Consider the following 57,425-nt stretch of genomic DNA (forward strand, 5'->3'; position numbering starts at 1 on the left):
GATATCTCAGATCGCCGCAGGCAGCACATTCTCCGGCGCGCGCCACGGCCGCTCGGCCGAGGCGAGCCCGATCAGGCGGCCCTGGATGTAGTCGCAGCCCCACTCACGCAGCATGCCTGCGGCTTCCTCGTCCTGCACCCATTCGGCGACCGTCTTGATGTCGAGGCGGCGGGCGAGGTCGATCAGGGTCTGCACGAAGGCGCGGTCATCGGCGGAGCGGGTGATGTTCTGCACGAAGGCGCCGTCGATCTTCACGATATCCACGCCGAGCTTGCGCAGGTTTCGGAACGAGGTGTAGCCGGCACCGAAATCGTCGATGGCGATGCGGCTGCCGAAATTCTTCAGCCGCGTGACGAAGCCGCGGACGTCGTCGATGTCCTGAATCGCGACCGTCTCCGTGATCTCGACGATCAGCCGTTCGGCAACGCCGGGATGCGCCAGCATCAGCGACTCGATCCCCGCCCACCAGTCCGGATCCATGGTCGTATCCGGCGAGATGTTGAGGCTGAGGCTGATGCCAGGCGCAGCAGCGAGTTCGGCGACCACGAGCTCGAGCACGCGGTGATCGACCAGGCGGATCAGGCCGAGCCGCTCGGCGACCGGCACGATGTCCGGCGCGAGCAGCACCTGGCCATCGCCCTGGTCCATCCGCACCAGGCACTCGTGGAAGGCGCGTTCGCGCGAGCTGGCCGAGACCACCGGCTCATAGGCGAGCTTGATGCGGCGCTCGTTCAGCGCGGTGACGATCTCGTCGGTGACGCGGATGTTGACCCGGCGCTGCGCGTCGCGCGCGGCATCCGGGCGCCACGCGGCGAACGAGCCGGCGCGGCGGCGCTTAGCGGCATCCAGCGTTTCATGGGCGCGGTTGACCGCTTCATCGGTGTTTCGGGCATAGCGCGGCAGGCTGACCGCGCCGATCGAGGCGGTGACCGAGACCGGGCCGGATTTCGTCGGCACCACCTCGTCGCGGATGCCGGTGAGGAAACGCTCGGCGGCGACGTTCATGTCGTCGACGGTACAGTTCTTCAGGATCAGGCCGAACTTGTTGCCGGAGAAGCGCCCGAGCACGTCGCCGCCCCGCAGGCGCGTACGAATGCGCTTGGCGACATCCAGGATCACGGCGTCGGCGACGTCGAAGCCGAAGGCGTCGTTGACGCGGGCGAGATGATCGATGCCGACCAGCATGAAGGCCGCGGTCGAGCGGAAGCGGGTCGTCTCCTCGATCGCCTCGGCCAGTGCCGCCAGCAGATGGGAACGGTTGAGCTCGCCGGTCAGGGGATCGAGCCTGGCCAGCTTGGCCAGCTCCTCGTCGCGGGCGTGGCGCTCATTGTTGATGCGGACGGAGCCGATCGCACGTGTGGGGCGACCATCGGGGCCCGCGAACCAGCGGCCGGTCTCCTCGACCCAGATCACGGGATCGGAGGCGCTCATGCGCACGCCGTACTCGACCCGGTAAGGCGTACCGCCGGCGCCGTGCACGGCGGAGGTCTGCGCCAGGGCCGCGGTCCGCAGCGTTTGCGCAGGCTCGATCAGCTTGGCGAATTCGGCGCCGGTCGCGAGCCGCTCGGCCGGGATGCCGGGAAAGATGCTGGCGACCTGCTCGCCCCAGACGATGGCATCGCTGGCGATGTCCCAGACGAACACGGCCTGGCCGAGCGCGGCGAGGATGTCGGAGGCTTGCGGCAATGCGGGAGTCAAAATCGCCTCGTTCTGGGACAGTGGAGAAGTCCTGAGCCGGCACAGGATAGAGCCAGATTCGCCCCCGACCCTAGGCAAAGTTGATAAACAATTTGGAAACCACGTTTCCCGGACGTGGGGAACCAAACCGGCCCGCGCGGCATAGGCCTTGCGAGTACAGGACTCGCACCGGCGCCTGCGTCCCGAAACGCGACAATCTCGCCGGATCAACGGTGATTGCGATGTTGAGTACCGATCGATCGGACGCGGCTGAGAACGGCGCAGGCACAGCCCTGGTGCCGCTGATGCCGACGTTGCAGTGGGTTCACAAGGCGCCGCTGCCCCGCCCCGATCCGAGCTTCGTCACCCAGCTCATCGCCAACGCCGAACATCTGTCCCAGACCAGCCGGCTCCGCCGAGCCTCGTCCGAAGACGCGAGGACGGCCTATGGCAGCAAGCGGCCATTGGGAAGCGTCAGCGCGCGGACGCGGCAGGTGGCGTAAACCGCCTTATGGGGCAATTTTCGCCTCACGTTCGCTGCGCCTCTCCCCGCCTGCGGAAGAGGTCGACGCGCTCGGTCAGCGTGGCGGCGCGTCAGGGGACGACGGCGAGCCGTTGCCCGGCTGAAGATGGGGCGAGGAAATTTCCGGCGAGGATGAGCCCTGCACCGGCTTTGGCGCAGGATGATCCATCAGCACGGATTCGGCGACGGATTGCGCCGAGGGTGCGGGCGGCGCCACCGGCGCCGGCTGAGGCGCAATCACCGGCTCGAACCTGGAGGCGGCCTCCGCATCATCCGCCGGCGCTTCACCCCTGCGCTTGGCCTTGCGTGGCGCCGGCACCGTCGTCTCGGCGACATAGGTGACGCGGCGACGCGTGCGCTGGGCAATGCCGGCGAAGAAGTCCGCCATCGCGAGCAGCACCAGCAGGAAAAAGGTGGAGTTGCCGAATTTGGGCCACATCACGAATTCGGCTGCGGCCGCCCCGAAGACGATCAGCGACAGCAAATGATCCATCAGGAATTTCGAGCCCGGCCGCGCACCCTTGACCACCTCGAGCAGCAGCAGCACCACGCCGAGCGCGAGCAGCAGATCGGCGAGGGTGACCGGCCAGCTCTCGCCCGTGATCATCGGTACATTGAACAGCACGTCCGAGAAGGACACGCTGGGCATCAGGAAGGCGATGATGTTGTAGACCGCGAGCGGAATCAGAAGCAGCGGGAAACCGACCATCGGCGAGATGCCTTCTCGATCAAGATATCCGGACAGAGCAATGCAGCGGCGAAGCCTTTGCTCCGCCGCCGTCACCGTCTAGCTCATGGGTTGGCCGAAATCACGCGGGTTCAATCATCCCGCCTGAGGAAAGGTCCTGCCTTCAGGACTCTTTCTTCTTCAGGACCTGACGGCCCTTGTACATGCCGGTCTTGAGGTCGAGATGGTGCGGACGACGGAGCTCGCCGGAGTCCTTGTCTTCCACATAGGTCGGCTTCTTGATGGCGTCAGCCGAGCGGCGCATGCCGCGGCGCGACGGCGAGGTTTTTCTTCTCGGAACGGCCATTTCAATATCCTCTAGGGATTGGTGTCATCAGGGCATCGTCCACGGAGGGACGGCTCAGCACCCGCAATACGAGGCGAGCTGAATGCCGATCAAGGCCGCGCTTATAGAGGAAGGCTGGCCGTAAAGCTAGGCTCTTGGGCCGGAAAATGCGCCCGGAATGGGCCAGAATCAGCGATTTTCGCGCCAGCAGGTCGCAAGCGAGCTCGCCTGCCCCCGCGCCATATAGGTTGCCGCCAGCCGCCGGACGCCCGGCCCGGGGGTCCTGGCGCTGCGTTTGACCGGATTCGGCAGGATCGAGGCCAGAAGGGCTGCCTCCCGCGGGGAAAGGCTGGCGGCCGATTTGCCAAAGGCATAGGCGCTGCCTGCCTCGACGCCAAACTGGCCCTGCGGACCGAACTCGGCGATGTTGAGGTAAATCTCCAGGATCCGCGGCTTGGGCAGGACGAGATCGATCCAGAGCGCCAGCGGGAATTCCAGCGCCTTGCGAACGAAATCCCGCCCCTGCCAGAGGAACAGGTTTTTCGCCACCTGCTGGGTGATCGTGGAGGCGCCCCGGAACGGGGTGCCATCCTCCTGCGCGTCGTCGATCGCCTCGCGCAACGCGCCCCAGTCGATGCCGTGATGCTTGCAGAAATGGGCATCCTCGGCCGCCACCACGGCGCGCGGCAGATAGGGCGACATGTCAGCCAGATCGATCCACGTCCGCTGCATCGGCGCGCCCCGGAGCGAACGCCAGGCCATCAGCGTCGAAACCGGATGGCCGGTGCGGTAGAACGGCGCGATCACATAGGGCGCGAGAGCCGCGACCACGAGCGCCAGGAGAAGGATTTTGACGATGCGCAAGTCGACCTTTCCGACGCAAAATGAAACGAGGCCCACGGCTGAGCCATTAAGTCTGTGATAATCCGGGCCTTTTCCAGCTCTTTTTAGCCCTTCCAAACGATTGACTGGCGCGGGCGCATAAAGGATTGTCCGGCCGAATTTTAGTTCTGGAGCCCTACTTGATGACCGGCACGTCCCCGTCCGATTTCGCCAAACGTCTGGACAAGACCGCTGATGACACCGAGGCCCTGCTCGGGCGGCTATTGTCGGACGATATCCTGCACGACGAGATCGCCCGGCCCAAGCGACTGATGGACGCAATGCGCTATTCGAGCCTGAATGGCGGCAAGCGTCTGCGGCCGTTCCTGGTGGTCGAAAGCGCCGCCGTGTTCGGCGTCCCGCGCGAGGCGGCCCTGCTCGCCGGCGCGGCGCTCGAATGCATCCACTGCTATTCGCTCATCCATGACGACCTGCCGGCGATGGACAATTCGGACCTGCGCCGCGGCCGCCCCACCCTGCACAAGAAGACCGATGACGCCACCGCGATCCTCGCCGGCGACGGCCTGCTGACGCTCGCCTTCGACATCATCACCCGCGACGAGATCCATCGCGACGCCAATGTGCGGCTGCTCTTGACGCGTGCGCTGGCGCGCTGCGCCGGCATCGGCGGCATGGTCGGCGGCCAGATCCTCGACCTCGCCGGCGAAGGCCGTTTCGGCGGCAACGAGCCGATCGACGTCGCCCGCATCCAGCAGATGAAGACCGGCGCGCTGCTGCGCTACGGCTGCATCGCCGGCGCGATCCTCGGCCAGGCCTCGCAAAAGGAATATCAGGCGCTCGACGATTACGGCCGCGCGCTCGGCGAGGCCTTCCAGATCGCCGACGATCTGCTCGACGTCGAAGGCGATGCGGCCGCGCTCGGCAAGCCCTCCGGCCAGGACGCAGCCCTCGGCAAGACCACCTTCGTCACTCAGCTCGGTATCGAAGGCGCCAAGCAGCGCGTGCGCGATTTGCTCGCGCGCGCGGACAACGCAGTGTCGATCTTCGGCGACCGCGCAGCCGTGCTGCAGGCCGCCGCGCGATTCGTCGCCGAGCGGAAAAACTAGCGCGCGCCGATGGCGGCCGGCGGCAAAGAGGATCCCGTTCTTGTCCGCTTCCGCCAGATGTCGCGGCCGATGCGGCTGCTCTATGCACGGCCGCGGACGTTCATTGCGCTCGCTGTCGGCGTCCTCGTCTGCCTGCTTCTGCCGGGCACGCATCGGCTGGTGACGCGGCTCCTGTTCGGATGGGACGCGCTGATCGCGGTCTATCTCGGGCTGGTCTATGCGATGATGCTCTGCAACGACCACCGGCACATCCGTCGCGCCGCCGCGATGCAGGACGACGGCCGATTCGTGATCCTGCTCGTCACGGCGACCGGTGCCTTCGCCAGCATCGCGGCAATCGTCTCCGAGCTGGGCACGCCGCAGCGCGGCGGCCTGGAGCTCACGATCGCGATCATCACCATCGTACTGTCATGGGCTGCGGTGCACACGACCTTCGCGCTGCACTACGCGCATGATTATTATCGCGACGGTACGGCAGGTGGCCTGCAGTTTCCGAGCGGCGACAAGGAAGACCATGCCGACTATTGGGATTTCGTCTATTTCTCCTTCGTGATCGGCATGACTGCGCAGGTCTCCGACGTCGGCATCACCGACAAGACCATTCGCCGCACCGCGACGGCGCACGGCATCGTGTCCTTTATCTACAACACGGCGTTGCTGGCGCTGACGGTGAACATCGCGGCGAGCGCGATCTCGAAATAATCCGTCGTCCCGGCCCTCGCCGGACGATCCAGAAACCAGCGGTCAGTAACACACCTCGACGTTGGGGTCGTTGCCGGGGCCGCCGCCGCCGCGATATTCGAGACGGCAACCGCGATGGACCGGACGACAACCGGTGTTATTGCAGTAGACCTGCCCGCGACTCGTCGCGCGGCCGGCGGCAGCGGCAGCAATGCCGGCAGCGGCACCATAGCCGCCCGCCGCCCCGCCAGACTGACGACGCTGCCGTGCGGGGCGCTCGTCGTCGCGTTTCGCGGTCGCAGGCTTGGCCGGCTTGGCCGCACGCTGCTTCTCGCATTCATTGTCATCGTTGACCGCATAGCCCTCGCGGCAGACGATCCTGGTGCATTTGTCGCCATCAGCCTTGAAGCCGTGCTCGCATACCAGAGGACAAACGCGAGACTGCCTGGCCTTGACCGTATCGAGCGCGTCGGTGCTTGCCACCGTCACGTCGAGCCTGGTGCCGGCATAGCGGTTGAACTGCGACAGCGATCGCCGCGAGGACGTATTCCAGTTGCCGTCGACCTGCCCGGAGAAACACCCGACGCGGCCCAGCTCGGTCTGCACCGAGCGGTTGAGATCGGCCAGCGCGGTCGCCGGGGTCAACGAGGCGACGTTGGTGCCGGCGGGGCTTGCGTTGCTGGCCGGCGCAGCGCTCGGGGCCGCAGCCGCGAGATTGACGCGCTGCTGCTCGGCGGCGGCGGCCTGCTGCTGCGCCTGCTCCTTGGCTTTCCGGGCGGCAAGCTGTGCCTGCTCGGCGGCCTTCGCATCGGCCGCAGCCTTGGCCTGCGCCTCCTTCTGCGCGCCGAGCGCAGCAAGACGATCGCGCTCGGCCTCGGCCTGCTTCGCCTTCTCGATAGCCGCCGCATGAGCCTGCTCGGCGCCAATCTTCTCGAGCTGGAGCTTGGCGAGGCTCGCGTAGAAGCCGTCGGGATGCCGAGCGAGGAACGCTTCCCACGCCAGCCCGTTGCCGACCTGGAGCGCGAGCTCATAGTCACGGCGGATATCAGCCTGGGGATTCGCCGCAGGCGCGACGGCGGCCACCTTGACCGGCACCAGCGGCACGTCCTCGCCACCGAGCGAACCGTAGACGAACGGCTCCTGCTTGTTGCCCGTCGATTTGAGCACGTCGTCACGCACGAAGCCGAAGGCGCGGCGGACGTCGAGGCCCGGCGTCGTCAGATGCTTCGACAGCGCGACCGTGAACGGGCTGTTGGCACCGTCGCCGTCCTGCGCCGTGAACCCGGCCTTGGCCGAATAGGCAATCAACGTGTTGGGGCTGCTCGGCTCGACCTGGGCCAGACCACGACCGATGCCGCGCGCGGCAATCGTACGCTTCATCCTCTTGCCGAAGGGATTGTCGCGGCAGGCATCGAGGATCACCAGGCGGAGCCGCTTTGCAGGCTCGACCGCGACCAGGACACGGTCGAGCGTGAGCGCCTCGTCGTACACATCGGTGTCGCGCTCGAGCCTGGCGTCGACGGGAATCAGGTAGTTCGCGCCCTCGACCTCGATGCCGTGGCCGGCATAGTAGACCACGGCGATATCGGCATCCCGGGCCGCGTCGGCGAAGTCGCGCAGCACGCGCCGCATATCCGGCGCCGGCAGGTCGTGCCGGGACTCGACGAGATCGAAGCCCGCCTCCCTCAGCGTCTTCGTCATGACCACCCCGTCATTGACGGGATTGGCAAGCGAGGGCGCGTGCTGATAGGCCGAATTGGCGAGCACCAGCGCGACGCGCTTCCCGGCCAAAGCGGGCCCGGCACCGAACAGCAGGCCGAGGACGACCAAAAGCGGACAAAGTCTGAGCAAACTGCGCATGACACGACTTCCGATGGTTCCGGGCCGCTCGGGCCCTTTGGGACCAATTAGCAACATACCGCTGGCTTGTGATGGAGGTCACGAAGGGGATGCCGACGACAGGCCGAAGGCCCCTTTGTTTGTCGCGCCACCGTGGTCGCGGTTCGCCGACGAATGGCCGCGCGGTCCGGGCTCCCTCAGACAACCCCGATGTGCCCCCGATATTGCGGCAGATTGTCCGTGATCTCGTGCCAGGACGCCTTCGAGCCGACGAAAATATGGGCGCTGGGCCGGATCGAGGGGGCGTCGACCAGGGTGCCCATGGCGACATGGACCCATTGTCCTTCACGCACCCGGGAATAGAGCAGCGAGCCGCAGCGGGCACAATGCGCATCATGGGTGGTATCGTCGCCGAAAATCATCCGCTGGTCCTCTCCGCGGACGATGCGGAGCTTGTCTTGCGCGATGCCGGCGAACGGCTTGAAAGCGGCTCCGGTGGTGCGACGGCAGTTCGAGCAGTGGCAGTTCATCGCATAGGAGAACGCATCCGCCACTTCAAAGCGCACGGCGCGGCAATAGCATTCGCCGGCGAGGATACGAGCGTTCGAACTGTCTGATCCGGTCATGACGATTGCCTTCCCGCAAGCGGCCCACAGACCCATAGCGCATTTTGACGTATACGACTAAGTTCGCCCCGCGCCATCATGCAAAGGAATGACTCATGAACCAGGACCGGTCGAGCGTCGAAGCCGTCGTGCAATCCTATTTTGACGGGCTCTATGAGGGCGACGCCGAAAAGCTCGGCGCCATCTTCCATCCCTCCGCCGATCTGCGCTGGGTCGAGAAGGGCGAGCTCCAGGTTCTGACCGTGCCCGACTGGCTCGATCGCGTTCGCAAGCGCGCCTCGGCCAAAGCCGAGGGCAAGCCGCGCGAGGACTTCATCGTCACCATCGACCGGTCCGACGACAAGACCGCCTTCATCAAGGTGCGCTGCCAGCTGCCGCCGCGCTACTTCACGGACTATCTGGTGGCGATGAAGCTCGCCGACGGCTGGCAGATCGTGTCGAAATCGTACAGGTACGACCTGCGGGAGTGAGTCCTCCCGATCTTCCGCTGCCCGAAATCTGTCGCACTCGTTCTCCATTCGTCATTGCGAGCGAAGTGAAGCAATCCAGAATTTCGCCGCAGAGGCCGACTGGATTGCTTCGCTGCGCTCGCAATGACGGTGCGGATAAGGCGTCCGCTACATCCCTACACCGTCTGACCCACGCCAAAGGTCTCCCATGCTTGTCGATCGCCGCTCCCTGCTCGCCTCCCTGTGCTGGATCGCCGCTTCTCCCGCGCTCGCCGCGGAGGCGCCGGCCGAACTCGAAGCCTATGAGCGCGACAGCGGCGGGCGCATCGGGCTCTATGCGGAAGACCTTGCGACCGGCAGGAAACTCGCCTGGCGCGCCGACGAGCGGTTCGTCATGTGCTCGACATTCAAGGCCTCGCTTGCGGCCTGCGTGCTGGCGCGGGTCGATCGCGGCGAGGAGCAGCTTGCGGCCATGATCCCTTACGGCAAGGCCGATCTCCTGGAATACGCACCGGTCGCCAGGCAAAATCTCGCGGCCGGCAAGATGTCTGTCGGCGAGATGTGCAAGGCGATCGTCGAGCTCAGCGACAACACCTGCGCCAATCTGCTGCTGGCGCGGATCGGCGGGCCCGCCGCGCTGACTGCATTCTGGCGATCGCTCGGAGATACCACCTCGCGGCTCGACCACAACGAGCCGGAGCTCAACCGCTCACGGCCCGGCGATCCCCGGGACACCACGACACCCGCGGCGATGGCGGGCAATCTGCGGCGGCTGGTGCTGGGCGAAGCCTTGTCGGCGCAATCGCGCCTCCAACTGACCGACTGGATGGTGAATTGCAAGACCGGCGCGAACCGGCTGCGTGGTGGCCTGCCGGCGAGCTGGAAGATCGGCGACAAGACAGGCAATAACGGCAAGGATGCGTCGGGCGATATCGCGGTCGTCTGGCCGAAACCGGATGCACCGATCCTGATCGCGGCCTATACCCAGGGCGGCACGCCGAATGCGGCGCAGATCGCGACTTTGTTCGCGCAGATTGGACGGATGGTCGCCGGCCAGCTGGCATGAGCAGCGCCGCATTGACCTTGCGCGCGCTTCCGGGTCAAGACAGGCCATCATGGAAGCGAAATTTCAGACCTTTCTCATCCTGCTTGCCGTGCTGGCGGGCGTCGCGCTGGCCGCGCGCCGCTTCAACGTCGCCCCGGCCATTCTGCTGATGCTGGCCGGCGTCGGCCTCGCCTTCGTGCCGGGCATGCCGCCGGTCGAGCTGCCGCCGGAACTGGTTCTCTTGATGGTGCTGCCGCCGCTGATCTACTCGGCGAGCGTCGCCATGAGCTGGCGCGAGTTCAGGAACAATTTACGCCCGATCGTGCTGCTCGCGGTCGGCGCGGTGATCTTCACCGCGGCGATGGTGGCGGCCGCCACGCACTACATGATCGGCCTGCCCTGGACCGTCGCCTTCCTGCTGGGAGCCATCGTTGCACCGCCCGACGTGGTGGCGCCGCTCGCGATCGCGCGCCGTCTCAACATGCCGCGCCGGCTCCTGGTCATCCTCGAGGGTGAAGGGCTGGCCAACGACGCCACTGCGCTGATCCTCTACCGCTTTGCGCTCGCCGCGATCATGGTCGGACATTTCTCGCTGCCGCTCGCGGCCGGCGAGTTCCTCCTGATCGTCGCCAGCGAGATCGCCTTCGGCATCGGCGTCGGCTGGCTCTCCCTGCGCTTCCGCAAATGGTCGGGGGATCCGCAGGTCGAGCTGACGTTGTCGCTGATCACACCCTACGTCTCCTACTGGCTGCCCGAGCATGTCGGCGGCTCCGGCGTGATCGCGACCGTCGCCTGCGGCCTCTACGTGAGCTGGAACGGGCCGCTGCTGATCTCGTCGGCAACGCGCCTGCAAGGCATCTTCTTCTGGGATCTGGTGATCTATCTGATCGAGGGCATGCTGTTCCTGCTCACCGGCTTCCAGATGCGCGCGCTCTACGAGAAGTCGAAGTCCTTCCCGCTCGACGACATTCTCATCGCGACGGCAGTGGTCCTGGTCATCGTCGTGATCGCGCGCTTCGCCTGGCTCTACCCCGCGACCTACCTGCCGCGGATGCTCAGCAAGTCGCTGCGCAAGCGCGACCCGTCGCCGCCATGGCAATGGCCGTTCGTGCTCGCCTTCACCGGCGTGCGTGGCGCCGTGTCGCTGGCAGCCGCGCTGGCGCTGCCGTTCACGCTGCCTGATGGCGAGGCCTTTCCATATCGCGACCTGATCCTGTTCGTCGCCTTCGGTGTCATCTTCGTGACGCTGATCGGCGTCGGCCTGACGCTGCCGCCGGTCGTACGCTGGCTCGGCGTCGCCGAGGCCGGCCGCCACGAACATGCCGCCGAGCACGAGGCCGAGATCGCCGCCCGCCGCCAGGCGCTCGATGCCGCACTGGAATCGCTCGACGCGCTGACCGCGCAGAAGGAAGTATCCGAAGAAGTGATGCGGCTGCTGCGCGCACGGCACGACATCCGCGTCAACCAGCTCCCCGACTCGCTCGATCCCAACCACCACGACGTCTCCGCCGCCGGTACCGCGCTGACCCGCGAGCTGATTGCCGCCGAACGCAAATTCATCCACGGCCTCCTGCGCGAGGGCCAAATCACCGACGAAACGCGGCGGCGAATCGAACGTGACTTGGATCTGGAGGAGGCGAGTCTGGCAAACCGGGAGTATCGGAGAATGCCGCTGTAGCTTCTCGTCATTGCGAGCGCAGGTAAGCAATCAGGAGTCCTTCCGCGGAGAATCTGGATTGCTTCGCTGCGCTCGCAATGCCAACGCGAAATAGCCAAACTCGCTACCGCGTCTCGCAAAACTCCCTCATTGCAGCTGCCACGGCGCCCGCGACCGCTTCGTGCCGCTCCGCCGAGTTCAGCTCCATTTCCTCGTCGCGATTGATGATCGAGCCGGCCTCGAGCAGCACCGCGGCGCTCCTCGTCCGCGACAGCACGATGAGCCCGTCATAGCGATAGACGCCGACGTCCTTGTCGAGCAGCTGGCGCCGGTAGCGGCCCATCACCGGCAGGGTGTACTGGCTGGCATAGCGCAGGCCCTGCTCCTTCAACTGCCTGCCGATCATCCGGGCCAGCATCAGGCTGGTGGCGAAGTGCGGATTCTGCCGCGACACGAACAGCGAGTGCCCCGAAAAACGGTCGCTGAAATAGCTCTTTGCGCCGTCGAACTCCCAGGTCTCGAGCAGCTTGTCCGGCACCGAATCGTGATGCACCGACAGGAACAGATCGGTCCGGCCTTGATTCGCGGCACTGATGCGCTTGAACAGGCTCGGCCGAGCCTTGCCGTCCGTGACAAGCAGGCGGGCTTCGGCAAAGCCTTCCGACTTGAGCTTCGCCGTGATCAGTCTGGCGAGGCGGAAGTTGAAGCCGAACTCAGGATCATTGCGCGCGCTCAGCGCGCCGTAGGAGTCCGGGGTGTGCCCGACGTCCACGACGATCCTGAATCTCGGCATCTCGCATTTGGCCGGTGGCGACGGCTTCGGCCTGGGTCTTGCAATCTTTCGTGCGGCAGCCGCCTCGCCGGCATCGACAAGGGCGAGCGACGACAGCAGGATCGACGCGACCAGCCCGGCGATGATGCTGCGCGATTGCCCCAAGCGATACTCCGCTGCCGCGACCCGCGGGCGGCGACGAAGCCCGCGAGTTGTTTTCGGGAAGATTGGCGCGGGAATTGGAGTGCGTCAACGCAAGATAACGCTCGTGTCCCGGGCACGAGAGAGATCAGACCGGCCTTTCTCCCTTCACCGTCACGCGCGTGCCCGAGCGCGTGTGCGGCCAGTAGTCCCACATCGCGCGGTGCTGGGTGCAGCGGTTGTCCCAGAAGGCGATGGCGTTCTCGGTCCAGCGGAAGCGGCACTGGAACAGCGGGTTCTCGGCGTGCTGGTAGAGATAAGCCAGCATCGCATCGCTCTCGTCGCGCGGGATGCCGTTGATGTGGCGGGTGAAGCCGCGATTGACGTAGAGCGCCTTCCTGCCCGTGACCGGATGCGTGCGCACGACGGGATGCTCGGCATGCGGATAGGACGGACGATCGGCGACGCCGTAATTGGCGTAGAGCCCGCGATAGATCGGTTCGCCATCGTGCAGCGCGGTGAGCCCGTCGAGATAGGCCTTCATGCGGTCCGACAGCGCCTCATAGGCCGCGTACATGTTGGCGAACAGCGTGTCGCCGCCGCGTGGCGGGCATTGCCTGATGTAAAGGATCGAGCCCATCGGCGGCTCGAGATCGCAGGACACGTCGGAATGCCAGCCCTCGCCATTGGCGCGCGGCGAATTCTTGTCGGCGTAGATCTTCATCAAGGCCGGGTCTTCGTCCTCGTGGGGAGCTGCGGGATGGACATGCAGCTCGCCAAACTTGCGGCCGAAGGCGAGGTGCTGCTGCGGCGTGATGTGCTGGTTGCGAAAGAAGATGACGAGATTCTCGGCGAGCGCACGGTGGATCTCGTCCATCTGCCGGTTGGAGCGGGCATCGTCGGAGACGAGCCTGCCGATCTCGACGCCCGAGATTTCCGCGCCGATGATGGGTGTGAGCTTTTCGACGGCGATGGTCTCGTATGGCGCGCCGTCCTCCGTCGTGTGGCGATAGCGCGGGCCCTGCTTGCCGGCGAGTGAGCTCATGGCGTGTCTCCCGATCGTTTTGATTGGGAGTCATCGTAGCCGGGATGGAGCGAAGCGCAATCCGGGAACGACCGCGCAAAAAATAAGGCGGGTTGCGCTTCGCGAACCCGCCTTGCAATTCCAATATTTGAGCGAGCCCTATTCCGCCGCTGATACCGGCACCTTGGCGCCCTGGCCGTAGCGCTGGTCGATGTAGTCGATCACCAGCGCCTTGAAGTCGGCGGAGATGGTCGGGCCGCGCAGCGTGCGGAACTTCTTGCCATCGACGAACACGGGCGCGGCCGGGGCTTCGCCGGTGCCCGGCAGCGAGATGCCGATATTGGCATGCTTGGATTCGCCGGGGCCGTTGACGATGCAGCCCATCACCGCGACGTTGAGCTCTTCGACGCCAGGATATTTCGTCTTCCAGGTCGGCATCTCGTCGCGGATGAAATCCTGGATCGAGCGCGCCAGTTCCTGGAACGTGGTCGAAGTGGTGCGGCCGCAGCCGGGGCAGGCCGCAACCAGCGGCACGAAGGTGCGGAAGCCCATGGTCTGCAAGAGCTCCTGGCCGACCTGCACCTCGCGGGTACGGTCGCCGCCGGGCTCCGGCGTCAGCGAGATGCGGATGGTGTCGCCGATGCCCTGCTGCAGCAGGATGCCGAGCGCGGCGGAGGACGCCACGATGCCCTTCGAGCCCATGCCGGCCTCGGTGAGGCCGAGATGGATGGCGTAGTCGGAGCGCGACGCGAGATCCTGGTAGACCGCGATGAGATCCTGCACCGCCGAGACCTTTGCGGAGAGGATGATGCGGTCCTTGGGCATGCCGAGCTCTTCGGCGCGCGCGGCCGAGAGCAGCGCGGACTGCACCATGGCCTCGCGCGTCACCGCGCGCACGTCGCGCGGATTGGGCGACGCGGCATTCTCGTCCATCAGCTTGGTCAGGAGCTCCTGGTCGAGCGAGCCCCAATTGGCGCCGATGCGGACCGGCTTGTTGTTCTTGTTCGCGATCTCGATGATGTCGGCGAACTGGGTGTCGCGCTTGTCCTTGAAGCCGACATTGCCGGGATTGATGCGGTATTTCGCCAGCGCCTCGGCGCAGGCCGGATAGGCCGCAAGCAGCTTGTGGCCGATATAATGGAAGTCGCCGATCAGGGGCGTCGTGATGCCGCGCTTGGCGAGGCCGTCACGGATGTGCGGAACGGCGGCAGCGGCCTCCTCACGGTCCACGGTGATGCGGACCATTTCGGAGCCGGCGCGCGCGAGCGCTGCGACCTGGGCGATGGTGCCGTCGATGTCGGCGGTGTCGGTGTTGGTCATCGACTGCACGACGATCGGCGCACCGCCGCCAACGGCGACGTTGCCGACCTTGACCTGAGTGGTCCGGTGCCGGGGCGCGGGGCCCGCGACGTCGGAATCGAGGGGATTTTCGAGCTTGTTCATGGGGTCCAAATATCAGGTTTTGGTGACGTTCAGCAATGCATCACGCGGCGCCGCAGCCACTTGGCTCGGACGGTTAACCAGAAAAAGCCCAGCAATTACAAGTACCGCAGCGGCCCCGAATGCCAGGCTCAGGGTGTCGTGCATGATGAAATAGCTACCGACCACGCCAAACAAAGGGGTGATGAAGGTAAAAGCCGACAATTTGCTGGCCGAATAGGCCTTCACCAGCGCGAACCAAAGCGTGAACGTGGTTCCCACCACCCAGATCGCCTGGAACGCCATCAGGCCGATCGATAGCGGGGCCGGCATGTGCGTGATGGATTCGCCGAACAGCCAGGCCGCCAGCCCCAGGATCGGGATCGAGGTCGCGACCTGATAGCCCAGCGCCTTCTCGGGTGCGGCGAAGCGTAGCCGCGTGCCCTTGGCGACCAGCGTCGTCGCGGCCCACAGCGCAGCGCCGCCGACGATCATGAGGTCGCCGAGCAGAACATGCGAATCGACATTGGGCTGCGGCACGCCGATCGCGAGGGCGACGCCGGCAAAGCTGATGGCCAGGCCCAGCCATTGCGAGCCGCCAAGACGCTCGCCAAGCACCTGGTAGGAGCCGAGCGCGACGAAGAACGGCGCCGTGTAGAGGAACACCACCGCACGCGAAGCAGACGTGAAGCGCAACCCCTGGAAGATCAGTACGAACTCGATGCCGAACATCAGCCCGGCGATCAGGCCGGGCTTCCAGGTGCCGTCGCGTTCGAAGAAATTGACGCCACGCAGGGTGCCGATGACGAACAGCACCGGCAGCGCGCCCATCGAGCGGATGGTGGCCTGGAGCATCGGCGGAATGTCCGGCAGCACCAGCTTCACCGCGATCTGGTTGAACCCCCAGGTCAGGCACAGCATGAGCATCAGGGCAATGGCGCCGGCACTGAGGGGGCGTGCGGCGGAGGGCACGATTTGAGCTGAGGACATTTCTTCCCGAATACCGGCTTGGCGCCGTTGTTGGTCTATGCAGTCTTCTGACAATGGGTGCAGACGCCCGTGATCTCCACCACGGACAATTTGGGAGCGAAGCCCGAGGCGCGCGCGGCCGCGTTGAGATCCCCTGCAAAGGACGCCGACGGGATCTCGCCAACGAGGCCACAGCGCTCGCAGATCAGGAACGCCACAGCCGAGGTCGCATCGTGATCATGGGCGGCACAGGCGAGATAGGCATTGCGGCTCTCGATGCGATGCACGAGGCCGTTGGCCATCAGGAAATCGAGGGCGCGATAGACCGTGATCGGGGCCGGCCGCGCCATCGACTTGGCGAGCTCGTCGATCACCTCGTAGGCGCCGAGCGGGCGATGGCTGGAGAGCAGCGCGCTCAGCACCTGACGGCGAATTGGCGTGAATTTCTGCGCACGCTGCTCGCACACCGCCTCGGCATGCGCGAGCGCATCCGCGGTGCAGCGGCGGTGATCGTGATCGGGCGCGGGAAATACCGGGTTTGCGAGGGTCATGCGGCCGACCTTTTAGCATTTCGGCCCGGGAACCCAAAGCACGACACTGCAAACGGCTGCCAGCCATGCCCGCGCTGCGGGACAGCCACCCGCTAATCCGCCATGAAATAATCATAAGCTTGCTTATGATATCTCCTGCTTATTGGAGACCAAGCTCATGACCCGCGGGTCTGTCGACCAGAACTTCCTGTTCACGCTCGCAGAGCTCTACCGCCTGCTGCGCGTCTATGCCGACAAGGAGGCCTCGCGGTTCGGCATCACCCGCGCGCAATGGGCCGTGCTGGCCAAGGTCGAGCGCAGCGAGGGCATGAAGCAGTCGGAGCTCGCCGAACTGCTCGAGGTGCAGCCGATCACGCTGACGCGTCTGATCGACAAGCTCTGCGACAACGACTGGCTCGAACGGCGCAGCGACGCCTCGGACCGCCGCGTCAAGCGCCTCTATTTGAAGAAGGCCGGCCGGCAGCTGCTCGGCCGGATGACCGGGCTCAGGTCCGAGATCACCGCCAACGCGCTCGGCGGCATCAATCCGGCGGATGCCCACCGTCTCCTCACCCAGCTCGAAACCATCAAGGAAAACGTGCGGACCGTGATCCAGGCCAGCGGTGCGGAACAAGCGCGTAAGGAGCAGCGCTATGGCTGATCAGATTCTCAAGTTCCAGCCCGAGCAGAAGAGCGAGGGCGGCAAGCCGGCGAAGAAAGCCGGCGCCGATCCGCGCCGCCGCCTGGTGGCGGGCCTGCGCCGCTATCGCCGTTTCCTGTTGCTGGTCGTGCTGCCGGTCGTCGTCGCCATCGGCGGCCTCACCTTCTATCTCAATGGCGGACGCTATGTCGGCACCGACGACGCCTATGTCGGCGCGCAGAAGGTGCTGGTGACGCCCGACATCTCCGGCAAGATCCAGAAGGTGGTCGTGAAGGAGGGCCAGCTCGTCAAGCAGGGCGACGTGCTGTTCGAGATCGACCCCGTGCCGTTCCGCCTCGCGGTGGACGAGGCCAGAGCACAGCTGACGCAGGCGCAGACGACCTATGACAATCTCGGCGCCAACATCAAGATCTACGGCGACATGCTCAACCTCGCCCAGCAGGGCGTCGACCTGAAGCAGCGCGACGTCGAGCGCAAGCAGGCGCTGGTAAAGAACAGTTTCGGCTCGCAGCTCGATCTCGACAACGCAGCGAATGCGCTGGTCACGTCCGGGTCCATCGCGCAATATGTCAGGCAGCAGCTCTCCACGGCGAAGACCCAGCTACTCGGCGATCCCGACCTGCCGCTGGAAAAATTCCCGGCCTATGCGGAGGCCAAGGCCAAGCTCGACAATGCCGAACGCAATCTCGACCACGCCGTGGTGCGCGCCTCGATGGGCGGCGTGGCGACGCAGGTCGAGCAGATCCAGCTCGGCCGCTACGTCGCTGCCGGCACGCCGGTATTCACCATCATCGACGTCGCCCATCCCTGGGTCGACGCCAACCCGAAGGAGAGCGACCTCACCTACGTCACCGAAGGACAGCCCGTGACGCTCGAGGTCGACGCGTTCCCGAACCACGTCTTCAAGGGCAAGATCGGCTCGCTCTCTCCGGGCACCGGTGCGCAGTTCGCGATCCTGCCGCCGCAGAACGCCACCGGCAACTTCGTCAAGGTGGTGCAGCGCGTGCCGATCCGGATCTATTTCGACGAAACCGACAAATATGTGCGGAAGCTGAAAGCCGGCATGAGCGTCTATGCCACCATCGACACCGGCCACAAGCGCTCGCTGGCCGGCCTGTTCGGCTTGTCGGCGACCGCGGGCCAGGACAAAGACCACGACAAAGATCAAGACTAAGAAAGACCGAGCTCGAGACTGCGACAAGGACTGATCCGATGTCCGACGCCAATGCCAGCCTGATGGTCCCCGGCCTGCGCCGGAACATGGTGACGATCTGCGCCATGACCGCGACCGTCATGCAGGCGCTGGACACCACGATCGCCAACGTCGCCCTGCCATACATGCAGGGCACGCTGTCGGCCTCGCAGGACCAGATCAACTGGGTGCTGACCTCCTACATCGTCGCCGCCGCAATCATGACGGCGCCGGTGGGCTGGATCGCCAACCGCTTCGGCCGCAAGCGCATCTTCATCATCTGCTCGGCCGGCTTCACCATGGCCTCGGTGCTGTGCGGCCTCGCGCAGGACATCAACCAGATGGTGCTGTTCCGCCTGCTGCAAGGCGTGTTCGGCGCGGCCCTGGTGCCGTTGTCGCAGTCGGTCATGCTCGACTATTACACGCTCCAGGAGCGCGCCAAGGCGATGTCGATCTGGGGCATGGGCGTGATGATGGGCCCGATCATGGGGCCGTCCCTGGGCGCCTGGCTCACCGAGACCTATTCCTGGCACTGGGTGTTCTTCGTCAATCTGCCGTTCGGCGCCATCACCGTGCTCGGGCTGATCCTCTTCATGGACGAGACCAGGAAGGACCTCAGCCTCAAATTCGACTGGTTCGGTTTCGCCGCGCTGGCGATCGCGATCGGCTCGCTGCAGCTCGCGCTCGACCGGGGCGAGCAACTGGGCTGGCTCGAATCCAACGAGATCCTGGCGGAGTTCATCGTCTCGGCCGTCGCCTTCTATTTCTTCCTCGCGCATTCGTTCACGACCTCGACCCCGTTCATCCGCTTCGCGCTGTTTCGAGACCGCAACTTCGTCACCGGCTGCGTGTTCATGATCGTAATGGGGCTCGTGCTGTTCTCGACCATGGCGCTGGCCTCGCCCTACATGCAGAACGTGATCGGCTATCCCATCATCACCGCCGGCCTGCTGCTGGCGAGCCGCGGCATCGGCACCTTCTTCGCGATGATGCTGGTCGGCCGCATGATGCGTTATTTCGAGGCGCGCACGCTGATCATCTCCGGCCTGACGCTGACCGCAGGCTCGCTGTTCCAGATGACCGGCTGGACCGACCTGACCCAGGTGCCGGAGATCGTCACCGTCAGCGTCATCCAGGGCTTCGGCTTCGGCCTCGTCTTCGTGCCGCTCTCGACCGTGGCGTTCCTGACGCTGTCGAACGAGCTGCGCACCGACGGCACCGCGATGCTGACCCTGATGCGCAACGTTGCGAGCTCGGTCGGCATTTCCGTCGTCATCGCCGAGCTGACGCAGGGCACGCGGCGGACCTATGCGATCCTCTCCGAGCACGTCAATCCGTTCAACCACGCGCTGCAGATGCCCAGCGTCAGCGGCATGATCAATCTGTCCACCGACCTCGGCCGCGCCATGGCCGACCGGATGGTCAGCGTGCAGGCGCAGATCATTGCCTTCGCGCACGACTACCAGCTGGTAATGGTCTTCATCCTCTGCACCATCCCGCTCGCGTTCCTGATCGGCTCGACCAAGGCCACGCTGCGCAAGCAGGCGGCGGGGCCGGAGCATGCAGTGATGGAGTAACGGATCGGCCTCGTGCCCCGGACGCAGCGCAACGCTTCTTCAGCGGTGCGCTGCAGAGCCGGGGCCCATGCCCACGGCACCGTGGATCCCGGTCTGCGGCGCAGCGTTACACGCCGCACCGCGCCCAGGATACGAGAGTCTTACAATAACTCCTCGCAGCCGAGATCCTCGACCGCCATCATCACCCGCTCCAGATTGTTCCACCAGATGCCCGGCGGGAGGTTGATGCTCCATTGCCAGACCGGCTTGGTGATCTGCCACAGAACCGACCAGCGATAATCCTGGTCGAGCGCGCCGCGCGTGTAGCCGGTTACCCCGTGTGCAAGCAACGTCTCGTGGTAGCGATTAAGCAGCACCCGCTCGAGCGCCTGCCGGCGCTCCGGATACCATTGCAGTGCTATCATGTAGCCAAGATCGCTAGTGGGCACATTGATGCCCCACAGATCGAAATCGAAGATGCGCACGGTGTCCGCCACACCGGCACGCGGCAGCAGGAAATTCCAAGTGTGGGCGTCGCCATGGACAATCGTGACATGGCGGCGCGATTGGTAGCGCTGCGATAACCGGGCCGACTGTTCGATGAGACGACGGTAGAGGATGCGCCGCTCTTCACTGAGGCGATCGCCAAGCTGATCCGCAAAGCGGTCGTAATGGCCGGCGAAGGTCTCCATGCGCGTTGCGATGTCCTCGGTGCTCGCCCAGGTACCGACGGTTTCGCCGAGGCCAGCATGATCCCACCACACCGCATGCATGCACGCCAGTGTTGTGACAATGGCTACAGCCTGATCGCGCGACGGCGGCAGCGTCGGCACGGTCGCAACTTCATGGCTGTCGGTAAGGTCTTCGAGCAGGAGATGCCAGGCCCCGCTCCCCTCGTCGAAATACCCATCGAAGCAGCGCGGCACGAGTCCCGGCATGTTCGGCGCGAGCTGTGTGTAGAAGGTCACCTCGTGACGGCCGCGATCAGCAAGCGTCCCGGCGAAGGCAGCATGCGCCATCTTGAGGATCAGCGACTGCGGAGCGCCGGCGGATTCGCCGACATAACGCAGGCCGAGACGGATGATATGCGACACGACGGTATCGCGCTGATGCAGCACCTTCACTTCGCGCACCGCGCCGGCGTCCAGCACGCCGCCCCGGCGCAGCGCGGCCGTCAGTCGGGCGGGCTCAACGACCGCCGGCAATTGTGGAGGTGTCATGAACCACGATGCCCCTGTCCCGTGCCATACTGCACAATCACACTTCCGGGCGCCAGCGGCGGAGCTGATGCCAGCCTCAAGCCGCCGCCGTCGAGTCGCGCACGGTTCGCACCACGACCGACCGCAGCTGTTCGAGATTGGCCGCCATCCCGGCGATCGCCTGCCTGACGTCCGCGGCGCGCTGGTTGACGGAGGCGGCATCGCGGCTGACATCGCCGATCTTGGCCGAGACCTCCTTCGCCGCGGAAGCCGATTCGGAAATCGACCGCGCGATCTCCCGCGTCGCGGCATCCTGCTCTTCCATCGCGGCGGCGACCGAGGTCGCCACGCCGTCGATTTCGACGATGTGGCCCCCCATGGCCTCGACGGAATCGACCGCGGCCTGCGTCGAGGCCTGGATCTCCGCAATCAGCCGCCCGATCTCCTCGGTGGATTTGGCGGTTTGGTCGGACAGGGATTTCACTTCGGCTGCAACCACCGCGAAGCCGCGGCCGGCTTCACCGGCGCGCGCCGCCTCGATCGTCGCGTTGAGCGCGAGGAGGTTGGTCTGGCCCGCGATGCCGCCGATCAGGTCGGAGACCTCGGCGATCTTCTTCACCGACCCGGCCAGCGCCTGGATGGTCGAACGCGCCTGCTCGCGGCCGGCGACCGCCGATTTGGTGACGGTGCTGGTGCGCGCAACCTGGCCTGCGATCTCGCGGATCGAGGCGCTCAATTCTTCGGCTGCAGCCGAGACGGCCTGCGAGCTGCCGAGCGCCTGGGTCGAGGCCGCCGCGACCGCCTGCGACTGCGCGGAGAGCGACTTTGCGATCTCCGACAGGCCGGAGGCGGCCCGCTCGACGCCTTGCGTCGCCACGGTCGCGGTATCGACAGAGCGGCCGGTCTCGCGCTCGACGGTTTCGGCCATCTGGTGCAGGGCGGAGCGCTTGGCAAGCGCCGCCTCCTGCTCCTGCCGCAACTGCTCCTCGCGCAGACGGGAATTCTCGACCGCCGCCTGCTTGAACACCAAAAGCGCACCCGCCATCGAGCCGACCTCGTCCTGGCGGTGCGCGAACGGGATGTCGGCGGCGAGATCGCCGGTCGCGAGCTTCTGCATCGTGTCGGTCATGCGCACGATCGGACGGACCACCCCGAGGGCAACTCCGAGCAAGCCCGCAGCGATGAAGGTGAGAACGGCGGCGGACACACCGAGGAGGATATAGAGGATGGAGCTGTCGCGGTCCGCGGCCAGCTTCTCCATGGCCGCATTCTGCTTGTTGGCGTTCTCGACGATGCTGTCGATGACGGCGCGATGCGCGGTATAGGCGTCCTTGAGCTGCGCATAGGCGCGCTCGGAAACAGCTGCGTCCTTGGCCTTGAGGGCCGGCAGGAGCTGGTCGGACGCCTTCCAGAATTTCTGCACCTCCGCGTCGGATTTCGACACCAGCGCGGTCTTGAGGTCGGCCGAGAGGCTGGAGGAGACCCAGAACGCCTTGCGCTCGTCGTAATCCTTGCGGAGCTGGACCAGGCGCTCGCCATGGGCGGCCAGCTGGTCCGGCTCGCGCATGGCCAGCGTCGCCTCGAGATAGGCTTCGATGACGTATTCCGGCGGCGGCAGGATGTCGGCGATGAGGTCGTTGCCGAGCTTGATGTCGGAATAGAGCGGGCCGCCGACCTTGAGTTCCTTCAAGGCGTACAGGCTGGTCGAAACCACGGCGGCAAAACCAATAGCGAGCACGATGCCGAACGCGATGATCGCCGAGGACAAGGACAGGCGAAATTTCATGAAACAATCCGGGTCGACGTCGAAACTGTCGCCACCCTAGACGAATACGGTAAATATGGGATTGCTTCGCACTGGAATTGTATCGCCCGAACCCCGCACAACTACGGGAATTGGACGTCGAGCCATCGGTATTGAGTCAGCGAGGCTGACGCACAAACCTGGAAAAGTATGTTTGAGTCGGATGGGTAACGCTGCGCCAGCTCCGGTACGCCGAATGAGATATGCGTGCCGAGGAGCAGGCCTACCCGGCACGCCTTGCCTTCACACGTCGAAGAACACCGTCTCGTCGTCGCCCTGGAGCCGCAGGTCGAGCCGGTAAATCGCCTTGCCGGCCTCGCGCACCGCGGTCAGCGTGGCGCGGCGGTCAGCCGGGACCAGCGCCAGCACGGGATCGGCCGCGTTGCCGGCCTCGTCGCTGAAATAGATGCGGGTGTAGAGATGCCGCAGCATGCCGCGGCCGAACACCGCAAGCAGGATGTGCGGCGCCTGCGGCTTGCCGTCGGGATCCGGCACCACGCCCGGCTTGATGGTGTCGAAGGCGTAGTTGCCGTCCTTGTCGGTGCCGCAGCGGGCAAAGCCGCGGAAACTCGCATTTGGCAGCGCACGCTTGTCCTGCGGGTCGGCGAAGCGTCCCTGCGCATCCGGCTGCCAGATCTCCAGCATGCAATCCGGCACGGCGACGCCGTCGCCATCGAACACGCGGCCCTCGATGCGGATGCGGTCGCCTGACACGTCGGGGGTCAGGGTCGAGTTGGTGAACGCGTCGTTCCAGGCGTACTCGCCGGTCGGCGTCAGGCCGTATTTGAAGAACGGACCGACGGTCTGCGAGGGGGTGATACCGTCAGGCTTCACAGACTCTTGCACCTTAGTGGTTCTCCATAGGCGTAGCGTTCTTGCCGCGCAGCACGATGTCAAAGCGGTAGCACAGCGCCCATTCGGGCTGGGTGTTCTCGAGATCGAACGAGGAAACCATCCGCGCCCGCGCCTTCTCGTCCGGCACCGAGTTGAAGATCGGGTCGAACGGAAACAGCGGATCGTTCGGGAAGTACATCTGCGTCACCAGGCGCGTCACGAAGGAATGGCCGAACACCGACAGATGGATGTGCGCCGGCCGCCACGCATTGTGATGATTGCCCCAGGGATAGGCGCCCGGCTTGATGGTGACGAAGCGGTAGTAACCGGACGCATCGCTCACGGTGCGGCCGGCGCCCGTAAAGTTCGGATCGAGCGGCGCCGGATGCTGGTCGCGGACATGCACGTAGCGGCCGCAGGAATTGGCCTGCCAGATCTCGACGAGCGAGTTCGGCACGCCGCGGCCGTCCTCATCGCGCACATGGCCATGCACGATGATGCGCTCGCCGATCGGCTCGCCACTGTGCTGGGTGGTGAGATCGCTGTCGCCCTCGCGCACGGTCTCATGGCCGTAGACCGGGCCGGTCAGTTCCGACAGGGTGTGGCGCATCGGGATCAGCGGCTTGTTCGGCGCGCGCTTGATCGAGCTCTTGTACTCGGGCGACAGCGGCAGCGGATGCGCCTTGTTGCTGTCGACGGGATAGATGAATGTCATGGGCGAACTCCTCCCCGGCCATTTCGGTCTGGCCGGTCAACGCTCCGCCGATCATTATAGAATATAACTAATCTAGGGAAGCCGGTTTGGCAGGCGTCCTGCGCCCGGCAGGATCGCGCTATTTGATCGGCGGACGCGGCAGCACGGCCTCCCCCGCCTCCAGACGATAGGTGTGGTCGAGCGAGTACCAGGGCGCCGCAACATCACGTGCGGTCGGATGCGGCGTGTCGTGGCGCTGGAACTTGCCGATCAGCGCCTGCGTCACCCCGAACTGCACGTCGCTGTCGATATGCGGGTCGGCGGGATCGTAGACCTGCGAGATCAGCACCTTGAACCCGGGCTTGAAGATCAGGGCGTGCAGGTGCGCGGGCCGGTAGGGATGCCGGCTCTGCGCCTCGAGTAGGCGGCCGACCACGCCATTGGTCGGAATGGGATAACCGACCATCATCACCGAACGAAAGGAGAAGCGCCCATCCGCGTCGGTCGTGAACTTGCCGCGCAGGTTCATGTCGGCCTGCTCGGGGTCCTGGTTCTCGTAGAGGCCGACCGGCGAGGCATGCCAGACATCGACCTCGGCGCCGGCGACGGGCCGGCCGTCCCTGTCGACGACGCGGCCGCTGACAAACAGCGGCGCACCCGGCGTCTCGGAACGGACGATGGAGCCACCGTTCTCCACGCGCGGCGAGTTCAGCCGCCAGAACGGCCCGAGCAGCGACTGATCGGTTTCGGTATTGCCCTGATCGCCATTGTTGAGCAGGCACACCAGCGGCGAGACGCCGAGCGAGCCCGCCATCAGCACCACCTCGTTATGCGTGTCGGTGGTGAGCTTGCCGAGCTCGGCGATGACCGCGGTGGCATCGCGAAACTCCTTCTCGGTCAGGCGGACGTCGCGCACGAAGCCGTGCAGGTGCTTGACCAGGGAGACCATGATCTGGCGCAGCCGCGGATCGGTTGTCCGTTCCATCACGGCCAATGCCGCGGCCGTGACGTCCTGCTCGCGCTCGATGATCATCAGATGGCCCTCTCACCTTTCGTCATGGCCGGGCGTAGCCGTCCGAAGGACGGCGTCGCTTGCGCTCGCCTATGCCCGGCCATCCACGATCTTCTCACAGCACCAAAAACGTGGATGCCCGGGACAAGCCCGGGCATGACGAGTGCTGGGCACCGCCCCGGGATGACAGGACGCTGCGCGTCCCGTCAGTTCACCTTCTCGATCGCGACGGCCACACCCTGGCCGACGCCGACGCACATGGTGGCGAGCGCGAGCTTGCCGCCGCGCTTCTCCATGCCGTGCACGGCAGTGAGCGCGAGCCGCGCGCCGCTCATGCCGAGGGGATGGCCGAGCGCGATGGCGCCGCCATGCGGATTGACGAAATCGGCATCGTCCTTGACGCCGAGCTGGCGCATGCAGGCGATGCCCTGCGAGGCGAAGGCTTCGTTGAGCTCGATCAGGTCGAAATCGCTGATCTTCTTGCCGAGCCGCTCCATCAGCTTGCGGGTCGCGGGCACCGGGCCGATACCCATGATGCGCGGCGGCACGCCGGCCGAGGCGAGGCCGAGGATGCGGGCGCGGGGCGTCAGGCCATGCTTCTTCACGGCCGCTTCGGACGCCAGGATCATGGCGGCAGCGCCGTCATTGACGCCGGAGGCGTTGCCGGCCGTGACCGTGCCGGGATTGCGCACGATCGGCTTCAGTTTTGCCAAGCCTTCCAGCGTGGTCTCAGGGCGCGGATGCTCGTCCTTGTCGACCGTAACAGGACCGGCCTTGCCGCCAGGAATGGTGATCGGGATGATTTCCTCGGCGAAATAGCCTGCCGCGATCGCGGCGCCTGCGCGCTGCTGCGAGCGGATGGCGAAGGCGTCCTGGTCGGCACGCGAAACCTGGAATTCCTCGGCGACGTTCTCGCCGGTCTCGGGCATGGCATCGACGCCGTACTGCGCCTTCAGCAGCGGATTGATGAAGCGCCAGCCGATGGTGGTGTCGAAGATTTCGGCCGAACGCGAGAAGGCTTCCTGCGCCTTGCCCATCACGAAGGGTGCGCGCGTCATCGATTCGACGCCACCGGCGATGGCGAGCTCGATCTCGCCGGCGCGGATGGCGCGGCCCGCGGCGCCGACTGCATCAAGACCCGAGGCGCAGAGCCGGTTCAGGGTCTGGCCGGGAACCGAATCCGGCAGGCCCGCCAGCAGCAGCGCCATGCGCGCGACGTTGCGGTTGTCCTCGCCGGCCTGGTTGGCGCAGCCGAAGAATACTTCGTCCACCTGCGCCCAATCGAGATTGGGGTGTTTTGCCATCAGCGCCTTGATGGGGGCGGCGGCCAGATCGTCGGCGCGCACCTTGGCGAGCGACCCGCCGAAACGGCCGATCGGGGTCCGCACGGCATCGCAGATAAAGACGTCACGCATCGTTGTTCTCCCTGAATGCCGCGGTCCGGCCAAATTCTTCAATGTCGGCGGAGTTTTAGGAGGGCGCCCGCGGCAGGTCAATTGACGGTTTCGCGGGGCAGACGTCATTCCGGGGCGCGCCATTTGGCGCGAACCCGGAATCCACTTATCGGCGTGACGTGCGGCCCGATGGATTCCGGGTCTGCGCCTGCCGGCGCACCCCGGAATGACGACCGAGAATGTGGCAGCACTGCGCGCCCCACACGGACAACGTGGAAAACCTCCGCATCCCGGCCAAAGCGATAGGAGCAGGTACCGAAATTTTGTAGGTTGCGCCGCCCATGACGATGCAACAGCCGATACCCGTTCCGCCCCCCGAGGACACGCCCGCGCCGCAGGCCGAAGCCGCCGCGCGCGTCACGCCGATGATGGAACAGTACCTCGAGATCAAGGCGGCGCATCAGGGCCTCCTGCTGTTCTACCGGATGGGCGACTTCTACGAACTGTTCTTCGAGGACGCCGAGATCGCTTCCAGGACGCTCGGCATCGTCCTGACCAAGCGCGGCAAGCATCAGGGCGCGGATATCCCGATGTGCGGCGTGCCGGTCGAGCGCTCCGAGGACTATCTGCATCGTCTGATCTCGGCCGGCCACCGCGTCGCGGTCTGCGAGCAGACCGAGGATCCCGCTGCGGCCAAGGCACGCGGCAACAAGAGCGTGGTGCGTCGCGGCGTGGTGCGGCTGGTGACGCCGGGCACGCTGACCGAGGACACGCTGCTCGACGCGCGCGCCAACAATTACCTGCTCGCGATCGCGCGCGCCCGCTCCTCCGCCGGCGGCGACCGCTTCGGCCTCGCCTGGATCGACATCTCGACCGCCGAGTTCATGGTGACGGAAGCTTCCGGCGGCGAGCTCTCCGCGACGCTGGCGCGGATCAACCCGAACGAGGCGATCGTCACCGACGCGCTCTACAACGACAACGAGCTCGGCCAGATCCTGCGCGAGCTGCCGGCGGTGACGCCGCTGACCCGCGACGTCTTCGACGGCGCCACCGCCGAGAAGCGGCTGTGCGACTACTTCGCCGTCGCGACCATGGACGGGCTCGCCCAGCTCACGCGCCTGGAGGCCACCGCCGCGGCCGCCGCCGTCACCTATGTCGACCGCACCCAGGTCGGCAAGCATCCGCCGCTGTCGCCGCCCGCGCGTGAGGCTTCCGGCGCGACCATGGCGATCGATCCGGCCACACGTGCCAATCTCGAGCTGACGCGGACACTGGCCGGCGAGCGCCGCGGTTCGCTGCTCGACGCCATCGACTGCACGGTGACCTCGGCGGGTTCGCGTCTGCTGGCGCAGCGCCTGGCGGCGCCGCTGACCGATGCCCCGGCGATCGCCCGCCGGCTCGACGCGGTCAGCGCTTTCGTTGCCGATTCCGCGGCACGCGAGGACATTCGCAGCATATTGCGCGGCGCGCCCGACATGTCGCGAGCATTGGCTCGGCTCTCGGTAGGCCGCGGCGGACCGCGCGACCTCGCCGGCATCCGCGACGGCATCATCGCCGCCGATCAGGTGCTGACGCGCCTCTCTGAACTGGATGCGCCGCCGCAGGAGATCACGGCGGTGATGGCGGCGCTGCAAAGGCCGTCGCGCGAGCTCGCATCCGAATTTGCCCGTGCGCTCGACGAGCAGCTGCCCCTGATCAAGCGCGACGGCGGCTTCGTTCGCGCGGGCTATGAGCCCGCCCTCGACGAGGCGCGGAACCTGCGCGACGCCTCACGCCTCGTGGTGGCCTCGATGCAGGCGCGCTACGCCGACGACACCGGCGTCAAGGCGCTGAAGATCCGGCACAACAACGTGCTCGGCTATTTCGTCGAGGTCACCGCCCAGCACGGCGACAAGCTGATGTCGCCGCCGCTGAACGCCACCTTCATCCATCGCCAGACGCTGGCGGGACAGGTGCGCTTCACCACCTCCGAGCTCGGCGAGATCGAGGCCAAGATCGCCAATGCCGGCGACCGCGCGCTCGGCCTCGAGCTTGAGATCTTCGAGCGCCTCTGTGCGAAAGCGCTCGAGATCAGCGACGATCTGCGCGCTGCGGCGCAGGGTTTTGCGCTGCTGGACGTCGCGACGGCGCTGGCCAAGCTCGCGGTCGACGAAAACTATGTGCGGCCCGAGGTCGATGGCTCGCTCAGCTTTGCGATCGAGGCCGGCCGCCATCCCGTGGTCGAGCAGGCCCTGAAGCGCAACGGCGAGCCGTTCATCGCCAATGCCTGCGACCTGTCGCCTGCGCCAGCGCAGAAGTCCGGCCAGCTCTGGCTGCTGACCGGCCCGAACATGGCGGGTAAATCGACCTTCCTGCGCCAGAATGCGCTGATTGCCTTGATGGCCCAGATCGGCAGCTTCGTGCCGGCCACGCGCGCGCGGATCGGCGTCGTCGACCGCCTGTTCTCGCGCGTCGGCGCCGCCGACGATCTGGCCCGAGGCCGCTCCACCTTCATGGTGGAGATGGTCGAGACCGCGGCGATCCTGAACCAGGCCGGCGAGCGCGCGCTGGTGATTCTGGACGAGATCGGGCGCGGCACCGCGACCTTCGACGGCCTCTCGATCGCCTGGGCCGCGATCGAGCATCTGCACGAGAGCAATCGCTGCCGGACGCTGTTCGCGACGCATTATCACGAGCTGACCGCACTCGCGGCCAAGCTGCCGCGGATGTTCAATGCGACGGTGCGGGTCAAGGAATGGCAGGGCAACGTCGTGTTCCTGCACGAGGTGCTGCCGGGCTCGGCCGACCGCTCCTACGGCATCCAGGTGGCGAAACTCGCCGGCCTGCCGCCGGCGGTGATCACACGCGCCAAATCCGTGCTCTCCAAGCTGGAGGCGCAGGACCGCGGCCAGACCGCGCGAGCCTTGGTGGACGACCTGCCGCTGTTCGCAGTCCCCTCGCGCGCCGCCGCAGAAGCCGCGCCGCCGAGCGAGGCCGAGTTGCTGATGGAGGCGGTGAAGGCGCTGCACCCCGACGAAATGTCGCCGCGCGAAGCGCTCGATGCGCTCTATGCGTTGAAGGCCAGGCTGCCGAAGCAGTGACGGTTCCGTAGGGTGGGCAAAGCGGAGCGTGCCCACCACTTCAATGGAGAGATCGGGAAGAGATGGTGGGCACGGCGCGCAAAGAGCGCGCCTTTGCCCTCCCTACGATTCTCGCTACGCCCTCGCCGCGATCGCCGCGGCCTCGGCGGCCGCGCGCTGCATGCTGGTCGACATCTCGTTCGTCACCGTGCTCTGCTCCTCGATCGCTGCGGCCGTCGAGGTGACGTATTCGCTGACATTGTTGATCGCCTGCTTGATCGAACCGAGCGCACTGACGACGTCGCCGGAAATGCTGTTGAGGCTGCCGATCTCCTCGCCGATCTTGTCGGTGGCCTGCTTGGCCTGATTGGCGAGGCTCTTGACCTCGGAGGCGACCACCGCGAAGCCGCGGCCAGCCTCGCCGGCGCGGGCCGACTCGATCGTGGCGTTGAGCGCGAGCAGATTGATCTGCCCGGTGATGTTGTTGATCATCTCGACGATGCCGCTCATCGCCTGCGCAGCTTCGGTGAGGCGCTGGGCCTGTGCGTCGGCGGAGGAGACCTGGTCAACCGCACTCATCGCGGTTTCGCGGGATTTGGTCATCGCCTCGGAGATCTCCCGCACCGAGGCGTTGAGCTCCTCCGAGCCGGCGGCGACCGATTCCATCATGCCGCGGACACGCTCGTTGCCCATGCGGACCAGCACCTGCCGCGTGGTGTCGGTGGCGTATTTCACCACCTTGAACGGCTTGCCGTTGAGATCGAGGATCGGGTTGTACGAGGCCTGGATATAGACTTCCTTTCCGCCCTTGCCGATGCGCTTGTATTCGGCCGCCTGGTATTCGCCGCGATTGAGCGCGGCCCAGAACTCGCGATAGCCGGCTCCATCGCGCTCCGAAGGCTCGACGAACATGCTGTGATGCTGGCCCTTGATCTCGGCCAGCGAATAGCCGAGCGCGCCGAGGAAGTTGGCGTTGGCGGTGATGATCGTGCCGTCCATGTTGAACTCGATCACCGCCTGCGCCTTGTCGATGGCGGCGATCTGACCAGCGAGATCGGCGTTCTTCAGCTTCTCCGCGGTCACGTCGGTTGCAAACTTGACGACCCCGTACGGCTTGCCGCTTTCGTCGAGCAGCGGATTGTAGGAGGCGAGAATCCAGACCTCGCGGCCGCCCTTGGCGATCCGCTTGAACTCGCCAGCCTGATAGTCGCCGCGGTTGAGCGCGGCCCAGAATTCGCGATAGGCCGAGCTGTTGCGTTCGGCCTCCGCCACGAACAGGCTGTGATGCTTGCCCTCGATCTCGGCCAGCGAGTAGCCGAGCGTCTTGCAGAAATTCTCGTTGGCCGTGACGACGGTGCCGTCCAGCCTGAATTCGATGACGGCCTGAGCGCGGCTGATGGCGGCGATCTTCGACGCATCCGTCATGCTCCGGATCTTCTTCGCAGTGATGTCAGTCGCAATCTTGGCGACCATCACCGCCTTGCCGTTGCCGTCGAGCACGGGGTTGTAGGAGGCTTCGATCCAGACCTCGCGGCCGTCCTTCGCGATCCGCTTGAACTCGCGCGCCTGATACTCGCCACGGTTCAATGCAGCCCAGAACGCCTTGTACTCGGCGGTGCCGCGCTGGTCGGCCGGCACGAACATGGAGTGATGCTTGCCCTGAATCTCGTCGAGCCGATAGCCGAGGGCGTCGAGAAAGTTCTTGTTCGCCGTGATGATCGAGCCATCGAGATTGAATTCGATCATGGCCTGCGAACGGCCGATGGCGTCGAGTCGTGCCTGTGCATCGCTGTGGGACTTGCGACCGAACATAAAGGAATCTCCATCTCGAAATAGCCTGGACGGCTCGTGTGGGGGAAACAACAGTTGCAGCGGCACAGCCGTATTCAAATCGACAATTCCCGCGCGTCCCTGCACTCGGATGCAGCTCGGACGAGTTCGCGCTCACGGCAACGGACGCGGGTACGCTGGCTTATTCGTAGATGAAAAGCGCGAAGAAAGTTCTAATAGATCTGTCGGAAATCGGCTGGAGCCAAAGCGATACTGGCGCGCATCGAAGATCAACTGCAATCGCGGCTGCGATTTGAAATGACGCATCTCGATCAATGGCTTGTGCGTACGCCGCGTTGTGCCGGACATGTCTGGGCCAGCGTTTGCGCGACGCGGTGTCGCTCCGTTCCGTAGTCTCACGGTGATCGCGCCTTCCGTATGGCGCGCCCACGTTGCCACAGCGTCAGGTTCCACAGCACGCAGGTTGCAAGGGCAAGAGAAAGACCGGTCGCCGATCCGAATTGCGCCACCGCAACGTGCATGATGGCGATCGCCATGCCGAAGCCGAGCAGTCCCCAGGCGGAGTTGGCAAGCACCGCGGCCGTCGGCGGGCCGCCGATGCGCGGGTGCAGGATCACCATCATGCTGGTGAACACGACCGGAAACAGCGCGATGATACCGCTGATCCGCGGGCCGACCCATCCTGACGTCGAGACCACGATGGCGACGAGGGTCGCAACCAGCAGAGCCCGCATCGGGACGTCGTACCAGCGGCGCGTCACCAGCGGCATCTTCACGTGGCGATACCGCGCCAGGATCGGGATGCAGATGCCGAACGCGATCAGGTTGGCAGCAAGTCCCGCGGCGAGCGACCAGTCGAACTGGCGGATGATCGATGCAAGCACGATCCAGACCGCGACGGCGCTTCCACAACTCACCACGAGATTGTGCCGCTGCGACAGCACGACATAGGTGAGACACATGAAAATCGTCGCCGCATTGACCGGCAGGCTCGCCAGCGCACCCTGCGCGATGAAGGCGGCGTCATGATCGATCGCGAGGAAGACGTAGGATGGACCGGCCGATACCGGCAGGGTCGCAACCAGCGCGCCGATCACAGGCCCCGCGCGTTCGGTGATGATCGACGCCGACACCACGAACGCCGCCGCGATCGCCATGCGCAACAGGAGGACGAGGACGAAATGGAGTTCGAGGGACATTCTGTCTGTCATTCCGGGGCGCGCGACGCGCGAGCTCTGGTGCGCAATTGCGCACCTGAGAATCCATAACCACAGGCCGTAGTGGTTTGAGAGCTGGACTGGAGCAACGACCGTTCGAGATCACGACGGCCTGGGCTTGTGGAGGACACCAATTGCTGGGATGACGACCTGCGCCTTCTACATCCGCTGCATCGACACCGACACCTTGGGGCCGTTCTTGATGGTCTGATAGACTACGCAATAACGCTCGGTGAGCTTGAGCAGCAGGTCGAGCTTGTCCTGCGGCGCGTCGGTGTCGACCTCGAAGCGCAGGCGGATCTCGGCGAAGCCGACCGGCGTCTCCTTGTCGATGCCGAGCGTGCCGCGGAAGTCGAGATCGCCCTCGGCGTAGACGTTGCCGGTCTTGAGCGGCACCTCGATTGCGGTCGCAACCGATTTCAACGTGACGCCGGCACAGGCGACCAGGGCTTCGAGCAGCATGTCGCCGGAGCAGAGCTCGAGGCCGGAACCGCCAGTGCCCGGATGCAGGCCGGCCATCGCGATCGCACGGCCGGTCTCGACCTTGCAGGCAATGCCTTCGCCGTCGGTGGAGCCCTTGGCCTTCAGCGTGATCAGCGCGGCCTTGGGATCGGTCTTGTAGCGCTCCTTGATTGGGGCTTGCATCTGGCGCAGTTGGACAGCGTCCATCTTGTTTTCTCCCGGCATGTCGTTCCTCACAAGCGGTATAGAAGGCGGCCGGTTTCGTGTCAGCTCATGATTGATGGGAGCTGCCATGAGCGACTGAAATCGAGCCAAAAACAAACGTATTTTCATGATGTTACGCTTGAATTAACGAGCAGCGCCACAGACCGTCCGATCTGCATGACCGAGCTCATCGGTCGCTGGCTTGCGAATGTCTCGTGACAGCGCCTGTCACCTCTTATATCCGGAGGGACATGGACAGCATCGCGACTGAGCAGAAGGCCGGGGTGGACGATCGTTTCGACACCGCGCGGATCACCGCCGCGGTCGATGCGCTTGCCGAACAGTATCAGGGACGCGAGGACGCGTTCCGTACGGCGATGGCGCAATTGCTCAAGGCGGAACTTATCGCGGCGCGCGCCGCCGCGCAGGCGATTCTCTTGAAGGACCGCCACGGCCGGCGCTGCGCCGAGCGGCTCTGCCACGTGCAGGACGAGATCATCCGCATCCTGTATTCGGCGGCGACGCGCCATCTCTACCGCTCGCCGATCCCGAGCGGCGCCGAGCGCATGGCGGTCGTGGCCACGGGCGGCTATGGCCGCGGCCTGATGGCGCCGGAATCGGACATCGATCTGCTCTTCATCCTGCCCTACAAGCAGACCGCCTGGGGCGAGCAGGTCGCCGAGGCGATCCTCTATTGCCTCTGGGACATGGGGCTGAAGGTCGGTCACGCCACCCGCTCGGTCGACGAATCGATCCGGCAGGCGCGCGGCGACATGACGATCCGCACTGCGATCCTGGAGACGCGCTTCCTCACCGGCGACAAGCCACTCTATGAGGAGTTGGTCGAGCGCTTCGATAAGGAAGTCGTGCAGGGCACCGCGTCGGAATTCGTCACCGCAAAGCTCGCCGAGCGCGAGGAGCGGCACCGCCGCGGCGGCCAGTCGCGCTATCTGGTCGAGCCCAATGTCAAGGACGGCAAAGGGGCCTTGCGCGACCTGCACACGCTGTTCTGGATCGCCAAATACGTCTACCGCGTGCGCGACACCCACGAGCTGGTCGCGCGCGGCGTGTTCGACGCGCAGGAATACCGCACCTTCCGCCGCTGCGCCGATTTCCTCTGGTCGGTGCGCTGCAATCTGCATTTCTACTCTGGCCGCGCCGAGGAGCGCCTGTCCTTCGATCTCCAGCGCGAGATCGCCATCCGCCTCGGCTACACCTCGCATCCCGGCATGCAGGACGTCGAACGCTTCATGAAGCACTACTTCCTGGTCGCCAAGGAGGTCGGCAACCTCACCGCCATTCTCTGCGCCAAGCTCGAGGACCAGCAGGCCAAGCCTGCCCCGGTGCTGAGCCGGATGATGGCGCGCTTGCGACCGACCGCAGCGAAGCGGCGCGTCCCCGACAGCGACGACTTCATCGTCGACAACAACCGCATCAACGTCGCCGCGCCGGACGTGTTCAAGCACGATCCGGTCAACCTGATCCGCATCTTCCGCCTCGCGCAGAAGAACAACCTCGCTTTTCACCCGGATGCGATGCGCGACGTGACGCGCTCGCTCGGCCTGATCAACGCGGGCTTGCGCGAAAATCCCGAGGCCAACCGGCTGTTCATGCAGATCCTGACCTCCGACAACGCGGAGATCGTGCTGCGGCGGATGAACGAAACCGGCGTGCTCGGCCACTTCATCCGCGCTTTCGGCAAGATCGTCTCGATGATGCAGTTCAATATGTATCATCACTACACCGTCGACGAGCATCTGATCCGCTGCATCGGCTTCCTCCAGGACATCGAGCGCGGCGGCATCGAGGAGTTCGCCCTCGCCAGCGATCTCATGCGCAAGAGCCGGCCCGAGCACCGCGCGGTGATCTACATCGCGACATTGCTGCACGACGTCGCCAAGGGCAGGCCCGAGGATCACTCGATCGCCGGTGCGAAGGTCGCCCGACGGCTGTGCCCGCGGCTCGGCTTCAGCCCTGCCGACACCGAGCTCGTGGCGTGGCTGATCGAGGAGCATCTGACGATGTCCACGGTCGCGCAGTCGCGCGACCTCTCGGATCGCAAGACCATCGAGAATTTCGCCGCCGTGGTGCAGTCGGTCGAGCAGATGAAGCTCTTGACCATCCTGACCACGGCCGACATCCGCGGCGTCGGCCCGGGCGTGTGGAACGGCTGGAAGGCGCAGCTCTTGCGCTCCCTGTACTACGAGACCGAACCGGTGCTCACGGGCGGGTTCTCGGAGGTCGACCGGGGAAAACGTCTTGCGGCCGCGCACGCCGAATTCCGCATGGCCTTCGCCGAATGGCCGAAGGACGAGCTCGACGCCTATATCGCCCGGCACTATCCCGCCTACTGGCTCAAAGTCGAGCTGCCGCGCAAGATCCGCCACGCCCGCTTCGTCCGCTCCAGCGAGCAGGCCGGCCACAAGCTGGCGATCAATGTCGGCTTCGACGAGGTGCGCGGCGTCACCGAGCTGACAATCTTTGCCGCCGACCATCCCTGGCTGCTGTCGATCATCGCGGGCGCCTGTGCCTCGGCCGGCGCCAACATCGTCGATGCCCAGATCTACACCACGACCGACGGCCGCGCGCTCGACACGATCTCGATCTCCCGGGAATACGACCGCGACGAGGACGAGGGTCGGCGCGCCACGCGCATCGGCGAGATGATCGAGGACGTGCTGGAGGGCAAGCTGCGTCTGCCCGAGGTGGTGGCGCGGCGCACCGTGCGCAGCAAGGCACGGCCGTTCGTGATCGAGCCGGAAGTGACCATCAACAACCAGTGGTCCGACCGTTACACCGTGATCGAGGTCTCGGGCCTCGACCGGCCCGGCCTGCTCTACGAGCTGACCACGGCCATCTCCAAACTCAATCTCAATATCGCCTCGGCCCATGTCGCGACCTTCGGCGAGCGCGCGCGCGACGTGTTCTACGTGACCGACCTTCTGGGCGCCCAGATCAACGCGCCGACGCGGCAGGCCGCGATCAAGAGCGCGCTGACCCATGTGATGGCCGGCGACAAGGCGGTGCAGCCGGCGGCGTGAGGCTCACCGTTCGAGCCCGACTCTCTCTTTCGTCATTCCGGGGCGCCGCGCAAGCGACGAGCTATGGTGCGCAATTGCGCACCTGAGAATCCATCGAACCACTGGTTGCGCGGACAAATGGATTCCGGGCTCGCGCTGCGCGCGCCCCGGAATGACGACGGGGAGAGATCTAGACCTCAACCCCCTCATGCCGCAGCAGCCAGCGCTTGCGCTCCAGTCCGCCGCCGTACTTCACCAGCGAGCCATCCGCGCCGATCAGGCGGTGACAGGGCAGCACCACGCTGATCGGGTTGGAGCCGTTGGCATGGCCGACCGCACGAACGGCCTTGGGCATGCCAATCCTCGCGGCGAGCGCGCCGTAGCTCAGCGTGGTACCCGCCGGGATTTGCCCAAGCGCGGTCCAGACCTTTTGCTGGAACGGCGTGCCGGCGATGCGCCACGCGATGGCGGAGAGCTGGCCGAGTTCGCCTTCGAAATAGCCGGACAGCGCCGTCCGCATATCCGCAGGCGCAGGCTGGTTGCTCAGATCCACGGCACCGTAATGCAGGCGCAACAGCCCGCGCATGCGGTGCTCGTAATCCTCCCAGTCGAGCGCGCGCAAGTCACCATCAGCATCGGTGACGAGCAGCGCGATCCCGATCGGCGTCGTCAGGCGGTCGAGGCCGAAGCGTTCAGGCGTCTTGATTGATCGAACGGGCATCGCGGCACCAGGCAATCGAAAACACACCCATCGCACTTGCCATGCCGGCCGTGCTAACGTCCACCCGAAAGCTGACGCTTTTGGGGGAGCTGACCTTGATCCTGATCGCCAATGTGCTGGTGGCGCTGGTCGCGGCACTGCACGTTTTCTTCCTGATCCTGGAGATGTTTCTCTGGGACAGGCCGCTGGGCCTCAAAGTGTTTCGGAATACGCCGGAGAAGGCCGAGATCACGAAAGTGCTGGCCGCCAATCAGGGCCTCTATAACGGCTTCCTCGCTGCCGGCCTGCTCTGGGGCCTCATGCACGGCAATCCCGCCTTCGCGCTCCAGATCAAGGCGTTCTTCCTGCTTTGCGTGATCGTAGCCGGCGTCTATGGCGCAGCGACCGTCAGCACGCGGATTCTGATGGTGCAGGCGCTGCCGGCGGCGGTCGCGCTGGTTGCGTTGTTCTTGGCCTGAGACGCTACGGCGCAGCGCCGCGATCCTTGCGCCGCGGCGAACCTTCCTCCACAATCTTCGGCAGCGATGGCGACCGTTGCAATCAACGGGGAAAGACCATCGGCCGAAAATTCCGTCAGGAGGAACAACCCAAGATGAACAATCGCAGAGCCTTCATAGCTGCCGCGGCGGCGCTCGCCGTCGCGGTCTCCACCAGCCAGGCCCTCGCCCAGAAGAAATACGACACCGGCGCGACCGACACCGAGATCAAGATCGGCCAGACCGTGCCGTTCTCCGGCGCCTATTCCGTCTACGCCAATATCGGCAAGACCCAGGCCGCCTACTTCAAGATGATCAACGATCAGGGCGGCATCAACGGCCGCAAGATCAACCTGATCCAGTATGACGACGCCTATTCGCCGCCCAAGACCGTCGAGCAGGTGCGCAAGCTCGTCGAGGGCGACGAAGTGCTGTTCACCTTCCAGCTGATCGGCACCGCCGCGAATGCCGCCGTGCAGAAGTATCTCAACGGCAAGAAGGTCCCGCAACTCCTCGCCTCCACCGGCGCCGCGCGCTTCAACGATCCGCAGAACTATCCCTGGACCATCGCCTACAATCCCAACTACGTGTCCGAGGGGCGGATCTACGCCAAGTACATTCTCAAGGAGCATCCGAACGCCAAGATCGGCGTGCTCTACCAGAACGACGACATGGGCCGCGACTATCTGGCGGGGCTCAAGAGCGGCCTCGGCGACAAGGCTGCCAGCATGATCGCCGGCGAGGTCTCCTACGAGGTCACCGACCCGACCGTCGATTCGCAGGTGGTCAAGCTGAAGTCGATGGGGGTTGATCTGTTCTTCGACGCCTCGACGCCGAAATTCGCTGCGCAGGCGATCAAGAAGCTTGCCGATCTCGGCTGGACGCCTGTGCACATCCTCGACATCAATGCGAGCCCGGTGTCGGCAACGCTGAAGCCGGCCGGTCTCGACATCTCCAAGGGCATCATCTCGACCAATTACGGCAAGGACCCGGGCGACCCCCAGTGGAAGGACGATCCGGGCGTGAAGGCCTTCTTCGCCTTCATGGACAAGTATTTCCCGGAGGGCGACAAGCTCAACACCATCAACACCTATGCCTATTCGGTGGCCGAGCTGCTGGTGCAGGTCTTGAAGCAATGCGGCGACGACCTGACGCGTGAGAACGTCATGAAGCAGGTCGCCAACATCAAGGGCTACACGCCGAGCCTGGCGCTGCCGGGTATCAAGATCAACACCGGCCCGAACGACTACCGCGTCAACAAGCAGATGCAGATGATGAAGTTCAACGGCGAACGCTGGGAGCTGTTCGGACCGATCATCGAGGACACCGGCCCCTCGGGTTAGGGGAAGAGAGGACCTCTTCGTAGGGTGGGCAAAGACGCGCAAGCGTCGTGCCCGCCATCTTCTCCACGACAGACATGGTGGGCACGCCCCGGGATGCGCATTCGCGCTCCCGGGGCTTTGCCCACCCTACGAACTCAGGTCGGTATCTCGCCAAAATTCTTTCCGACCGGCAGCACGGCATGACGGATCAGCCGCGAATCCTCCACCGCGGCCTGGCGGTGCTTCACCGCCTCGCGATAGACGGGATCGCGGATCATCTCGACGAAGGCGGCGACGCTGGGATATTCGGCGATGAAGCAATGGTCCCAGCGCTCCTCCTGCGGGCCGATCAGCATCAGCTCGAACCTGCCCTGCCAGACGATGCGGCCGCCGAGACGTTCGAACACCGGGCCGCTCTCGCGGCCATAGGCCGCATAGGCCTCCGCGCCGCTCGCCTTGCGGCCGTCCGGATAGGCCGCCTCTTTCCGCAGGCGCACCAGATTGAGCATGTGGATGGGGCCCGGGCGGTCGTTCTCCCGGAACTGCGCGAAGATCTCCTTGGTCGGATCGATATGGCCCATGCGAGCTCCCTCTTTATTTATGCGGACGATCCTAGCCCCGGCGGCAGGGGAGCGGAACTGCGGCGGGCGAATGCCCCACCTCCTAATCACGCGTTAACGTCAGGGTAACCGGGCCTTAAACAGCGACCGCTAGCGTGCGGCGGGGCGGACTGACCGGGCGTATTGCGTATGGCGTGGGGAAAGAAAAAGGGTGCGCGGAAGGAGCCGCTGTTCGGCTTGCCCGCGGCGCTCGCCGATCTGCGCCTGACCGCTGCGGACCGCGTTCCCGGCGGCGACGACAAGCCGAAGAAATCTGCCAAGACATCCACCAGGCGCAAGAGCGAGGATGCCGGCGACGAGCCGCCCCGCGAACGAAAGGCACCTGCCGGCCGCAGCGGCGCCAAGCGCCGCTCGAAGTCACGCGGCGGCTTCAGCCTCGGCCGCCTCGTCTATTGGGGCGCGGTGCTGAGCCTGTGGGGCGGCATCGCCGTGATCGCCGTCGTGGTCTATGTCGGCGCCCATCTGCCTCCGATCCAGTCGCTGGAGATTCCCAAGCGGCCGCCGACGATCCAGATCGTCGGCATGGACGGCAGCATGCTGGCGCAGCGCGGCGAGATGGCCGGCGCCAATGTCGCGCTAAAGGACCTGCCGCCCTACCTGCCGAAGGCGTTCATCGCCATCGAGGACCGCCGCTTCTATTCGCATTTCGGCATCGATCCCGTCGGCATCCTGCGGGCCCTCGTCACCAACGTGCTCCATCGCGGCGTGTCGCAGGGCGGTTCGACGCTGACGCAGCAGCTCGCGAAAAACCTGTTCCTGACCCAGGAGCGCACCATACAGCGCAAGCTGCAGGAGGCGGAGCTCGCGATCTGGCTGGAGCGCAAGCACTCCAAGGACGACATCCTGGAGCTCTATCTCAATCGTGTCTATTTCGGCTCCGGCGCCTACGGCGTCGAAGCCGCCGCGCAGAAATATTTCGGCAAGTCGGCGAAGAACGTCACGATTGCAGAAGCCGCGATGCTGGCCGGCCTCGTCAAGTCGCCGTCGCGCCTTGCGCCGAACCGCAATCCGGAAGGCGCCGAAGCGCGCGCGCAAGTCGTGCTCGCGGCGATGGCGGACGCGAAATTCATCACCGACGCGCAGGCCAAGGCCTCGATCGGCCATCCGTCCTACAACGTGAAGCCGGCCGGCGCCGGCACGGTCAATTACGTCGCCGACTGGATCGGCGAGGTGCTGGACGATTTGGTCGGCCAGATCGACGAGAGCATCAAGGTCGAGACCACGATCGATCCGAAACTGCAGAGCGTGGCGGAAGCCGCGATCATCGACGAGCTCGCGGCCAAGAGCGTGAAGTTCAACGTCAGCCAGGGCGCGCTGGTGGCGATGACGCCCGACGGCGCAGTGCGCGCCATGGTCGGCGGGCGGAACTATTCCGACAGCCAGTACAACCGGGCTGTGACCGCCAAGCGGCAGCCGGGCTCCTCGTTCAAGCCGTTCGTGTATCTCACCGCGCTCGAGCAGGGGCTGACGCCCGACACGATGCGCCAGGACGCGCCGATCGAGGTCAAGGGCTGGAGACCCGAGAACTACACCCACGAATATTTCGGCGCGGTGACGCTGACGCAGGCGCTGGCGATGTCGCTCAACACGGTCGCGATCCGCCTCGGCCTCGAGGTCGGGCCGAAGAACGTGGTGCGCACCGCGCACCGGCTCGGCATCTCCTCCAAGCTCGAACCCAATGCCTCGATCGCGCTCGGCACCTCCGAGGTCTCCGTGGTCGAGCTGGTCGGCGCCTATGCGCCCTTCGCCAATGGCGGCCTCGCGGTGGCGCCGCATGTCGTGACGCGGATCAGGACGCTCAGCGGCAAGCTGCTCTACATGCGCCAGCCGGAGGAGCGCAACCAGGTCATCGAGCCCCGCTATGTCGGCATGATGAACGCGATGATGCGGGAGACGCTGATATCAGGCACCGCCAAGAAGGCCGAGATCCCCGGCTGGCCGGCGGCCGGCAAGACCGGCACCAGCCAGGATTATCGCGACGCCTGGTTCATCGGCTACACCGCGAGCCTCGTCACCGGCGTCTGGCTCGGCAACGACGACAACTCGCCGACCAAGAAGGCGACCGGCGGCGGCCTGCCGGTGGAAGTCTGGACGCGCTTCATGAAGGCAGCGCATGAGGGCGTGCCGGTGGCAAACCTGCCGAGTTCACCCGGCGGCTGGGGGCTGTCGAACCTCGCGCAGGCGGCCTCGCAGGTGTCGCCGCCGACGGCCGCCGCACCGGCACCCACGAACGCGGGCGGCTACCGCCCGCCGCCTCCGACGCGCACCAATGTGCGCCCCGAGGCCGCGGCCGGGCTCGATGGTTGGCTGATGGACCGGCTGTTTGGCAGGAACAGGTAGCTTTGCTTGAGGTCCCGGTAACCTCAAAACAAAAACTGCGAAAACAACCCCATGCACAGTAGAACGCGACGTCCTGCGTGACGCGGGGTCGATCGCTCGAAGCATTTGATGCGACGGGATTAATCGGGCAGACGGCGAAATCGTCGCGAAGTGTGGCGAAAATCGAGCTGAGCGCGCTGATGCTGCCTCGTCCTCAGCTGTCATTCCCCGCGCAGGCGGGGAATCCAGTACGCCGCGGCCTCTCGGCTCTATAACTGCTGCCTCTGGAATACTGGGTCGCCCGGTCAAGCCGGGCGACGACAGCGCGTGTTTGGCTACGCGTGAGTCCTAATCCTCAACGCCATACCGGTGCAGATCATTGCCGTAGGTGTCGAGCCACTTCTTGGCGCGCTCCATCGACGGGCAGACCTTGCCGCACACGCGCCAGAACCGCGCCGAGTGGTTCATCTCGACGAGATGAGCGACTTCGTGGGCGGCGAGATAGTCGAGCACGAAGGGCGGTGCGAGGATCAGGCGCCAGGAGAACGACAGCGAGCCGGCCGAGGTGCAGGAGCCCCAGCGGCTGGACTGATCGCGGATCGAGAGTCGCTTGACCCTGACCCCGAGCTCGGCGGCATAGGCTTCCGCCGAACGCTGAAGATCGCGGCGGGCCTCGCGCTTGAGGAAGTCGCCGACGCGGCGATCGACATGCTCGAGGCCACCGGCGACGCAGAGAATGCGTTCACCGGACTCGCGCGTCTCGGTCCACACCGTGCCGCGCGTGCCGGCGCGATGAACGATGCGATGGGGCGTGCCGCGCAGCGGTATGACCGTGCCCGGCTGAAACGGTGCGGCCTTCGGCAGGCGGCCGAGACGTGCGGCGATCCACGCACCGTGACGCTGCGCGAAATCCTTGGCTTCCGCGAGCGTGCCGCGCGGCGGCATGGTGAGGATGGCTTCGCGGTCGCTCGGATGAATTCTGAGCGTGTACCGGCGCGCGCGGCGGTGCCGACGCAGCCGAATCGCAAAAAATTGCGATCCGTGGGTGATGACGAGGGTCTTCGGTTCGTGGGGCCGACGATAAAGGAGTGCGCGAGTGGCCATGTCTGTCAGTCCGGGGAGCAGGAGTTCGCCCGGATTCTGCCATAACCGCCGCCAGGGAAAGCGCTCGGCGCAAAAACAAATCATTTGCCCAATATACAGCGGTCAGGCGCCGGGGGAGACCCTACAGACTGGGGTTGGAACCCGCTTTTTTCGCCCCCGCTGGATGCATGCGACACCCCCAAGGGGTGAGGACGGACTCACTCCTATAAAGCTACCTAAATACCGCGAATCCGCCGGGAACTTACCCCGCCGAAAGGCTCCTCCAGGGCCGAAATTTCGACGGGAAAGCCGAAATTCGCGACCAGAGGCGCTCCGATGAAAATCGGAACGGCTCTGGATTCTTGTTCTGACGCGTTTCCTTTACGCGAACCGGCCACTGCTTCGCTCGAAAACGCTCTATTCGGCCGCGAGAGCCTGTAACGAGCTCGGATTCGCAGCGGAAACCATGAAGTCGTGAATCCGCGGCACGATCTCCGACTTGAAACGCGATCCGTTGAACACGCCGTAATGTCCGACGCCCTTCTGGACGTAATGAACGCGACGATGATCGGGGATCGAGCTGCACAAGCCGTGTGTTGCTTCCGTCTGACCGAGGCCGGAGATGTCGTCGTTCTCGCCTTCGACCGTCATCAACGCGACGCGCCTGACCTTGGACGGTTCGACGCGGGTTCCACGATGAGTCATCTCGCCCTTCGGCAGCGAGTGCTTCACGAACACGGTGTCGACGGTCTGCAGGTAATACTCGGCCGAGAGATCCATCACCGCGAGATATTCGTCATAGAAGTCGCGATGCTTGTCGACGAGATCGCCGTCGCCCTTCACCAGATTGGCAAACAGCTGCTTGTGCGCATCCATGTGCCGATCGAGATTCATGCTGATGAAGCCGTTCAGCTGCAGGAATCCCGGATAGACGTCGCGCATCATGCCCGGATGCGGGAACGGCACCTTGGTGATGACGTGGTTGCGGAACCAGTCGATACCGCGCTCCTGGGCGAGGTTGTTCACCGCGGTCGGATTGCGACGGGTGTCGATCGGGCCGCCCATCAGCGTCATCGAGGTCGGCACGAACGGATCGCGGCGCGCCTCCATGACCGAGACGGCTGCGACGACGGGCACGGAGGGCTGGCACACCGCCATCACATGGGTGTTGCCGCCGAGGACGTGCAGCATCTCGATGACATAGTCGATGTAGTCGTCGAGATCGAAGCGACCCTCACTCAAGGGGACCATGCGGGCATCGGCCCAATCGGTGATGTAGACCTCATGCGCCGGCAGGAAAGCCTCGACGGTGCCGCGCAGAAGCGTCGCATAATGGCCGGACATCGGGGCCACGATCAGCACGCGCGGCTGCGGGCTGCGCAGCGGGCGGGTGAACTTGCGATCGAAATAGAGCAGCCTGCAAAACGGCTTTTCCCAGACCGAGCGGATCTCGACGGGGACGCGGATGCCGTTGACCTCGGTGTCGTCGAGGCCCCATTCCGGCTTGCCGTAGCGACGCGTGGTGCGCTCGAACAATTCGCAGGCCGCGGCGACCGACTTGCCGACCTCGGTGCGCGCCCAGGGGTTGAGGGGATTCTGAAACAGCAGCTTCGTCGCGTCGGTGACCGCACGTGCCGGATTGAGAGAGGCATGAGCCATCTCGTACATCCAGTACATCGGCGTCGTCAGGACCGGACTGCCTTCTGCCGCCAGCGGCGGTGCGCCGCCGAACTCACCAATGGGCATTGCTATATTCCTCTTCGCATCGCAGCATACTGCCGAATGCGTAATATTGCGTCAATGCATGGTTCCGTACATCTACGTAGCCGAAGACGGCCAAACCAGCCTGAATCCACGAGAAAGTGACATTATTCGCCTCCCGCCAGCAGCGAGCCGTGCTTTCTGGCGCTGCGCAAAAGGGCAAGGAATGCCCCAAAAGATGCAAGCAGGAGCACTCCGTTGATGGCCAACGCAGCCAGCATCAGATCGGTCCTGAAGGTGTGCTCGATCAACAAGGCCCGCATTCCCTCGAACACGTAGGTCGGCGGCAACGTCCAGGCGACGTATTGCAACCAGACCGGCAGCACGCTGACGGGATAGTAGATGCAGGCGAGCGGCATGATCGCGAACATCAGGGTCCAGACGATGCTTTCGGCGCCAAGGCCGTTTCGCAGCACCAGACCCGAGACGAAGATGCCGACCGACCAGCTCGTGAAGATCAGATTGCAGAAGAAGGCGATCAGCGGCAGGCCAAGGGCATAGACGTTGAAGTGAAACAGAAACAGCGCGAGCAGCGTCATCGGGATGACGCCGATCGCGAGCCGGATCAGGCTCATGACCATCAGCGACAGCAGAAACTCGATCGGCTTGAGCGGGCTCATCATGAGGTTGCCGAGGTTGCGCGCCCACATCTCTTCCAGGAACGAGATGGAGAAGCCGAGCTGTCCGCGGAACAGGATGTCCCAGAGGATGACGGCGCCGATCAGCGTGCCGCCGGCGCGCGCGAAGAAGCTGGCGTTCTCGGCGATGTAGAGCTGGAGGAAGCCCCAGGTGATGACCTGCAGCGCCGGCCAGTACAGCAGCTCGAGCAGCCGCGGCCAGGACGACAGCAAGAGATACCAGTAGCGCAGGATCATCGCGCCGATGCGATGAACGGAGATGCCGGAGTGGAGGGAGAGCTCGGTCATTGGTGCGGCCCTTGGCCCGGACAGAGCTTCGTCATTCCGGGGCGCGCGACGCGCGAGCTATGATGCGCAATTGCGCATCTGAGAATCCATAACCACAGGCCACTGTTGTCGGGCGAGACGCGTAACTCCGAGTCTTCGCCAAATTCAATCCTGTGGTTATGGATCCCGGGCCCGCGACGATGTCGCGCCCCGGGATGACTGGCTCCCTCCGGGCTACGATCGCATTTCACCTCGCCGCCTCCTTCGCGCCGTTCACCCGGCCGCGCGCGACGTCCAGAAACACCTCTTCCAGCGTAGTGCGGTTGTAGCGGGCCATGATCGCTTCCGGCGCGCCGTCGTCCTCGATGCGGCCGCGCTTCATGATGATGACGCGGTCGCAGAGCCGCTCGACCTCGAGCATGTTGTGCGAGGCCAGCAGAATGGTGGCGTTGTTGTCCCGGCGATAGCGTTCCAGATGCGCGCGCACCCAGTCGGCGGTATCGGGGTCGAGCGAGGCGGTCGGCTCGTCCAGGAGCAGCAGCTCGGGCTGGTTGATCAGCGCCTTCGCCAGCGCCACGCGGGTCTTCTGACCGGCCGAGAGCTTGCCGTTGGCGCGGTCGATGAAATCGGTGAGGTCGAGATCCTCGGCGAGCTTCGCGATGCGGTCAGAGAGATTCTTCACCGCATAAAGCTTGCCGAACACGGTGAGGTTCTGCCGCACCGTGAGCCGCATCGGCATGTCGACATAGGGGCTCTCGAAATTCATCCGGCCCAGCACGGCCGCGCTCTCCTCGGGCATGCGATGCCCCAGCACCTGCACGCGGCCGGAGGTCGGCAGCACCAGGCCCATGATCATCGCGATGGTCGTGGTCTTGCCGGCGCCGTTGCCGCCCAGAAGGCCGGTGATGCTGCCGCGGGGAAGCGTGAAGGAGATATCGTCGACGGCACGGGTCTGCTTGTAGACCTTGACGAGGTGATCGACCGCGATTGCCGCGGACGAGCTGCGATCCGCGACAGTCGGCCGACTTGAAGCCTTGTCATTCTCGGTCATGCTGGCCGTTCTTCTGCTATTGCAGCCGATAGCGCAAGGCTTGTAATGCCTGCGTGGTTCCGCGAGCCCAGCGTTTGTGATCGAGAAAGCACCGCTACATTGTCCGATATGACCGAAATTGCCGCTTCCGACTTCCGCCACGCGCAGCGGCACATCCGGCTGGACACCATCCTGCGGCTGCGTTGGCTCGCGGTGCTGGGCCAGCTGGCCGCGATCTTCATCGTGGCACAGGGGCTGGAGTTCAACGTCGAGATCGTCCCCTGTGTCAGCATCATCGCTTTGTCGGCCGCACTCAATCTGGCGCTCCAGACCGCGGCCAATCCGATGCAGCGGCTGGAGCCGATGCAGGCGGCCGGCCTGCTCGCGCTGAACATCGTGGAGCTGGCCGGCCTGCTGTTCTTCACCGGCGGCCTGCAGAACCCGTTCTCGTTCCTGTTCCTCGCGCCCGTGCTGATCTCGGCCACCGCGCTGCCGGCCCGTTTCACCTTCGGTCTCGGCCTGCTCGCGGTTGCCTGCGCGTCGCTCCTGTTCTTCTTCCATTTTCCGCTGCCGTGGGATTCCGACGATCCGCTGGTGCTGCCGCCGGTCTATCTCGTCGGCGTCTGGCTCTCGATCGCGCTCGCGATCGGCGTCACCAGCCTCTATTCGTTCCAGGTCACCGAGGAGGCGCGCAAGCTCGCGGACGCACTGGCCGCGACCGAGCTGGTGCTGACGCGCGAGCAGCATCTGACCCAGCTCGACGGACTCGCCGCCGCCGCCGCGCACGAGCTCGGAACGCCGCTCGCGACGATTTTCCTGATTTCGCGCGAACTGGAAAAGACGGTGAAGGACCCAAGCTTTGCCGCCGACCTGAAGACCTTGCGCGAGCAGACCCAGCGCTGCCGCGACATCCTGAGCAAGATCACCCAGCTCTCCTCCACCGGCGCGCCGTTCGACCGCATGAAGATGTCGGAGCTGATCGAGGAGGTGGTGGCGCCGCACCGCGATTTCGGCGTCGAGATCAAGGTGCGGATCGCGGTGGCCGCGGCGGCCGAGCCGGTCGGCTCGCGCAATCCGGCGATCCTGTACGGCATCGGTAACATCGTCGAGAACGCGGTCGATTTCGCCCGCACCACCGTCGAGGTGAACGCATGGTGGAACAAGGACACTATCGAACTCGTGATCTCCGACGACGGACCGGGCATTCCGCCCGACATCCTCAACCGGATCGGCGAGCCCTATCTGTCGCGGCGCCGTACCCAGGACGATGGCGGCGGCGGACGACGCGGCCTCGGCCTCGGCGTGTTCATCGCGCGTACCTTGCTGGAACGCACCGGCGCCAAGGTCTCGTTTACCAATCGGACCTTTCCGGAACACGGCGCGGTGGTCCAGATCACATGGCCCAGGCAGCGTTTTGAGGCTATCGAGACGCACGAAGAAACAATAGGATAGCCGCGACCTTGCGTCGCACAACAGGGCCGATCGACCATCGGCGGCCTTGGCACCGCGTGATTGCGAGGCCATATGTCGATGCGCTGGAGAGAGGACAAAACCTTGAACGCCATTGCCGAACTGAACGAACAGAGCGACCGCTCGCTTCTCATCGTGGAAGACGACAAGCCGTTTCTGGAGCGGCTGTCGCGCGCCATGGAAACGCGGGGCTTCTCGGTGACATCATGCGACACCGTCTCGGACGGACTTGCGCAGATCGGCAAGTCGGCGCCGGCATTCGCGGTGGTGGATCTGCGGCTCGGCGACGGCAACGGCCTCGACGTGGTCTCGGCGCTGAAGAAGAAGCGCCCCGATGCACGCGCGATCGTGCTGACCGGCTATGGCAACATTGCCACCGCCGTCACCGCGGTGAAGATGGGCGCGATCGATTATCTCTCCAAGCCCGCGGATGCCGACGACGTCGTCGCGGCACTGCTGTCGACCAGCGCGGAGAAATCCGAGCTGCCGACCAACCCGATGTCGGCCGACCGCGTGCGCTGGGAACACATCCAGCGCATCTACGAGATGTGCAACCGCAACGTCTCGGAAACGGCGCGCCGGCTCAACATGCACCGCCGCACGCTGCAGCGCATTCTGGCCAAGCGCGCGCCGAGGTAGTCTCGGCGTTCACTCATGAGAACGCAGATCTCCGGCCTTGAGGCTGAGGCGGAGATGCTTGGCGTGGTCGAAACGTTGACGTTGACCCGGGATGGCCGTTTCCGCGGAGGGAACGGCCCCAGCGAAAGCCGGGTCAGCTGCGGATGTCGCAACTCGACGGGCGCGCTCCCATAGCTCAACATCCCCAAGGACGGTCGGCCCGGAACGTGCCCGGCCTGACGTCCCGGCGTCGTGTCGGTAAACCCGAGTGTTGGCCTCGCGAGTTCGTTGAACCCGACGTTAACCTCGGACGGCGGATCATCGTGCCGACCTGGCGCGTCGAATATCCACCTGATGTCGAGAGATCGATGGTTCACCCTACGCCGCTTCTTGCATTGCTTTGCTTCTGGACGGTGCGCGCGGTGGTCGTCGGCGTCATCGCCGTAGCCGCGCCGGCCGCGGTGCGAGCGCAGCAGATATTCTCTCCGGTCTGGACGGTGCCGGAAGTCGGCGCGCTGCCTGATGACGCTCATGGCCGGCTCGTGCGGCGCGGGCGCGACCTCATCACTGCGACCTACGCCCATGTCGGGCCGGAGGTGCCGGATCCAGCCAAGCGTTATGCCGGCAACAATCTCGCCTGCAGCAACTGCCATCTCGAAGCCGGCACGAAGAAGTTCGGCTTGCCGATCTTCGGATTGGTCGAGCTCTTCCCGCAATACAGCGCCCGGCTCGGCGCCGAGATCACGATCGAGGACCGTGTGAACTCGTGCATGACGCGCAGCATGAATGGCCGCGCGCTGCCACTCGAGAGTCCGGAAATGCAGGCCATCGTGGCTTACATCAGATTTCTGTCATCCGGCGTGCCGGCCGGCAAGGCATTGTCAGGACTTGGCACCGGATCGATGCCTGAGCTCGATCGGGCGGCCGACCCGGTTCGCGGCAAGGCGATCTACGCGAAGGCCTGTCTCTCCTGTCACAATGAGGACGGCTCCGGAATACGCCGCAGCGTGCCGAGCGTCGATCTCGGCTACATGGTGCCCCCGCTCTGGGGCCCGGATAGTTTCAATGATGGCGCCGGCATGGCGCGGTTGATTACCGCGGCGAACTTCGTGCACTTCAACATGCCGCACGGGACGGATTATCTGAATCCGCAGCTCACGGTCGAGCAGGCATGGGACGTGGCGGCCTACATGATCTCTCAACCGCGTCCGAGAAAAGCCGGTCTCGACAAGGACTATCCAGACCTTGCGACCAAGCCGGTCGATGCGCCTTACGGACCGTACGCCGACGGCTTCGATCAGCAGCAGCATATGTACGGACCTTTCGGTCCGATCCGGGCGATGCAAGCCAAGAAGTAGTCCCGGCGGAAGGGAACTCGGCGCCCTCGCATCACGAGGAGACCGGATCACGTCGCGCTTCGCTCAGCCCGCGCCTATTCCCAGAAATCCGCGTGGCCCTGCGGGTCGACCAGCCGGTTGATCCGCAAGGCTGCCGCCATTGCAAAGCGCACCGTCATCTGCTTGCGCGTCGGTGCCGGCAATTTGTGCTCGGGCGCCTCGCAATGCAGATGCGCGCCATAGGCGTCGGCGATGATCAGGCCGGTGTCATCGGGGAAGATCTCGCACGGCAGATCCTGCGTGAAGGCGAAGAACAGCCGATCGCAATGGGCGCGATATTCGTGCCATTTCTGGTCGGCGCGCAGATCCTCCACCGACGACTTGATCTCGACGATCCAGATCTCGCCGCGCTCATTGAGGGCCACCAGATCGGCGCGCCGGCCCGACGGCAGCGGCAATTCGCTGATGCAGGAAAAGCCGAGCGAGCGCAACAGACGCGCCGTTCCCCGCGCGATGGCGAGCGCGGTCTCCGACTGGCGACGGTCCGGCGGCGGCACGAGGGCAATGTTGCGGGCAGTGTTGTCCATGGGGGGAGGATAGCCGATTCCGTGAGGGGCGGACACTCTCCCGTCGTTCCGGAACCCGCCACTCGGCGACGGGTGCCTGTGGTCGGACACGAAGACCGCGAACGCCGACGAATGGCGTGGTTTGCTCCACCGCTTCAACGGCCGTCATTGCGAGCGCCGTTCTTCGCCGAAAAGAGACGGCTAGGGCGGCGCCACCACCACGCCCTCATTGCCGCGCAAATCCAGCACGCCTTCCAGCCGCTCGCCCTCGCGATCGAGGAACGTCGACAGCAATATCTCGCTGCCGAACCGGATGGCGCTGGTGGTCACAGCGACCGGCTCGGGACCGAGATTGAGCGCCACGATCACCGCCCTGCCATCGACCTCGCGGCGGTAGATGAGGAGATCGCCTTGCGCCGAGATCGGGTGGTAGTCACCGGCGACCAACGGGGGGCAGCTCTTCCGCAGGGCGATCAGGCGCTTGTAGAGATTGAGGATCGAGCGCGGATCGGCTTCGAGATTCACGATGTTTTCGTGGGTATGATCCTCCGGCAGCGGCAGCCACGGCCTCGCCTCCGAGAAACCGGCGAAGTTCGACGAATCCCATTGCATCGGCGTGCGGCAGCCATCGCGGCCGACGCCGATGCCGGGCACGTTCTTCTCGAAGGGATCGCGCAGATCCTCCGGCGCGATCGCGAGCTGGTGCATGCCGATCTCGTCGCCGTAGTAAAGCGTCGGCGTGCCGCGCAACGTCAGCAGCAGCATGGCCGCGACGCGGGCCTGCTCGGCACCGACGCGGCTCGCCACGCGCGGCCGATCATGATTGCCGAGCACCCAGTTCGGCCAGGCGCCCTTCGGCAGCGCCTTCTCGTAATCCTCGATGATCGTCTCGATCGAGCGCGCGCTCCAGAAGGTCGAGAGCAGCGCGAAGTTGAACGGCATCTGCGCGCCGGTGAGATCGTTGCCATAATAGGCCATGAGACGGTGCAGCGGCAGATAGATCTCGCCGATCAGGACGCGGGCGCCGTAGGTATCCGTGACGCGCCGCATCTCGGCGATGACATCGTGCACTTCCGGCTGATCGGTCGAGTACTGCGTCAGGATCTTCTCGTTCGGCGGCCGGCCCTCGACATAATGCGGGTTGGGCGGGTTGTCGCGGAACTCGGCGTCCTTGATCAGGTGCCAGATCACGTCGACGCGAAAGCCATCGACGCCCTTGTCGAGCCAGAACCGCATCACGTCGTAGATCGCGGCGCGGACATCCGGATTGCGCCAGTTCAGGTCCGGCTGCTGGGCGAGGAAGGCGTGGTAGTAATATTGACCCGTGGTCTCGTCGAATTGCCACGCGCTGCCGCCGAACTCGGACAGCCAGTTGTTGGGCACGCCACCATCGGCTGCCGGATCGCGCCAGATGTACCAGTCGCGCCTGGGATTGTCGCGCGAGGACCGGCTCTCGACGAACCAGGGATGCTGGTCGGAGGTGTGGTTCGGCACGAGATCGAGGATCAGCTTCAGGCCATTGTCATGGGCGGCCGCGAGCAGCGCATCGAAATCGGCCATCGTGCCGAACAGCGGCTCGATGCCGACATAATCCGAGATGTCGTAGCCGAAATCCGCCATCGGCGAGGGAAAGATCGGCGACAGCCAGATCGCGTCGACGCCGAGCGATTTCACGTAAGGCAGCCGCCTGAGGATGCCGGCGAGATCGCCGACGCCGTCGCCATCGGAGTCCTGAAACGAGCGCGGATAGATCTGATAGAAGATGCCGTCGCGCCACCAATTCTCGTCGCCTTGAGCCATGCCGAAGACCACCCGAAATCTGCGCCTTGCGCGGGAGAACGCGACAGCATCGCCCCGGTTCAGATTGGCAGACCAATTGGGACGGCCGTGTGACGAGGACCGCGGCTGTTCCCGAAGCTCTCGCCCGAATCTTTTGCGAATCTTTTGCTTGGCGGACCGACAAAAATCGGCATTGTGGCGCCATGACCGAGCAAACTGACACTCAGGACTCCTCGCCACCCAAGGCGGGCGCGATCATCGTTCCCGTGACGCTGTTCGAGCAGAACTGCACCATCATCTGGGACGAGCCCACCAAGAAAGCCGTGGTGATCGATCCCGGCGGCGACGTGCCGAAGATCCTGGACGCGATCAAGCAGACCGGCGTCACCGTGGAGAAGATCTGGCTGACTCACGGCCATATCGATCATGTCGGCGGCGCGGCCGAGCTGCGCGAGGCACTGAAGGTGCCGATCGAGGGCCCGCATGCCGCGGACAAGTTCCTGCTCGACAATGTCGTCGCAAGCGGCGCGCGGTTCGGCATGACCGGCGTGCGCGATTTCGCGCCGGACCGCTGGCTCGACGAAGGCGACAGCGTGTCGATCGGCGACCTGTCTTTCGACATCCTGCACTGCCCGGGCCATTCGCCCGGCAGCGTGGTGTTCTTCAACAAGGCGTTACGATTTGCCCATGTCGGCGACGTCCTGTTCGCGGGCTCGGTCGGACGTACCGATCTGCCCGGCGGCAGTCACGCCACGCTGATCAATTCGATCAAGACGAAGCTGCTGCCGCTCGGCGACGATGTCGGCTTCATCTGCGGCCATGGCGCAGGCTCGAGCATCGGCCAGGAGCGGATGACCAATCCGTTCATCACCGGCGAGATGTAGCAACGAACTCCGCTATCGTCACCGACAGTCCGCCACAAACTCCGCCGTCGTCCCGGACAAGCGCACGCGCAGAGCCGGGATCCATAACCACAGGGAGACGTGGTTACGGGGACTCGGAGTTACGCTTTCGCGCCTCGCTCAATCCTGGGAGTATGGGTTCCTGATCGGCGCGCGCTTGAAGCGCGCTTGTCCGAGACGACAGCGGGGATGAAGCTATTTCATCAACCCCGCGGCCGTGAGCGCGCGCGTGATGATCTCGCCGAGATCGAAGCCGCGAGCCGTTTCGCGCTGCGGCTCGGCCTGCTCTTCGGCAATTGCTGCACGGATCGAGCGGGCGAGATGCGGCGCGGGCGAGAGCGCCGGCTTCGTTGCAGGCTTCATGGCAGGCTTGGCTTCCGCCTTCTTGGTCGCGGCGTCGGGAATCCAGCCGGTGAGGCCGAAGAACTTTGCGATGTGGTAGGACGAGGAGATGCCGGCCTCGATCAGAAATGCGCCTTCGACACCGTAGCGCTGGTCGTTGTCGGCGATCCCGAGCGGCGTGCCATGCGCCATGTCGGTGATGGCGTAGGATTCGACCAGCGTCTCGCCGTCCTTGTTCCACCAGGCCTGGCGCGGATGGCCGTCGACGACCGTCTCCGCCATCGGCGCGTCAGGCAGGTCGTGCAGGTCGAGCCACTGCTTGACGATCTCGTTGGCATTGCCGGGATTGACGGTGCGGTCGGCGCTGCCGTGCCACACCGAGACCTTCGGCCAGGGCCCGCGATGATCCGAGGCGTTGCGCACGAGATCGCCGAGTTCGCGCGCGGGACGCGCCGGGGAATGAAACATGCCCTCGAGCGCCTCGCGCAGATTCGAGGCGATGCCGTAGGGCAGTCCGGCAATGACCGCGCCGGCCGCGAAGACTTCCGGATAGGTCGCGAGCATCACCGACGTCATGCCGCCGCCGGCCGACAGGCCGGTGATGAAGACGCGCCTGGAATCGATGCGGTGCGTCTCGACCATGTGCGCGATCATCTCGCGGATCGAATGCGCTTCGCCGCTGCCGCGCACGGTGTCTTCCGGATTGAACCAGTTGAAGCAGGTGTTGCCGTTGTTGACGCGCTGCTGCTCGGGCATCAACAGCGCGAAGCCATAGTGCCGCGCCAGCGTCGACCAGCCCGCACCCAGATCGTAACCGGCTGCCGTCTGCCCGCAGCCATGCAGCACGACGACAAGCGCGCGCGGCTTCTGCAATTGCGCCGGCACGAACGCGAACATGCGCAAGGCTCCGGGATTGTCGCCGAAGCCAAGGACCTCCTCCAAGGGGCAGGATGAATCGGCGCTGCGATCAAGCTCGGCAAAGCGCAGTCCGTCCAGCCTCGGCAGACGTCTCAAGAGATCGATATTTTTAGCTAGCGACACGGCAGCTTCCTGGTGGGCGACGTACAACGTCAGTCCAACCAGATAGTTGCTGCATTGCAAAATAAAAAGACCGTGCGCTGTCAATCTCGCGAAAAGGCCACGGATTCCCGCAGGAATCCCCACGTATTAACCGCATTGCCTCAACATCGTGCAGATGCGCGGGCATGCAGGCCGGAAATGCGGCGCAAATCATGATGATGTCACAAACGGCCTGAGCGAGACGACAGATCCTGCGCGCGCTGATTGCACGGCTTGGGCGGTTGACAACACCGCGCCGCGAGCGGCCATCAGAGGTCCCCGACCATCAGCGAAGATGATCACGATGAGTGCAGACGCGAGCGACGTCGGCACATCGACATGAAATGTGACGAGCGCGAGCGCAGCAAGGCCTGCGATCTGCAGCGCGCCGCGCTAGATCAACAATCTGGTGTCGCGATGCTCACCTCAGCTCGCATGCCTGCATTCCGCTGCGCGGGACATCGTGCGATTGCGTTCGCGCCATCAGGCACGTAGCCTTGCCGTCTCAACAAACAGAAAATCAAGCCGGAGAGACCCATGGCGCGCCTGAAGTTCGGAGCCTTCCTTGCCCCGCATCACCCGATCGGGGAGCATCCGATGCTCCAGTTCCGGCGGGATCTCGACCTCGTCGAGCAGCTGGATGCGCTGGGCTATGACGAGTTCTGGTGTGGCGAGCATCATTCGTCGGGCTGGGAGATGATCGCCTCGCCCGAGATGTTCCTGGCCGCGGCCGGCGAGCGCACCAAGCGGATCAAGCTCGGCACCGGCGTGGTGTCGCTGCCCTATCACCATCCCTTCAATGTCGCCCAGCGCATGGTGCAGCTCGACCACATGACCGGCGGCCGCGCCATCTTCGGCTCCGGACCCGGCGCGCTCGCCTCGGATGCGCACACGCTCGGCATCGATCCGATGACGCAGCGCGACCGCCAGGACGAGGCGATCGGCATCATCCGCCGCCTCTTCAACGGCGAGCGCGTCACCGCCAAGAGCGACTGGTTCACCATGAACGACGCCGCGCTGCAGATCCTGCCCTTGCAGGAGGAGATGCCGTTCGTGGTGGCCTCGCAGATCTCGCCCTCCGGCATGACGCTCGCCGGCAAATACGGCATCGGCATCATCTCGCTGGGATCGATGACGACGCAGGGCCTGATGTCGCTGCAGCAGCAATGGCAGTTCGCCGAGGATGCCGCCAAAAAGCACGGCACCAAGGTGAACCGCGCCGACTGGCGCGTGCTGCTGACCTTCCACATCGCCGAGACCCGCGAGCAGGCGCGCCGCGAAGCGGGCGCCGGGCTGATGCGTTGGCACAACGAATATAACGTCGGCACGTTGCAGCGGCCGGGCCTCACCGCATTCTCATCGCCCGACGAGGCCGTGGACAAGACCGCCTTCGTCGAGGGCGCCGCGTCCACCATCGGCACGCCCGACGATCTCGTCAAAACCATCAAGAACGTGATGCAGGTCTCCGGCGGCGTCGGCGCCATCATCGGCTTCGTGCACGACTGGGCCAATCCGGAAAATACCCGCCGCAGCTGGGACATGGTCGCGCGCTACGTCGTTCCCGAGATCAACGGCTACATCGACGGTCTTCGCAAGTCGCAAAAATTCGTGATCGAGAACCGCGCGATCTTCGAGCGCGCGGGACAGGCCGTGATGGCCAAGATCATGGAGAACGAGAAGGCCGCCGAGGCGCTGAAGGTCACCGGCCCCGGCCGCGTCGCCATTCCCGCCGTCAACGCCCCGGATCTGCAGAAGGAAGCCGCGAAGCGGTAGGGGCGCGTTGCTGCTGCACCTGCGGCCACGATCTCAAGCAGGCGATATCGGCCCGTGCTAAGCTGATCGCATCAGCCTGGCGCGGGCCGCAATATTGCCGTCGGTCGCGGGGATTCTGTCGGTCAGCCAACCGGAGAAATCGTCATGTCGATGCAGAATGTGGCCCCTGCGCTTCAGTTCACCCCACCCAGGCGCAATGAGCTGACCCACATTCCCGGCGACGAAGGCTGGCCGATCATCGGCAAGACGTTTCAGGTGCTCGCCGACCCAAAGGGCCATATCGAAGCCAACGGCGCCAAATACGGCCTAGTCTACCGTACGCATTTTTTCGGCGAGACCAATGTCGTGCTGCTCGGGCCCGAGGCCAACGAGCTCGTGCTGTTCGACCAGCAGAAGCTGTTCTCCTCGACGCATGGCTGGAACAAGGTTCTGGGCCTGCTGTTTCCGCGCGGATTGATGCTGCTCGATTTCGACGAACATCGCCTGCATCGCAAGGCGCTGTCGGTCGCCTTCAAGTCCGGTCCGATGAAGTCCTATCTCGGCGATCTCGACCGCGGCATTTCTGCGCGCGTCGCGCAATGGAGGGCAAAGCCCGGCGAGATGCAGCTTTATCCGGCGATGAAGCAGCTTACGTTGGATCTCGCTGCGGCCTCGTTCCTCGGCGCCGATATCGGGCCTGAGGTCGATGAGATCAACCGCGCCTTCGTCGATATGGTCGCCGCCTCCGTCTCCCCAGTCCGCCGCCCCTTGCCCGGCACCCAGATGGCGCGAGGCGTGAAGGGACGCAAGCGCATCGTCGCCTATTTCCGCGAGCAGATTCCGCTCCGCCGCGGCAATCATGGCGGCGACGATCTGTTCTCGCAGCTCTGCCGCGCCACCCATGAGAACGGCGCGCTGCTCTCGGAGCAGGACATCATCGACCACATGAG

49 protein-coding genes (1 of these 49 running past the window's edge) are annotated in these 57,425 nt (G+C 65.0%); 20 read left to right on the forward strand and 29 right to left on the reverse strand.

The features are described from left to right. Positions 1 to 6: 6 nt before the first annotated feature. Complete coding sequence (locus XH96_RS38530) at positions 7 to 1,698, reverse strand: bifunctional diguanylate cyclase/phosphodiesterase (protein WP_194390443.1); 1,692 nt, start codon at positions 1,696 to 1,698, stop codon at positions 7 to 9. Between the two features lie 221 nt (positions 1,699 to 1,919). Between XH96_RS38530 and XH96_RS38535 the strand changes: the two genes are divergently transcribed. After that, positions 1,920 to 2,180: a hypothetical protein gene (locus XH96_RS38535; protein WP_194390444.1), complete on the forward strand. Its 261-nt coding sequence runs from the start codon at positions 1,920 to 1,922 to the stop codon at positions 2,178 to 2,180. A gap of 75 nt (positions 2,181 to 2,255) precedes the next feature. On the opposite strand, the gene XH96_RS38540 is transcribed toward XH96_RS38535, so the two are convergent. From XH96_RS38540 to mtgA, 3 genes are all read right to left on the reverse strand, one after another. After that, entirely contained in the window at positions 2,256 to 2,909 is a 654-nt protein-coding gene (locus tag XH96_RS38540; protein ID WP_194390445.1) for a hypothetical protein, read from the reverse strand. A 142-nt stretch (positions 2,910 to 3,051) separates the two neighbouring features. Then, complete coding sequence (rpmF, locus tag XH96_RS38545; RefSeq protein WP_007598106.1) at positions 3,052 to 3,234, reverse strand: 50S ribosomal protein L32; 183 nt, start codon at positions 3,232 to 3,234, stop codon at positions 3,052 to 3,054. Positions 3,235 to 3,402: 168 nt separating this feature from the next. After that, positions 3,403 to 4,077: a monofunctional biosynthetic peptidoglycan transglycosylase gene (mtgA, locus tag XH96_RS38550; RefSeq protein ID WP_194390446.1), complete on the reverse strand. Its 675-nt coding sequence runs from the start codon at positions 4,075 to 4,077 to the stop codon at positions 3,403 to 3,405. Positions 4,078 to 4,238: 161 nt separating this feature from the next. On the opposite strand from mtgA, the gene XH96_RS38555 reads away from it, so the two are divergent. Both XH96_RS38555 and XH96_RS38560 read left to right on the forward strand, forming a co-directional pair. Continuing rightward, positions 4,239 to 5,162, forward strand: coding sequence for a polyprenyl synthetase family protein (locus tag XH96_RS38555; RefSeq protein WP_194390447.1), 924 nt, complete (start codon positions 4,239 to 4,241; stop codon positions 5,160 to 5,162). A 9-nt stretch (positions 5,163 to 5,171) separates the two neighbouring features. Further along, on the forward strand, positions 5,172 to 5,864 hold the full coding sequence (locus tag XH96_RS38560) for a DUF1345 domain-containing protein (protein WP_194390448.1): 693 nt from the start codon (positions 5,172 to 5,174) through the stop codon (positions 5,862 to 5,864). Positions 5,865 to 5,906: 42 nt separating this feature from the next. Here XH96_RS38560 and XH96_RS38565 read toward each other — a convergent pair whose 3' ends face one another. Both XH96_RS38565 and XH96_RS38570 read right to left on the reverse strand, forming a co-directional pair. Continuing rightward, positions 5,907 to 7,703 (reverse strand): caspase family protein, encoded by a 1,797-nt coding sequence (locus XH96_RS38565; RefSeq protein ID WP_194390449.1) that lies wholly within the window; start codon positions 7,701 to 7,703, stop codon positions 5,907 to 5,909. Positions 7,704 to 7,879: 176 nt separating this feature from the next. After that, positions 7,880 to 8,308, reverse strand: a complete 429-nt coding sequence (locus tag XH96_RS38570; protein WP_194390450.1) for a GFA family protein — start codon at positions 8,306 to 8,308, stop codon at positions 7,880 to 7,882. 95 nt (positions 8,309 to 8,403) lie between these two features. Here XH96_RS38570 and XH96_RS38575 point away from each other — a divergent pair, with 95 nt between their 5' ends. The 3 genes from XH96_RS38575 (at position 8,404) to XH96_RS38585 (ending at position 11,480) form a co-directional block, all read left to right on the forward strand. Next, positions 8,404 to 8,778 carry a nuclear transport factor 2 family protein gene (locus XH96_RS38575; protein ID WP_194390451.1) on the forward strand — a complete coding sequence of 125 codons (375 nt, stop codon included), beginning with the start codon at positions 8,404 to 8,406 and terminating at the stop codon, positions 8,776 to 8,778. 187 nt (positions 8,779 to 8,965) lie between these two features. After that, positions 8,966 to 9,823, forward strand: coding sequence for a class A beta-lactamase (bla, locus tag XH96_RS38580; protein WP_194390452.1), 858 nt, complete (start codon positions 8,966 to 8,968; stop codon positions 9,821 to 9,823). Positions 9,824 to 9,872: 49 nt separating this feature from the next. After that, positions 9,873 to 11,480, forward strand: coding sequence for a Na+/H+ antiporter (locus XH96_RS38585; protein WP_194390453.1), 1,608 nt, complete (start codon positions 9,873 to 9,875; stop codon positions 11,478 to 11,480). 103 nt (positions 11,481 to 11,583) lie between these two features. Here the strand turns inward: XH96_RS38585 and XH96_RS38590 are convergent, their stop codons facing one another. The 5 genes from XH96_RS38590 to XH96_RS38610 form a co-directional block, all read right to left on the reverse strand. After that, positions 11,584 to 12,396, reverse strand: a complete 813-nt coding sequence (locus XH96_RS38590; RefSeq protein WP_194390454.1) for an N-acetylmuramoyl-L-alanine amidase — start codon at positions 12,394 to 12,396, stop codon at positions 11,584 to 11,586. A 124-nt stretch (positions 12,397 to 12,520) separates the two neighbouring features. Continuing rightward, a complete protein-coding gene (locus tag XH96_RS38595; RefSeq protein ID WP_194390455.1) occupies positions 12,521 to 13,417 on the reverse strand; it encodes a TauD/TfdA family dioxygenase in 897 nt (298 codons plus the stop codon). A 138-nt stretch (positions 13,418 to 13,555) separates the two neighbouring features. Next, on the reverse strand, positions 13,556 to 14,839 hold the full coding sequence (gene ispG / locus XH96_RS38600; RefSeq protein WP_194390456.1) for a flavodoxin-dependent (E)-4-hydroxy-3-methylbut-2-enyl-diphosphate synthase: 1,284 nt from the start codon (positions 14,837 to 14,839) through the stop codon (positions 13,556 to 13,558). A 12-nt stretch (positions 14,840 to 14,851) separates the two neighbouring features. Next, positions 14,852 to 15,805 (reverse strand): DMT family transporter, encoded by a 954-nt coding sequence (locus XH96_RS38605; protein WP_194390457.1) that lies wholly within the window; start codon positions 15,803 to 15,805, stop codon positions 14,852 to 14,854. Between the two features lie 35 nt (positions 15,806 to 15,840). Beyond that, positions 15,841 to 16,335 (reverse strand): Fur family transcriptional regulator, encoded by a 495-nt coding sequence (locus XH96_RS38610; protein ID WP_194390458.1) that lies wholly within the window; start codon positions 16,333 to 16,335, stop codon positions 15,841 to 15,843. Between the two features lie 157 nt (positions 16,336 to 16,492). Here XH96_RS38610 and XH96_RS38615 point away from each other — a divergent pair, with 157 nt between their 5' ends. From XH96_RS38615 to XH96_RS38625, 3 genes are read left to right on the forward strand one after another with little or no spacing between them, the layout of a single operon-like run. Further along, complete coding sequence (locus tag XH96_RS38615; RefSeq protein WP_194390459.1) at positions 16,493 to 16,975, forward strand: MarR family winged helix-turn-helix transcriptional regulator; 483 nt, start codon at positions 16,493 to 16,495, stop codon at positions 16,973 to 16,975. Beyond that, positions 16,968 to 18,149, forward strand: a complete 1,182-nt coding sequence (locus tag XH96_RS38620; RefSeq protein WP_194390460.1) for an HlyD family secretion protein — start codon at positions 16,968 to 16,970, stop codon at positions 18,147 to 18,149. Before XH96_RS38615 ends, XH96_RS38620 begins: the two co-directional genes overlap by 8 nt. A 38-nt stretch (positions 18,150 to 18,187) precedes the next feature. After that, positions 18,188 to 19,744, forward strand: a complete 1,557-nt coding sequence (locus XH96_RS38625) for an MDR family MFS transporter (protein ID WP_194390461.1) — start codon at positions 18,188 to 18,190, stop codon at positions 19,742 to 19,744. A gap of 140 nt (positions 19,745 to 19,884) precedes the next feature. Here XH96_RS38625 and XH96_RS38630 read toward each other — a convergent pair whose 3' ends face one another. The 6 genes from XH96_RS38630 to pcaF all read right to left on the reverse strand — a co-directional run bounded on the left by XH96_RS38630 (position 19,885) and on the right by pcaF (position 26,681). Further along, positions 19,885 to 20,928 (reverse strand): phosphotransferase family protein, encoded by a 1,044-nt coding sequence (locus XH96_RS38630; RefSeq protein ID WP_246789895.1) that lies wholly within the window; start codon positions 20,926 to 20,928, stop codon positions 19,885 to 19,887. A gap of 91 nt (positions 20,929 to 21,019) precedes the next feature. Beyond that, positions 21,020 to 22,708, reverse strand: coding sequence for a methyl-accepting chemotaxis protein (locus tag XH96_RS38635; protein ID WP_194390463.1), 1,689 nt, complete (start codon positions 22,706 to 22,708; stop codon positions 21,020 to 21,022). A 261-nt stretch (positions 22,709 to 22,969) separates the two neighbouring features. Further along, positions 22,970 to 23,572, reverse strand: coding sequence for a protocatechuate 3,4-dioxygenase subunit alpha (gene pcaG / locus XH96_RS38640; RefSeq protein ID WP_194390464.1), 603 nt, complete (start codon positions 23,570 to 23,572; stop codon positions 22,970 to 22,972). 1 nt (position 23,573) lies between these two features. Continuing rightward, positions 23,574 to 24,275: a protocatechuate 3,4-dioxygenase subunit beta gene (gene pcaH / locus XH96_RS38645; protein ID WP_194390465.1), complete on the reverse strand. Its 702-nt coding sequence runs from the start codon at positions 24,273 to 24,275 to the stop codon at positions 23,574 to 23,576. A 118-nt stretch (positions 24,276 to 24,393) separates the two neighbouring features. Further along, positions 24,394 to 25,287: a dioxygenase gene (locus XH96_RS38650; protein WP_194390466.1), complete on the reverse strand. Its 894-nt coding sequence runs from the start codon at positions 25,285 to 25,287 to the stop codon at positions 24,394 to 24,396. Positions 25,288 to 25,472: 185 nt separating this feature from the next. After that, positions 25,473 to 26,681 carry a 3-oxoadipyl-CoA thiolase gene (gene pcaF, locus XH96_RS38655; RefSeq protein WP_194390467.1) on the reverse strand — a complete coding sequence of 403 codons (1,209 nt, stop codon included), beginning with the start codon at positions 26,679 to 26,681 and terminating at the stop codon, positions 25,473 to 25,475. A 320-nt stretch (positions 26,682 to 27,001) separates the two neighbouring features. Between pcaF and mutS the strand changes: the two genes are divergently transcribed. Beyond that, entirely contained in the window at positions 27,002 to 29,740 is a 2,739-nt protein-coding gene (gene mutS / locus XH96_RS38660) for a DNA mismatch repair protein MutS (RefSeq protein WP_194390468.1), read from the forward strand. A 114-nt stretch (positions 29,741 to 29,854) separates the two neighbouring features. Here the strand turns inward: mutS and XH96_RS38665 are convergent, their stop codons facing one another. The 3 genes from XH96_RS38665 to XH96_RS38675 form a co-directional block, all read right to left on the reverse strand. Next, on the reverse strand, positions 29,855 to 31,531 hold the full coding sequence (locus XH96_RS38665) for a PAS domain-containing methyl-accepting chemotaxis protein (RefSeq protein ID WP_194390469.1): 1,677 nt from the start codon (positions 31,529 to 31,531) through the stop codon (positions 29,855 to 29,857). A gap of 374 nt (positions 31,532 to 31,905) precedes the next feature. Further along, positions 31,906 to 32,709 (reverse strand): hypothetical protein, encoded by an 804-nt coding sequence (locus XH96_RS38670; protein WP_194390470.1) that lies wholly within the window; start codon positions 32,707 to 32,709, stop codon positions 31,906 to 31,908. A 177-nt stretch (positions 32,710 to 32,886) separates the two neighbouring features. Next, the gene (locus tag XH96_RS38675) at positions 32,887 to 33,396 is read right to left on the reverse strand and encodes an OsmC family protein (protein WP_194390471.1); all 510 of its coding nucleotides are present in this window, start codon (positions 33,394 to 33,396) and stop codon (positions 32,887 to 32,889) included. 248 nt (positions 33,397 to 33,644) lie between these two features. Here XH96_RS38675 and XH96_RS38680 point away from each other — a divergent pair, with 248 nt between their 5' ends. Continuing rightward, positions 33,645 to 36,434, forward strand: a complete 2,790-nt coding sequence (locus XH96_RS38680; RefSeq protein ID WP_194390472.1) for a [protein-PII] uridylyltransferase — start codon at positions 33,645 to 33,647, stop codon at positions 36,432 to 36,434. A gap of 169 nt (positions 36,435 to 36,603) precedes the next feature. Here the strand turns inward: XH96_RS38680 and XH96_RS38685 are convergent, their stop codons facing one another. Then, the gene (locus XH96_RS38685; protein ID WP_194390473.1) at positions 36,604 to 37,134 is read right to left on the reverse strand and encodes a methylated-DNA--[protein]-cysteine S-methyltransferase; all 531 of its coding nucleotides are present in this window, start codon (positions 37,132 to 37,134) and stop codon (positions 36,604 to 36,606) included. Between the two features lie 41 nt (positions 37,135 to 37,175). Here XH96_RS38685 and XH96_RS38690 point away from each other — a divergent pair, with 41 nt between their 5' ends. Next, positions 37,176 to 37,592, forward strand: coding sequence for a DUF1304 domain-containing protein (locus XH96_RS38690; RefSeq protein WP_194390474.1), 417 nt, complete (start codon positions 37,176 to 37,178; stop codon positions 37,590 to 37,592). Positions 37,593 to 37,726: 134 nt separating this feature from the next. Beyond that, on the forward strand, positions 37,727 to 38,953 hold the full coding sequence (locus XH96_RS38695; RefSeq protein ID WP_194390475.1) for an ABC transporter substrate-binding protein: 1,227 nt from the start codon (positions 37,727 to 37,729) through the stop codon (positions 38,951 to 38,953). 134 nt (positions 38,954 to 39,087) lie between these two features. On the opposite strand, the gene XH96_RS38700 is transcribed toward XH96_RS38695, so the two are convergent. After that, positions 39,088 to 39,513, reverse strand: a complete 426-nt coding sequence (locus tag XH96_RS38700; RefSeq protein ID WP_194390476.1) for a DUF1330 domain-containing protein — start codon at positions 39,511 to 39,513, stop codon at positions 39,088 to 39,090. A gap of 168 nt (positions 39,514 to 39,681) precedes the next feature. On the opposite strand from XH96_RS38700, the gene XH96_RS38705 reads away from it, so the two are divergent. Then, the gene (locus XH96_RS38705; protein WP_194390477.1) at positions 39,682 to 41,892 is read left to right on the forward strand and encodes a transglycosylase domain-containing protein; all 2,211 of its coding nucleotides are present in this window, start codon (positions 39,682 to 39,684) and stop codon (positions 41,890 to 41,892) included. 327 nt (positions 41,893 to 42,219) lie between these two features. On the opposite strand, the gene XH96_RS38710 is transcribed toward XH96_RS38705, so the two are convergent. The 4 genes from XH96_RS38710 to XH96_RS38725 all read right to left on the reverse strand — a co-directional run bounded on the left by XH96_RS38710 (position 42,220) and on the right by XH96_RS38725 (position 46,671). Next, positions 42,220 to 43,059, reverse strand: a complete 840-nt coding sequence (locus XH96_RS38710) for a M48 family metallopeptidase (protein WP_194390478.1) — start codon at positions 43,057 to 43,059, stop codon at positions 42,220 to 42,222. Positions 43,060 to 43,371: 312 nt separating this feature from the next. Further along, positions 43,372 to 44,700 (reverse strand): polyhydroxyalkanoate depolymerase, encoded by a 1,329-nt coding sequence (locus tag XH96_RS38715; protein WP_131870296.1) that lies wholly within the window; start codon positions 44,698 to 44,700, stop codon positions 43,372 to 43,374. 122 nt (positions 44,701 to 44,822) lie between these two features. Further along, the gene (locus XH96_RS38720; RefSeq protein ID WP_194390479.1) at positions 44,823 to 45,641 is read right to left on the reverse strand and encodes an ABC transporter permease; all 819 of its coding nucleotides are present in this window, start codon (positions 45,639 to 45,641) and stop codon (positions 44,823 to 44,825) included. Between the two features lie 226 nt (positions 45,642 to 45,867). Beyond that, positions 45,868 to 46,671 (reverse strand): ABC transporter ATP-binding protein, encoded by an 804-nt coding sequence (locus XH96_RS38725; RefSeq protein ID WP_194390480.1) that lies wholly within the window; start codon positions 46,669 to 46,671, stop codon positions 45,868 to 45,870. Between the two features lie 108 nt (positions 46,672 to 46,779). On the opposite strand from XH96_RS38725, the gene XH96_RS38730 reads away from it, so the two are divergent. The 3 genes from XH96_RS38730 to XH96_RS38740 all read left to right on the forward strand — a co-directional run bounded on the left by XH96_RS38730 (position 46,780) and on the right by XH96_RS38740 (position 50,096). Further along, positions 46,780 to 48,102, forward strand: a complete 1,323-nt coding sequence (locus tag XH96_RS38730; protein ID WP_194390481.1) for an ActS/PrrB/RegB family redox-sensitive histidine kinase — start codon at positions 46,780 to 46,782, stop codon at positions 48,100 to 48,102. A 102-nt stretch (positions 48,103 to 48,204) separates the two neighbouring features. Then, positions 48,205 to 48,759: an ActR/PrrA/RegA family redox response regulator transcription factor gene (locus XH96_RS38735; protein ID WP_028176842.1), complete on the forward strand. Its 555-nt coding sequence runs from the start codon at positions 48,205 to 48,207 to the stop codon at positions 48,757 to 48,759. Between the two features lie 347 nt (positions 48,760 to 49,106). Beyond that, entirely contained in the window at positions 49,107 to 50,096 is a 990-nt protein-coding gene (locus XH96_RS38740; protein WP_194390482.1) for a c-type cytochrome, read from the forward strand. 74 nt (positions 50,097 to 50,170) lie between these two features. On the opposite strand, the gene XH96_RS38745 is transcribed toward XH96_RS38740, so the two are convergent. After that, positions 50,171 to 50,662 (reverse strand): MmcB family DNA repair protein, encoded by a 492-nt coding sequence (locus tag XH96_RS38745; protein WP_194390483.1) that lies wholly within the window; start codon positions 50,660 to 50,662, stop codon positions 50,171 to 50,173. Positions 50,663 to 50,842: 180 nt separating this feature from the next. Beyond that, entirely contained in the window at positions 50,843 to 52,441 is a 1,599-nt protein-coding gene (locus XH96_RS38750; RefSeq protein ID WP_194390484.1) for an alpha-amylase family glycosyl hydrolase, read from the reverse strand. Positions 52,442 to 52,623: 182 nt separating this feature from the next. Between XH96_RS38750 and XH96_RS38755 the strand changes: the two genes are divergently transcribed. Further along, entirely contained in the window at positions 52,624 to 53,304 is a 681-nt protein-coding gene (locus tag XH96_RS38755) for an MBL fold metallo-hydrolase (protein ID WP_194390485.1), read from the forward strand. Positions 53,305 to 53,517: 213 nt separating this feature from the next. Here the strand turns inward: XH96_RS38755 and XH96_RS38760 are convergent, their stop codons facing one another. After that, positions 53,518 to 54,705 (reverse strand): PHB depolymerase family esterase, encoded by a 1,188-nt coding sequence (locus XH96_RS38760; protein WP_194390486.1) that lies wholly within the window; start codon positions 54,703 to 54,705, stop codon positions 53,518 to 53,520. A 555-nt stretch (positions 54,706 to 55,260) separates the two neighbouring features. Between XH96_RS38760 and XH96_RS38765 the strand changes: the two genes are divergently transcribed. After that, a complete protein-coding gene (locus tag XH96_RS38765; protein WP_194390487.1) occupies positions 55,261 to 56,496 on the forward strand; it encodes an LLM class flavin-dependent oxidoreductase in 1,236 nt (411 codons plus the stop codon). Between the two features lie 144 nt (positions 56,497 to 56,640). Beyond that, on the forward strand, positions 56,641 to 57,425 hold the 5' portion of the coding sequence (locus tag XH96_RS38770) for a cytochrome P450 (protein WP_194390488.1). 589 nt of this gene lie beyond the right edge of the window; only the first 785 of its 1,374 coding nucleotides appear in the window; its start codon is at positions 56,641 to 56,643; its stop codon lies beyond the right edge, outside the window.

Source organism: Bradyrhizobium sp. CCBAU 51765 (assembly GCF_015291725.1).
In the GTDB taxonomy this organism is placed as follows: Bacteria; Pseudomonadota; Alphaproteobacteria; order Rhizobiales; family Xanthobacteraceae; genus Bradyrhizobium; species Bradyrhizobium liaoningense.

What these genes read in the sequence shown, in the direction of transcription:
- XH96_RS38690 (WP_194390474.1), top strand. Translation starts at nt 37,176, where the DNA reads ATGCCGGCCGTGCTAACGTCCACCCGAAAGCTGACGCTTTTGGGGGAG.
- XH96_RS38595 (WP_194390455.1), bottom strand. Translation starts at nt 13,417, where the DNA reads ATGAGCTCACTCGCCGGCAAGCAGGGCCCGCGCTATCGCCACACGACG.
- XH96_RS38565 (WP_194390449.1), bottom strand. Translation starts at nt 7,703, where the DNA reads ATGCGCAGTTTGCTCAGACTTTGTCCGCTTTTGGTCGTCCTCGGCCTG.
- rpmF (WP_007598106.1), bottom strand. Translation starts at nt 3,234, where the DNA reads ATGGCCGTTCCGAGAAGAAAAACCTCGCCGTCGCGCCGCGGCATGCGC.
- XH96_RS38575 (WP_194390451.1), top strand. Translation starts at nt 8,404, where the DNA reads ATGAACCAGGACCGGTCGAGCGTCGAAGCCGTCGTGCAATCCTATTTT.
- XH96_RS38740 (WP_194390482.1), top strand. Translation starts at nt 49,107, where the DNA reads ATGGTTCACCCTACGCCGCTTCTTGCATTGCTTTGCTTCTGGACGGTG.
- XH96_RS38615 (WP_194390459.1), top strand. Translation starts at nt 16,493, where the DNA reads ATGACCCGCGGGTCTGTCGACCAGAACTTCCTGTTCACGCTCGCAGAG.
- XH96_RS38605 (WP_194390457.1), bottom strand. Translation starts at nt 15,805, where the DNA reads ATGTCCTCAGCTCAAATCGTGCCCTCCGCCGCACGCCCCCTCAGTGCC.
- bla (WP_194390452.1), top strand. Translation starts at nt 8,966, where the DNA reads ATGCTTGTCGATCGCCGCTCCCTGCTCGCCTCCCTGTGCTGGATCGCC.
- XH96_RS38675 (WP_194390471.1), bottom strand. Translation starts at nt 33,396, where the DNA reads ATGGACGCTGTCCAACTGCGCCAGATGCAAGCCCCAATCAAGGAGCGC.
- mutS (WP_194390468.1), top strand. Translation starts at nt 27,002, where the DNA reads ATGACGATGCAACAGCCGATACCCGTTCCGCCCCCCGAGGACACGCCC.
- pcaH (WP_194390465.1), bottom strand. Translation starts at nt 24,275, where the DNA reads ATGACATTCATCTATCCCGTCGACAGCAACAAGGCGCATCCGCTGCCG.
- XH96_RS38570 (WP_194390450.1), bottom strand. Translation starts at nt 8,308, where the DNA reads ATGACCGGATCAGACAGTTCGAACGCTCGTATCCTCGCCGGCGAATGC.
- XH96_RS38710 (WP_194390478.1), bottom strand. Translation starts at nt 43,059, where the DNA reads ATGATTTGTTTTTGCGCCGAGCGCTTTCCCTGGCGGCGGTTATGGCAG.
- XH96_RS38670 (WP_194390470.1), bottom strand. Translation starts at nt 32,709, where the DNA reads ATGTCCCTCGAACTCCATTTCGTCCTCGTCCTCCTGTTGCGCATGGCG.
- XH96_RS38755 (WP_194390485.1), top strand. Translation starts at nt 52,624, where the DNA reads ATGACCGAGCAAACTGACACTCAGGACTCCTCGCCACCCAAGGCGGGC.
- XH96_RS38635 (WP_194390463.1), bottom strand. Translation starts at nt 22,708, where the DNA reads ATGAAATTTCGCCTGTCCTTGTCCTCGGCGATCATCGCGTTCGGCATC.
- XH96_RS38725 (WP_194390480.1), bottom strand. Translation starts at nt 46,671, where the DNA reads ATGACCGAGAATGACAAGGCTTCAAGTCGGCCGACTGTCGCGGATCGC.
- XH96_RS38685 (WP_194390473.1), bottom strand. Translation starts at nt 37,134, where the DNA reads ATGCCCGTTCGATCAATCAAGACGCCTGAACGCTTCGGCCTCGACCGC.
- XH96_RS38720 (WP_194390479.1), bottom strand. Translation starts at nt 45,641, where the DNA reads ATGACCGAGCTCTCCCTCCACTCCGGCATCTCCGTTCATCGCATCGGC.
- XH96_RS38695 (WP_194390475.1), top strand. Translation starts at nt 37,727, where the DNA reads ATGAACAATCGCAGAGCCTTCATAGCTGCCGCGGCGGCGCTCGCCGTC.
- XH96_RS38560 (WP_194390448.1), top strand. Translation starts at nt 5,172, where the DNA reads ATGGCGGCCGGCGGCAAAGAGGATCCCGTTCTTGTCCGCTTCCGCCAG.
- XH96_RS38555 (WP_194390447.1), top strand. Translation starts at nt 4,239, where the DNA reads ATGACCGGCACGTCCCCGTCCGATTTCGCCAAACGTCTGGACAAGACC.
- XH96_RS38765 (WP_194390487.1), top strand. Translation starts at nt 55,261, where the DNA reads ATGGCGCGCCTGAAGTTCGGAGCCTTCCTTGCCCCGCATCACCCGATC.
- XH96_RS38540 (WP_194390445.1), bottom strand. Translation starts at nt 2,909, where the DNA reads ATGGTCGGTTTCCCGCTGCTTCTGATTCCGCTCGCGGTCTACAACATC.
- XH96_RS38680 (WP_194390472.1), top strand. Translation starts at nt 33,645, where the DNA reads ATGGACAGCATCGCGACTGAGCAGAAGGCCGGGGTGGACGATCGTTTC.
- pcaF (WP_194390467.1), bottom strand. Translation starts at nt 26,681, where the DNA reads ATGCGTGACGTCTTTATCTGCGATGCCGTGCGGACCCCGATCGGCCGT.
- XH96_RS38715 (WP_131870296.1), bottom strand. Translation starts at nt 44,700, where the DNA reads ATGCCCATTGGTGAGTTCGGCGGCGCACCGCCGCTGGCGGCAGAAGGC.
- XH96_RS38665 (WP_194390469.1), bottom strand. Translation starts at nt 31,531, where the DNA reads ATGTTCGGTCGCAAGTCCCACAGCGATGCACAGGCACGACTCGACGCC.
- XH96_RS38700 (WP_194390476.1), bottom strand. Translation starts at nt 39,513, where the DNA reads ATGGGCCATATCGATCCGACCAAGGAGATCTTCGCGCAGTTCCGGGAG.
- XH96_RS38585 (WP_194390453.1), top strand. Translation starts at nt 9,873, where the DNA reads ATGGAAGCGAAATTTCAGACCTTTCTCATCCTGCTTGCCGTGCTGGCG.
- XH96_RS38750 (WP_194390484.1), bottom strand. Translation starts at nt 52,441, where the DNA reads ATGGCTCAAGGCGACGAGAATTGGTGGCGCGACGGCATCTTCTATCAG.
- ispG (WP_194390456.1), bottom strand. Translation starts at nt 14,839, where the DNA reads ATGAACAAGCTCGAAAATCCCCTCGATTCCGACGTCGCGGGCCCCGCG.
- XH96_RS38625 (WP_194390461.1), top strand. Translation starts at nt 18,188, where the DNA reads ATGTCCGACGCCAATGCCAGCCTGATGGTCCCCGGCCTGCGCCGGAAC.
- XH96_RS38730 (WP_194390481.1), top strand. Translation starts at nt 46,780, where the DNA reads ATGACCGAAATTGCCGCTTCCGACTTCCGCCACGCGCAGCGGCACATC.
- XH96_RS38705 (WP_194390477.1), top strand. Translation starts at nt 39,682, where the DNA reads ATGGCGTGGGGAAAGAAAAAGGGTGCGCGGAAGGAGCCGCTGTTCGGC.
- XH96_RS38535 (WP_194390444.1), top strand. Translation starts at nt 1,920, where the DNA reads ATGTTGAGTACCGATCGATCGGACGCGGCTGAGAACGGCGCAGGCACA.
- XH96_RS38620 (WP_194390460.1), top strand. Translation starts at nt 16,968, where the DNA reads ATGGCTGATCAGATTCTCAAGTTCCAGCCCGAGCAGAAGAGCGAGGGC.
- XH96_RS38745 (WP_194390483.1), bottom strand. Translation starts at nt 50,662, where the DNA reads ATGGACAACACTGCCCGCAACATTGCCCTCGTGCCGCCGCCGGACCGT.
- XH96_RS38610 (WP_194390458.1), bottom strand. Translation starts at nt 16,335, where the DNA reads ATGACCCTCGCAAACCCGGTATTTCCCGCGCCCGATCACGATCACCGC.
- XH96_RS38650 (WP_194390466.1), bottom strand. Translation starts at nt 25,287, where the DNA reads ATGATCATCGAGCGCGAGCAGGACGTCACGGCCGCGGCATTGGCCGTG.